Here is a 57,671-nt window from a genome sequence, read left to right on the forward strand (position 1 = left end):
AATAGCGCGTTTTTGATAGGCTTGAACCGCTAAGCCAAATCCTTGCCAATCACCAAGATCTTCATCACTGAATACCGCTTCAATTACATCTAATGAAATATCTAAACGGTCTGCTTCTTCTGCATCAACGGTAAAGCCGATATCGTATTTTTTAGCGGCAAGAGCAAGTTCTTTTAACTTAGGGACTATTTCTTCCATCACACGGTCTTTATGAGTGAACTCATAGCGCGGATGAATAGCAGAAAGCTTAACTGAAATGCCAGGGCTCTTAATTGGACCACGACCATTAGCCGCTTTACCAATTGAGTGTATAGCATTCATGTAGCTGTCAAAGTAACGCTTCGCATCTTTCATTGTGCGCGCGCCTTCGCCTAGCATATCGTAAGAATACACATAACCTTTTTGCTCTGTTTCGGCTGCACGTTCAATTGCTTCGTCAATGGTACGACCCATTACGAATTGCTTGCCCATAATTTTCATAGCAAAGTTTACAGACTTACGAATAACTGGCTCACCTAAACGACCAATGGTCTTTTTAAGCATGCCGAACTGTTGTTCTTTAGTTTTGTCTGTGTAGTTAACCATTTTACCGGTAACTAATAATCCCCAAGAAGATGCGTTTACAAATAAAGAATCGCTGCTTCCTAAATGAGAGCTCCAATCACCTTTGGCTAATTTGTCACGAATAAGTACATCTTGAGTTGCTTTATCTGGTACGCGAAGCAGTGCTTCGGCCAAACACATTAATACAACGCCTTCTTCACTAGAGAGTGAAAATTCATTTAAAAGCGCATCAACACCGCCTTGCCCATCTTGCTCTTTACGAATGTTCAAAACAATCTGGCGGGCTCTTTCCCAGGCACGACTTCGTGCTTTTACGCCTACTTCTGCAAGCGGTAAAATATGATCAATAACTGCATTTTCATCTATGCGGTAGAAGTCACGGATTCTTTGTCTGATAGGACAAGTAGTAGTTAAATCGCCGTTGAATAACATAAGCAACCCTCAGGATGTTAAGAATTAAAGTAAAATTAATTACCAATAAATTACCAGTGATATTGTGAGTGCATTCTAATTAAAATTCAGCAGAATATGCTGGTTAAATTTCGCGATTTACGATAATTTACAGGGTATAAATTTAACTTATCCGCATAAAATTCTGTTATGACAATTCCAAATAGATTACGCATGCTAGATCGCATTGATTTAGCCATACTAGACGTTCTTCAAAAGAACGGCAGAATTTCTAATGTTAACCTCGCAAAACAGGTTAATTTGAGTGCCAGCCCGTGCCTAGATCGGGTTAAACGATTAGAGCAAGAAGGGTATATTGAAGGCTATTATGCCAAGCTTAGCGAAGCTAAACTTAATCAGAGCTTAGTAGCGCATGTTCAAGTATCGCTTGTTGCTTCAAATACAGCTGTATTTAAAGTATTTAGAGAGCACATATTAAGGATAGAACAAGTAGTCGAATGTGACATGGTTGCTGGTGGTTATGATTACTTATTAAAAATTCGCGTTTCTAATATGGAAGAATATAGACAAGTTCTTGGCGACTTAGTAGATATTCCCGGCGTGGGTACTCATCATACTTATATGGTGATCGAAAAGATTAAAAAGGATGAAGGATTGTTAATCGATATTTAAGCTTTTCTCAAGTCATAAAAAAACCGCAATTGCGGTTTTTTTATTTTAGTAGATAAATGCTATACCAAATAGTTAGTACATCACCTTATACATAATTTATTACGACCTTCCGACTTCGCTCTGTATAAGGCAGTATCCGCCGCGCATATTAATGCCTCAGATGTTCTGTATTGATTATTGTATTCACACGCTAAACCCTGACTTACACTTATTTTTACATTCGCTGGTAAACCGAGATCTCTAAAATTAATGTTGAGTATTTTTTCTTGAATACGCTTAGCAATCATTTGTGCATTTGAAATGTGCGAACGAGGCAGCACAACAGCAAACTCCTCACCACCATAGCGTGCTACTAAACTGTCTTTAGATGGTAAGCACTCTTCAATTGTACGAGCGACTTTTTGAAGGCACTTATCACCTTTTACATGGCCAAAGTTATCGTTAAATAATTTAAAGTAATCAATATCAATAAGTATAAAGCTAAGAGGCTGCTTGTTAACTATGCACTCTTGCCAATTTTTAATGATGGTTTTTTCTAAAGTACAGCGATTAGCAATACCAGTGAGATGATCAAGTCTGGCTACGTTTTCCAGTACTTTGTATTTTTTAACGTGCTTTGAAATATCATGCATTATACAAATAAAAAGTGGGGTACTTGCGACTACCGATTCGGGTAAACATGATATAGATAACTCAACATCTAAACAGTTACCATTGTTTTTTCTTATTTTAACTTCTTTCGGACCATGATTGAGTGGTGTTTGATAGTTGTTTTTCCAACTTTCAAACATGTATTTATAGTCATCGCGATACTGTTCTTGTAAACAATCTTGCCATTTTTTACCTATTAATGAATCAGACGTTACATTGAAAAAACGTGCTGCTACGGGATTTACTGATTCAAACACCCCATCTGCATTAACAATAAAAATAGCATCGGCCATGACATTAGTGACATTAATAATTGCGCTTATTTTTTCGTTGTTAACGGTATTAGAAATGCTGCTGATTAATGCAGATACAGCGCTGTCGGTGTTGTTTGCTTTGCTATTTTCATTATTGTTAGACATGGTGTTGCTCATTTTTATTGTTAATGAAACTTTATGTCTAGCAGTTTATTCAATTTATCGTTTTTAAACCTTTCGGTAACCTTCTGATTTAAGTTGTTGTTATTTAAGTTTATTTAAGGGGCGTTTTTAAATAAATTACACCGCAATTAATATGCCTGTGCAATTTAAAAATAAGCATTACTAATTAGAGTTCTTTTTCATTCTTAACTTGAGGATCAGCGCTTTCATATTTATTGCCATTACACTCAACGTTAAAGATTAAGCATACAGAGCCATTATTTTCATCTGTGTCGGTAATGATAATTGTGTGGCCGTTGTCACTTACTTTATAGCTGAAGTCTTGGGCGCATGGTTTTTGTGTGTCGATATCGGTGATAGTAGCGCCAGTAAATACGAAACCATTTTGAATTGTGGCGTCGTCTAAATTGTAGTTGCCAGCGGTTTCAGTTCTTACAACACCACCGCCAGTAGCGGATTCGCCATTTTTTGTATAGCTAAAAATAGCTTCACCGTTGTTAAGTTTAATATTTACTTGAAAGTCGACATTTTCTAGGGTGTTATTCATATCATTTCCTTTATGAGTAATTATAGTTGGAAGTTCGTAATGCCTAATTTAACTAGGCTTGTTTTTATTTCTGATATCTCGTCTTCCCTGTTTAAACAGGAATAAGCTTGTACTAGTGGGTATGTTATTTTTACGCTCTGACTTATTTTTGCAGCTTCAGAAATTGCTTTGATAGCACTTAAGCAAAATTGCTCTCGCTGTTTATTAGTTGTAGCTAAGTTTGCTTTGATTAAGTTTATTCTTGTATATACTAAGTAATCACCAGTTTTAGTTAGGCTGGCTAATTGATGTTTGTAGTTTTCATTATTCTCAAGCTCAGTTAATAACTCCTGCGCTTTGGGTGGTGATTGTCTATTTATAAAATATTGAATCAGTGTAATTTGTGTATTAATAGTGCTGGTATTTTTAAAATTTTGAGATTTTAAAAAATTAATTATTTTTTCAATTGTTGAGTCAGTAGCTTCATCAGTAGATAGCATTAGTGAATGTGCTAAAGAGCGATAATACATAAGCTGAAATTTATTGTTTTTTGGATCTTGTACTAAAGCTTCATTGATAACTTGATTAGCCAAGCTGGCTTTTTTATGGGCCATCCGTTTATCACTCAAATAGCTCAGTAAATAACTTTGTTGCATATATAGGTTTGCTGACGTGTAAAAAAGGCTTGCATCACTAGGGTAGTCAGCAATCAATTTTGTGATTACGTCAACTGCACCTTCCAATATATTAACTGCTTCATTAAAGTTACTTAGCTTCTCTTCTGTTTTTGCAAGCCAACTAATCGTATCGGATTTATCTCGAAGTAAATCTTTGTTATTAGGTTTCAGTTTAAGCGCTTTATTTTTAAGTAAAAGTGACTCTGCAAAGTTCTTTTTTGCAGCGCTGTAGTTGGATTTTTCTATGTATAAAGAACCTAAAGAATTAGATGAATACGATAATTCCATAATGGAGTTAAAATCATTGGCTGCCAGCGCATACATTTTTTTACTGTAAGCGTGGTATTTTTTAAACATTTGCTCAGTAGCTTGATGATCATTTTGATCATAAGCTAATTGACCAAGCCAAAAGGCATTGGCACCTGCAAGCGTTAGTAGCTCTAAGTTATTAGGCTGTATTTTTAATAATGCCTCAAGGCGGGTGCGGGCGTTTTCAAAGGCGGTAAAGGCTTCATCAGTTTTACCTCGGGAATAAGCTACTTCACCCATTGCTTCGAGGGTTTGTGCGTACTGAAAACGGTTGTTAAATTGTGCTTTATTATCGCTAAAGCTAAAAAGTGAACTTGAATCGTCAGTTTGATTAGTAAAATACTCAAGTGCTTTATTACTAATACCATCAAGTAAGTCCATACGTTCAACGCTACGTAATTTATCGGCAAAGTCGCCGACCATAAACCCTAGTAAGCTTTCGGCCTCAAGCTGCTTGTTTTGCGCATGCTGTTGGGCTTTAAAACTAATGAAGCTCATCAATAACGCGGTAAATGTAAGTAAGCACAATAAAGCAACGGTCACTCGTTTTGCTCTTATTTTTGTTTTTATTTTGTTTACAGAGCTTTTGATAAGAGCATGCTCGTGATCATCTAATTTAAACAGTTTGTCGTTAAGTAATAGCTGCGCTTCTTGTAGTGGTTTACCTGGCGCTAGGAGGTAAGCACTACTTTTGCCTTCATCTACCCAATTTCGTGTTTGATGTTGTAAACGACTTTTTATTGCTAAGGCATCTTTATGGTCATTAATCCATTGTTTTGCGCGCGGCCATTGACGCAATAATGCCTCGTGAGCAAGGCTAAAACAGGCTTCTTGGTTTTGTAAATGCGATACAAATAAACGGCTATCGACCATGGCTTGCACAAGCTCTTTTTGACTTGTGTTGGTTAATGTTTGCCAGCGGGCAGCGCGGCTCGTAATGGTTTTACCATCTGGGTTTAAAGTGATCAGTTGTGATAATACGCTTTTTAGTTGCTGCTGTTGCTTATTACTAAGGTCAATAAATATATCTTCTGCTTTTTTGCCTATGGCGCCCTCAATACCCCCGAGTTTTTTGTAAACACTGTGCAGTAGCTCGTTATTATCACTGCGCTGTAAGTACAGCTCTTGCAATGTGTATTGCAGCATGGGCAATGCATCGGGGTTATTGGCGGTATCGGCGCACAATATTTCATCCAGTGGTGTTTGAGTTTGTGGGTCATTGGAGAACGTTAAATTAGCGGTTAACGCTGGCAGGCGAATAATTTGTTGGAGTTCTTGGCGGTTTGGCGGTGTTAAATCGTAGTGCGCGCCATGAGCTTTGCCTGCCATTAAACTTGGTTGTTCAACAACTAAAGGGTAAAAGTCGTTACGACACGCACTAAATACAATCACAGCTTTAGAGATTGCTAAGCGCTCAATAACCGACAAGAAATGGTTGCGTGTTTCGCTACTAAATATAGGAGAAGAAAGCAGTACTTCTAAGCGGTCAATAAATAAAAATAACTGGGGTGTTTTAAGTTGTGTAGAGGCTTTACTAAGTGCAGCTTGTATGGCATTAATTACGCCATCTATTGCCAATTCTAGTTGCTCTGCAAGTGTTTGCGCGCTTAATCCTTCAAACACAGGCTGGGCGTTTATATCCCAATCAAGTAATGCAGAAGCTAAGTCTAGAAAAAGTCTATTTTTATGCACATCTGCAAAGTCGATCTGGGTGTAGGAAATAACCCCGATGCCATTATAGCCTCGCTCATCTAGTAGTTTTGGTAAAATTCCAGCATTAACAAGCGAGGATTTACCTGTACCACTAGGGCCAAGTATTAAGCAAAAAGCACGACCGTAATTTACCTGGCTAGATATCCTTTCCAGCAGGGTAGCTATAGATTGGGTACGGCCAAAAAAAACGTGGGTATCATTTGGGTTATATGCACGCAGGCCTAAGAAAGGGGATCCTCCCTGCCATGTACTTTTAGTGCTTGGGATAGGATCTGCTAACGGAAAAGATAATTTTGCAATAATGCGGTAGCCACGTTTACGGATAGTTTCAATATAATGTGGTTCATTGGCTTTATCACCGAGCGCTTTTCTTAGCTGAGTGATAGTTTTATGTAGTGGATTATCGCCAATATCAGTATTTTTCCAGCATTTACTGAGCAATTCATCGCTGCTTACAATGTCGCCATTTTGTTGACACAAATGCAATAAAACTTCCATCGCTTTGGGCTCTAACTGTTTGGCTTTACCAGTGAGTTGAATTGAGTTAGTTGAAGGTGTTACTTGCCAATCGCCTAGGTAGAAGGGGTTGCGCATCATCATTACTCATTATTGTTTTTTTATTATTAAAATTAAGTGCGTATTGATATTTATTAACACTATTTATATGGCAAATAAATCTATAACACAACTATTTGAGTTTATTCTGAGCAGAGGGGGTAGGAAAGGATGAGCTTGCAGATATGCAAGCTCACTATAAAAATAAATTAGCTTTCTAGGTCGGCTTTGTTAATTGTAATGACGCGTTGAGGGAATGGAATTTCAATATCAGCGTTATTAATTGCTTTATAAACACCACCGTTAATAGCCAGTTTGGTTTCGATAATTTTAGTAGTAGGCACCCAATATCGGTAGCTTATTGTAACACCGCTATCGGCAAAGCGTTCAATACCCACTTGTGATAACGGATTTTGTGCGACTAATTCATGTGCTTTAAGTACGTCTTCAATGAGGCTAATCGCGTTATCAGAGCATGCACTATAAGCTATATCTATTTCACCTTTGACCAATGAGTAACTAAATGAGTTATGAAGTATTTCACCCACTATGTGCTTATTTGGAATGGTGATTTCTACTTTTTCTTCATTGATTAAAATAGTGTAGCCAAGCTCAATTGTTTTAACTTGGCCGCTTACATTTTTAACTTCAATAGTATCACCAACAACAAAAGGTCGCGTGGCTATAATGGCAAGGCCTGCACCATAATTAGAAAGCATTCCTTGCAGCGCTAAACCAGCACCTAAAGATGCAGCACCAATGGCTGCTACAAATGGTGTAACGCTGATACCTATTTTGCCAAGTGCAATAATTATAACCATTACAATGAGCAGTACTTTTACCACGCTACTGACAAAGTTAGTGAGCGTAATGTCAACATTATGGCGGGTCATTAACGCGGCTACAAATTTGGCAAGCTTTTGTGCTATCCACAAACCAATGAGGACGATAAAAATAGCGCCAACAATTTGCATACTGTAGGTAACCATATACTCAGTAAGCATGGTGTAATATTTTTCAAACTGTTCGATTTCAGAACTGATCATAAAGCGCTCTATGTTAGGGCTATGTTGTATTTTTCCAACTATAGCAAAATGTTGACTAAAAATGGATATAACAGCGGCACTATAATCGCTGTTAATAAAGCACTTAGTGCCATTGCAACTGATGAGTAAGCGCCTACTTTTGGATGCTCAGCAATAGCAGCAGCGGTCCCAATTGCATGGCAAGCTGTGCCCATGGCAACGCCTTGAGATTCGTGATTAAAAATATTAATGAGTTTAAAAAGCATAAAACCAAATAAAGCGCCTAGTAAACCAATAAAAATAACTAAAGCCGCAGCAAGTGAGCTAATCCCTCCTAACGAGTCGGTAACAATTAAAGATATTGGGGTCGTCACACTGAGTGCGGCAACAGATGCACTTAGCTGTGCAGGTGCGTTAAATAATATGCTTAGCAAAAATGCCACAACGGTTGCGTTAACAATGCCTAAGCTACATGTTGCGACTATGAGTAATAGATTTTTTCGTACGTGTGTAAACTGCTGATATAAAGGAAGCGCTAGAGCCACAATTGCGGGCTCTAATAACCAGCTTAGTAATTTGCTGTGCGTAGCAAATTGCGTATAAGGCAAATTTAGATTAACGAGTAATAAAGCAATAATACTAATACTTAAAAATACGGGGTTGGTGAGCGATTTAAATACGCTGCTTTTTATACTTTGGTTTACGGCCCTTAGCGCTAAAAATAATACAATAATGAAAGGAATACTTAGCCACCATAAATTAGGCTGTAGCTCTGAAATAGCGGAAAAAGTAAAATTAGTCATTATTTTCTCTTCCCTTAAAGTACGCAATTACACTGCTAACAAGCAATAAGGTAGTTATAGGAACAAGCACCACAACTGATGCTAAAAATGCCCAGTGCGATTTTATAAGGCCGAGATGTTCAATAAATCCCACACCCGCTGGAATGAAAAAGATAGGCATAATATTTAAAATAGGGGAGGCGCATGGTTTTACATGTTGCTCTTTTACAATACCCGATAAGAGTAAAACTAATAAAATAACCATAGCGAGTAGCGGTGCAGGAAAGCTTCCACCAATAAAGTGCATAATGAGTTTAGCGCAGGCTAAACATAGTAATATAATAGCGCTACTGAGCAGATATTTCATCAAAGTGGCTCACAGAAAAGATAAGAGCTTAACTTTAACAAATCAAACTCTTTTATGCATTGTGCAATAGTCTACCAATGCTTTGTATTTGCGTAGGTTATATCCGCTTTTCCTTTTGCTTTAGCAATTGCTTTTTTAGTGTTTGGGTTTAGCAGTAAGCGAATTTGGCTGAAAGTTTCTTTAGCGAGTATTTTTCGTTGGTTTGGTTTATAGCTAAGTTGTGTAACACGTTTAATAGCAGCAAGCGTATCGGGTGAGCGCTCAAGTAATGTATTGAGCATGTTTTGCGTGGCTTGTTGAGTATCATCGGTAAGCTGAGTAACTAAACCTAGCTCATTTGCTTGTTGTGCTGTGATTGGGTTTGCGTGGCTTGCAAGCCAAAGTGCTTGGTCACGCTTAACTAAACCGCTCATCATTACATTTGCGCCCATATCGGGGCACAAGCCCCAACGCGCTTCCATAATGGCAAGCTTGGCATCAATATGAACAATCCTGTAATCAGCACCCAGCGCTATTTGTAATCCTCCCCCTAAACAGTTGCCATCAATTTGTGCAATAACAGGCACGCTCAGTGACTGCCAGCCTAATACTACTTTTTGCGCTAAATTTTGATTGCCAGGTAACCATTTAAGCAATAATTTTATAATATTCAATGGTACCGCCATTACGGCTGATATATCAAGCCCTGCACAAAAATGCTCGCCATCGCCTTTTATTACTACAGCACGAATACTGCGATCTCTTTTTATGTTTTTAATGGCTTTGTTTAGCTCTACAAACATTTCAAAGCTTAATGCGTTTTGTTTTTTTGCTCTGCTAAGCGTGACGGTTGCAATGCCATTTTGTTTTTCTAGTTTTATCATTACACACTCCTCTGACCTGTTAGTTGAGCTTATGTTGTTATAAGAATTAAGTAAAGTGACGGTATTTTTTAAATAAATGGAATTTATTGCTAAAGCTGTAGTCTTAAAGGGTTAGATTTAGATGAGAAAAAGCTAAACAATTAGAACTTGAGATAATAAAATTTTTTACGTTGTTATTTTAAGCTTAAATTAAAAAAGTAATCTTGATATTCAATGGGTTAGTTAAATTGTTATTTATTGTTTGAGCTGCATGCTGAATAAAGCATGACTCAGTTACAAAAAAGTCAGTGTTTTACGCTTTTTTTTATCAAAATGATGATGAGATTTGATAATATAGCGCAACTTAAAAGCTTAAGGTTAAGCACATATGTCGGGTCCACGTTTATATACGGTAGAAGAAGCTACTCACCAAGCTTATGATATTTTTTTAGAGCTAGCGCCAAATAACTTGAGTGATAAAGATGTTGAAGACTTTAATGAGTTTAGAGAAGACCTAGGCTTTATCGAAGAAGACGAGCCAGACGATCAGTGGCAAGATTTTGTTGCCCTTGAGATTGAGCCAGAGCACTTTATTCAGGTGCTAGTTGGTTTAGAATTAGAAAATGATGATGTTTTGTTTGCTAAAATTTTGATTAGTCGTGATAAAGATGCTCCGTTTTGTCATATTTTATGGAAAGAGAGTGAATAAGCAATACCGCTTATTTTTATAATTGTGTGCAGAGAGAGTGTTGTGCGTAAGTATTTATTTTTAATTTTTTTAATAATTAGCTGCCCAAGTTGGGCTGTTGATCCATTTGAAGATTTTCATGAATATGGCAAGCTCTCTGATGAAGAAATTCATGAGTTACACAAAGGTGATATGCTTTACGGTGATACTGAATTTGGTTTTATTCTAAGTAAAGGTAACACCAATTCGACCAGTTTTAAGCTCAAAGGTAATTTATACCAAGATTTTGAAAAGTGGCGTAACCAATTTAAAATAGACTCTCTTTATAAGCGTGATGAGAACGATGAAAGCGGTGGCACTGATGTTACTGCTAATCGTATTTTTGTATCAGCGCAAGGTAACTATAAAGTAGGTGTTAAAAACTCCTCATTTTTTATTTACGGTGATTACGAAGAAGATGAGTTTAGTGGACTTGATTTTAAAAGCACGGTGGCGACAGGCTATGGTGCGCGTGTATATCAAGGCTCTAAAAACAAAGTAGATATTGATATAGGACCTGGTTTATACCGTTCAGTCGCCGATGAAGATTCGGATGTGAGCGAAGATGAAATTGATAAAACCGGTTATTTAGTACGTGTTGCAATGCAGTGGGAACGTTTGGTCTCTAAGCGTACTCGTTTTAATCAAGATGTGAGTATAGAGCAGTCGCTTTCAGGTCTTAATTCTCGCTTAAAATCGGAAACCGCACTGATAAGCCAAGTGATTGGCGCGGTATCACTCAAATTTACCTACATGTATCGTTATAATTCAAAACCCGAAGATGATAAACTCAAGTTTGACTCAGAGCTGAGTGCTACATTGGTATACAGCTTTTAAGTATTTATTTAATTTAGAGAATATTATGTATCAGCATAAACAGTATGCGGTGTTTATCTTTTTTGTATTAGCGTGGATTGGCGGTTTTGTGGCGCTTGCGTGGAACTTGTTAGGCGCTGATGGACCTTTAATAATATTTACTGGGATTTTAGTGCTGGTGGGCTTTTTGTTCCATGGCCTAACAGTAAAAGTAGATGATAAAAATATTAGCTGGGCGTTTGGTCCAGGCGTTGCTGGGCAAAGTATTGAGCTTAGCGAAGTAGCAGAAGCAAAAGCAGTTCAAAACTCTTACAGGCACGGTATTGGTATGCGAATTACTCATGATGGTTGGGTATATACAGTATCTGGCTTTAGTGCAATACAGTTAACGCTCAAAGATGGCACCTTGTATAGAGTTGGTACAAACGATCAAAAAGGTTTACTAGCTGCTTTAAAAGAAAAAAACGTATCTATCGCGCTGCCTAGTAAGCCAAAAGCTGAAACGGTTAAGCGTAACAATATGATATAAAAAAAGCGCCTAAGGCGCTTTTTTTATCTGTTTAGCAGTGCATTAGTGGTCGTGGCCACACCCACCTTCGCCATGTACGTGGCCGTGAGTTAATTCATCTTCTGTAGCATCACGTACTTCTAGTATTTCTACATCAAAGTTAAGTGTTATACCTGCAAGTGGGTTATTACCATCTACAATCACTTCTTCATCTTGAATATCGATGATCATTACTGATTGGTCACCATCATCTGTTGATGCACGAAATTGCATGCCAACTTCAATTTCCATACCTTCAAACATTGATTTAGGTACTGCTTGCATTAGGTTTTCGTGGCGCTCGCCGTAACCTTCTTCAGGTTCAACCTTTACGCTAAGCGTGTCGCCTGGTTGCTTGCCCAGCAAAGCATTTTCTAGGCCTGAAATTAAATAGCCTGTGCCAATGATAAAGTGTAGTGGCTCACCACCGAACGAGTTATCAATGCTATTGCCATCATTATCCATTACTGAATAATGCATTTTTACCACTTTGTTTGCCGCAACGATCATAGTCATTCCTATTTATTCATCTTCAAGAGAGTAGGGTAGAGGCAGAATGCTTAGCTCCACCTGAGGTGTGTGTTTTGCACGAAGTACCTGAGTTACATCAGTATCGTTTGGCAACACAACGAGGCCTGTTAATTTATTTGTTTGCTCATCAAAGCTTTGTGCAATAAGTTTACCTGCACGGCGCCAATTTTCGCCTAATTGGGTTTCTAAATCAGGCTCTGAAAGAATCCCTTCGCTTTGCCCTGAAACGATATACATTGCACGTTTATTTTTACCAAGGTACTTCATACGGGCTACTGTTTCTTGTCCGGTATAACACCCTTTTTTGAAACTTATACCGCCAATAGCATGTAGGTTTACCATTTGAGGAACGTACTCGCCAATTGCATCTGCACTTAGCTGAGGCTCACCGGCAAGCATCGCTGCTTGTTGCCAAGGGGCTTCGTTATCAAGTGTGGATACGTTATCAGGCATGCTAAATTGGTTATCAACCATTATTAAAACACGGTTATCAGCTAATTTTAGCGCTTTACCATTCGTAAAATCACACGCGCTTGCATCGCCCTCAAAGCTAATATCAAGTTGTGCCAGTACATCCGATAAATCATCACCAATTAAACCAATTAAACGCTTTGAGCATTCAGTAATATCAACTTTTGCAAATACAGCGTATTTTTTAAGTTCAGCTAATGATTTTTCAACTTCAGCTTGGCTACCCGCAAGGTAGTAGCTATCTTGGTAAGAAAATAATTTAAATACACCCCAAAGTTTACCTTTGGCGCTGCAATGGCCAGCCCACAAATAATTACTGCTGGTTAATTTATTTAGATCTTGAGTGATTTGTCCGTGCAAATAAGATAATTTATCAGCACCGCAGAGGCTAATAAGTTGATGAGATAACGGACATGCATAAACGCTCGACATAAAAACCTTCTTTGCAATATAAATGAAGTGACATAATAACGCAGTTGTTACGTATGGTACAGACAAGCGCTTATTGGTGCGGGTTTATTATTTAATGAGAGATTAATAGCTGCTAAATAGGCTTGTGTTTGTTAAACTCGAGTCAATTAAGTATGAGGTTTAAAATGGTTGAAATTCATAGTAAAGCACGTATTCGTTGGGCTTGTCGTCGTGGCATGTTAGAGCTAGATGTTTTGTTTATGCCGTTTGTAGAAGAAGCATACGACTCTTTGAGCGCAGAGCAACAGGCTATCTTTCAGCGTTTGCTAACAGAAGAAGACCCTGACTTATTTGCATGGTTTATGGGTCATGAAGAATGTAAAGACGAGCAGTTAAACGGTATGATTTCGCTGATCTTAGACCGAGTTCGTGTATAGGTTTACGGTTACAAATAATAAAGCTGACCACAAACCAATTGTGGTCTTTTTTTGTATGCTCAGTTTTATATTATGTTTATTTTTAGATTCACTATTAGCCATGCTTTTTTGTTTAATACTAAATGCACTAGCTGGCTTGATAATGTGGCGCAAAGTATTAGCAATTCACCCAAATGAGGGAATTATAATATTAGAACCAAAGTTATTTAGATTTGAGGGCGAGAGCTTAAAAATTCAGGGTGAAATAAGTAACAAAAGCCGATTTTATGGTAATAATATATGGCTTCATATTAAAGGTTTTAGTAACAACCATTGGCTTATAATTTCAGCCAATGGTGTTAATGAGCAAAGTTATGCGCGTCTAAAACGTGCCACTGTCGGCGCAATTAATTGCGTTTTGGAGTCAAAATAGTCGGCGTTGGGTTTTCACTTTGTTCAGGGTAATCAATAGTGTAATGCAAGCCTCTGCTTTCTTTTCGCTCCATAGCACTTCTAATAATTAGCTCTGATACTTGCACTAAATTACGAAGCTCAAGTAAGTTGTTACTTACTCTAAAGTTTGCATAGTAATCGTGTATTTCTTGCTGTAGCAACTCAACTCTATGCAGTGCTCGTTCTAAGCGTTTAGTAGAGCGTACAATACCTACATAATCCCACATAAATAAACGTAGTTCATGCCAGTTATGGGTAATAACAATTTCTTCATCTGAGTTACTAACACGGCTCTCATCCCAATGAGGAAGCGCTATCGGCTCTGGTGCATGTTCAATTTTACTTAAAATATCTTTAGCTGCAGCGTGGGCAAATACAATGCACTCTAATAGTGAATTACTTGCCATACGGTTTGCACCATGTAAGCCTGTGTAAGCAACTTCACCTACAGCATATAAGTTATCGAGATCTGTTTTGCCGTTAAAGTCAGTCATTACACCACCACAGGTGTAATGCGCAGCAGGCACAACTGGGATTGCTTCTTTCGTTATATCGAGGCCTACACTTAAGCATTTTGCGTAAATAGTAGGAAAGTGCTCAATAATAAAGTCTTTATCTTTGTGGCTAATATCTAAATAAACACAATTGGCGCCTAAGCGCTTCATTTCAAAATCGATTGCGCGTGCCACTATATCGCGTGGAGCAAGCTCTTCACGGCTATCAAAGTCTTTCATAAACCGAGTTCCATCAGGGCGCTTTAAATAAGCCCCTTCACCGCGCATGGCTTCGGTAATTAAAAAGTTTTGTAGCTCTGGATGATAAAGACTTGTTGGATGAAATTGATTAAATTCCATGTTGGCAACTTTACAACCTGCACGCCAAGCCATTGCAATACCATCACCACTTGATACGTCTGGATTCGATGTATATAAATACACTTTACTAGCACCACCGGTTGCAAGAGCAACAAATTTAGCTGAAATGGTTTCTACCTTTTTAGCTTTTTTGTTCCACACATACATGCCTTCAATGTGTGAGCCTGTTTTACCGGCGCTTTTATCTGTGATTAAATCAATGGCGTTGTATTGCTCTAAAAGCGTTATATTTTTATGAATTTTAACTTGGCTGATAAGTGTTGTTTGCACCGCTTTGCCTGTTGCATCGGCTGCATGCAATATACGACGATGGCTGTGACCACCTTCACGTGTTAAGTGAAAACGCTCTTTTCCTTTGCTATCAAACTCCATATCAAAGGGTACGCCTTGGTCGATTAACCACTGTAGGCAATCGTGAGCATTGCTGGCGGTATAATGAACAGCGTCTCTATCGCATAAACCGCCGCCTGCATCGAGAGTATCTTCAACATGGGATTCTATGCTGTCGTTTTGTTTATCAAATACAGCAGCTATACCGCCTTGGGCATACAAAGTAGAACCTTCGGTAAGCGCTCCTTTACTGATCACGGTAACGTTACAATAATTAGCTAGAGATAATGCAAGTGATAAGCCTGCTGCGCCGCTACCTATAATAGCGACATCTGCAATGTGATGTTTATTTTGGTTCATGTCAGAGGTACTTTGCGGTTACAATGCTCATATAGAGCAATATTTGTTTTTAATATCTGTAGTTGTATCATATTTGTCATACTACTACGTAGTGATTTTAAAAGCTTAGCGCCGTTATTATCATCTATTTTATAAAAAAATAATATTAAGCAGAACTTTTTATTCATAAAGAGGTCAGAGTATTTGTGAACAATGACGACAATATGAATAACAAGCAAAAATCAGACATAGGAGTACCGGCTCGAATGAGCGAGCAGGAATTAGATTTAGTGCTAGTAAAAAGGGTCCAGCAAGGAGATAAAAACGCCTTCAACCTATTAGTAAAGAAGTATCAAAACAAAATTGCAGGTTTGATCTCACGTTATGTATCTAACCAAGGCGATATTGCTGATGTAGCACAAGAAGCTTTTATTAAAGCTTACCGTGCACTTCCTAACTTTAGAGGTGACAGCGCCTTTTACACGTGGTTATACCGTATTGCCGTTAATTGTGCTAAAAATTACTTAGTAGCCCAGGGGCGTAAGCCGCCAGCAAATGATATAGACGCTGAAGATGCCGAGTTTTATGATTGTGCAGATTCAATGCGATCGAATGCATCTCCTGAAAACCTACTTTTAAGCGAAGAAGTACGCGCTGTTATTTTTAATACGATTGATAGTTTGCCTGAAGATCTTAAAACCGCAATCACCCTTAGAGAAATAGAAGGGATGAGCTATGAAGAAATAGCAGTGGTAATGGATTGCCCAGTCGGGACTGTGCGTTCGCGTATATTTCGTGCCCGTGAAGCAATAGATAACAAATTAAACCCATTAATAGGCGAGTCTTAGTATGACAAAAGCACACCTTAACAAGTTAGATAACGAAGCGTTATCGGCATTACTTGATGGCGAGCAACATCTAACTGATGCAAAAATTGCAGAGCAAGATGTAACTACGTTTGGCCGTTATGCGTTAATTGGTGATGCGATGCGTGCTCAAAAAAATAATAACGACATACATATTGATATTAGCGATCGCGTTGCATTAGCACTAGAAAGCGAGCCTGTTTATGCTGACTTTAGTCAGTCAAAAACACAGCCTCAAGCAATCACTGAAACAGTACAAGATAATAAAGTAGTCGCTTTTAATTGGCGCAAACCAGTTGCCCAATTAGCTATTGCAGCAAGTGTAGCGATGTTTGCTATTGTGGGCATTAATACGCTTCCTCAAAGTAACAATGAGCAGCAAAGTGAAATTCCATTACTGCAAACCACACCGCTAGCAGGTATGGCCTCGCCAGTAAGTTATTCGTCTGAGCCTGCGCTTGAAAATGCTGAGCAAGGTTTACGTGAACTACAGCAACAGCGTATTGGTGCGTTAGTTCTTGAGCATCAACGCCAAGCACGAGTTGCGAATTCTTTAGAAACAGCGCAAACTAATACCAAAGCGTCTGAGGAAAAAAACTAATTAAATGAAAGTAATCACTTTTGTTCTGTCGTTGGTAGTAAGCTTTAATGCATTTGCCAACGACACAAATCCTGCCAAAGATTTATTACTCAAAATGGCTAATGCCGTTCACACCCGTAATTTTGACGCCTCGTTTGTGGTTGTCAAAGGTAAAACAATGGAACCCTACCGATGGGTGCATGCTTTACAAGGTGACACCGAACTTGAGCATTTAAGTTTACTTAACGGTGCTGGGCTTGAAATGGTCCGTATCGATAATCAAGTTACTTATTTTGAACCTCAGTCTGAACCATATTCTCTAAAAACAGATTCAATAGCAGGTCCAATCCCTGAAGTACTATTTAAAGATATAGATCGCTTAAGTGCGCACTATGATTTTGTACTAGGCGGCAAAGGGCGTATTGCAGGGCGCGCAGCGCAACTTGTTCGCATTGAATCTAAAGACGAGTATAAATATAATTATTGGATTTGGCTGGATATGGAATCGTCGTTGTTGCTAAAAGCCGCGTACGTTAACCATGAAGGTGAAGCCTTAGAGCAGTTACAGCTTACACATATTAGTGTGACAGAGCAGCCAGCCGGTATGCTAGTTGAAGTGCTCAATCGAAACTTTCCAACGCCTTTGCCAAACGATGCACTTATAAATGAAGATAGTACTGCCACTAATTGGAAAATTAGCTGGTTACCAGATGGCTTTGAGTTGCTAAAATCAGACAGACATAAGCTCGATTTAAATAACGAGTTAACTGATTATTACTTGTTCTCTGATGGTTTTGTTGAGGTTTCTGTATTTATTCAGCGCCCATTACCAGGTAAGCGTTTAAGTGGAGCACTCACTTCTGGTGCAACGACAGTATATGTGCATAATGGCGGTAATTTTGATGTTTCGGTTGTTGGTAATGTACCGAGTATGACCGCAAAAGCGATTGCAGAGTCAGTTACCCGCGCACTATAGACGATTCCGTAAGGATTGTTATGATTGAACAAACCCTCACTGTTGTGGCCCTCGATGGCCACATTGCTCATTTAGAAGCACAGCAAAAACAAGCTTGCGAAGGCTGCAATGGTCGTTGCGGCTCACAAGTGTTTAGTAAATTATTTGGCACTGCAAAAAAAACCTTTCCTTATAAATTTGAATCCTCTGTAGAAATAGGGCAAAAGGTCACTTTGTCACTAGATGATAGTCATGTCGTTAAGCATGCTTTTGCGGTTTACATGCTACCGCTCCTTTTGAGTCTTGTTTTTGCATTTGTTGCGGCGCAATTGTTTATAGCTTCCGAAGGCTGGCAGATTTTAGCTGCTGCTCTAGGTGGCGTTACTGGCTTTTTTATAGCTAAAACTCGCGTGAAATCTCTAAAGCACGATATAAAAGTTATAAAAATTCACCCAATTAGTATCCCTTTAACTCAAATAGATGGTGATTGACGCCAATTAAATGTAAAATTGACGTTTTATACCAAAGTAACTTGGAAATACAGGGAATCGTGGTTTTTTAAATTATTTTATCTGGCTGAATTATTTAAGTTAAGTAAATATAACTTATTGTTATTCAATACATAAAATGGTTGTAACCCATCTTAAAAAGCGTAAGTACAGTTTGTTATATACAAATTTAGCTTATGGCATCCTAAAGCAAGTATTTTCAAGTCACTTAGGTATTCATATTTAGTCCATTAAAATAGAAGTATAGAATCCAGTTTATGAAGCATATCCGTAATTTTTCGATCATCGCCCATATTGACCATGGTAAATCGACCCTTTCAGATCGTTTGATCCAAGTTTGTGGCGGTTTAACCGACCGTGAAATGCAAAAACAAGTTTTGGATTCAATGGATATTGAGCGCGAACGTGGTATTACCATTAAAGCGCAAAGTGTAACGTTGAATTACAAAGCGAACGACGGCGAAACCTACCAACTTAATTTCATTGATACTCCAGGACACGTTGATTTTACGTATGAAGTTTCACGATCTTTAGCTGCTTGTGAAGGCGCGTTGCTTGTTGTCGATGCAGGCCAAGGCGTTGAAGCACAAACACTAGCTAACTGTTACACCGCTATTGAAATGGAATTAGAAGTAATTCCAGTACTTAATAAAATCGATTTACCGCAAGCAGATCCTTTACGTGTTGCAGAAGAAATTGAAGAGATTATTGGTATTGATGCCCTTGATGCAGTGCAGTGTAGCGCTAAAACAGGTGTAGGTATTGCCGAAGTTCTTGAAATGATCGTTAAAGATGTACCGCCGCCAGTAGGCGACAAAGATGCACCTTTACAAGCACTTATTATCGATTCTTGGTTTGACCCATACCAAGGCGTTGTATCACTAGTGCGTATTAAGCACGGTGAATTACGCACTGGCGACAAAATAAAAATAATGTCGAACGAGCATATACATACTGCTGACCAAGTAGGTGTGTTCACTCCTAAGCAAACCAACACCGGTATTTTAAGAACAGGTGAAGTAGGGTTTGTTATTGCTGGTATTAAAGAGATACATGGTGCGCCAGTAGGTGACACTATTACTCATCAAAAAAATGCAGCTCCACTTCGCTTACCTGGCTTTCAAAAAATTAAGCCTCAGGTTTATGCGGGTATGTTCCCAATTGCATCAGATGAGTATGAATCGTTCCGTGATGCACTTAATAAATTAAGCTTAAACGATGCGTCGTTATTCTTTGAACCAGAGAATTCAACTGCACTTGGCTTTGGTTTCCGCTGTGGCTTTTTAGGTATGCTACACATGGAAATCATTCAAGAGCGTTTAGAGCGTGAATACGATATTGATTTAATTACAACAGCACCTACGGTAATCTATGAGATAGTTACTAAAGAAGGTACATTTCAGATTGATAATCCATCTGATTTGCCTGCAGTAAACGATATTGTAGAGATTCGAGAGCCGATTGTTGAAGCTAATATTTTGGTACCACAAGAATACCTAGGTAACGTTATTACTTTGTGTATTGAAAAACGTGGTAGCCAAACAAAAATGACTTATCACGGAAAGCAAGTAGCTGTAACGTACGAGCTACCTATGGCTGAAGTGGTGATGGATTTCTTTGATAAATTAAAATCAACTAGCCGTGGTTTTGCGTCGCTTGATTATAACTTTAAACACTTTCAAACATCAGATATGGTGCGTGTTGATATTTTAATCAATGGTGAGCGCGTTGACGCACTTGCGATAATTGTACACAGAGATGGTGCACAGTCTCGTGGTCGCCAGTTAGCTGATGCGTTAAAAGAGCTTATCCCACGTCAAATGTTTGATATAGCGATTCAAGCTGCTATCGGACAACATGTTATTGCCCGTACCACGGTAAAACAATTACGTAAAAACGTAATTGCTAAGTGTTACGGTGGTGATGTGAGCCGTAAGAAAAAGCTACTTAAAAAGCAAAAAGATGGTAAAAAACGTATGAAGCAAGTAGGTAATGTTGAAGTGCCTCAAGAAGCGTTTTTAGCTATTTTAAAAGTTGGCAAATAAAAACAAAGGATTATAAATGGCTGGTTATTTTTCAGTTTTATTGGTGTTATTAACTTTAGGCTCAGGCTTAATATGGTTAATAGATCACTTAATGTATGCACCTAAAAGGCAGGAGCGCTTAGCGATAGCGCAAACGTCTGCTGGAGCTCCGTTAGATGAAGAAACGGCGGCATTAATTGCACCAGAACCAGTACTAACAGAAACAGCAAAGTCGATTTTCCCGATGATTGCAGCAATTACTATTTTTAGATCATTTATCTTTGAACCGTTTCAAATTCCATCCGGTTCAATGATGCCTACATTATTAGTAGGTGATTTTATTTTAGTACAAAAGTATTCATATGGAATAAAAGACCCTGTTTGGCGTACTCAATTAGTTGATATTGGGCAGCCTGAGCGTGGTGATATTGTTGTTTTTAAATACCCTTTAGATGAAAATGTTGACTATATTAAACGTACAATTGGTTTACCTGGCGATAAAATTGTTTATCGCGATAAACGTTTATATATTCAGCCAAATTGTAAAGAAGGCGAAACCCAGCAGGGTGAGCTTTTATGTAATGAATTCAATAAAATTGATTTTAAACTAATTAATGATAACGAATTTAAACAAGGCCCAATGCCTCTAGCTCGTGTAAATGAAAATTTAACAACAGTTACGCATGATATATTAATCAACCCACAAGCGCCTGAGAGAAAAGGGCGTTACTACCAGCAACCGGGCACGCCTTCTGATGAATGGACTGTTCCTGCTGATCATTATTTTATGATGGGTGATAACCGCGACAACAGCCAAGATGGTCGCTTTTGGGGCTTTGTACCAAAAGAAAACTTGGTGGGTAAAGCTGTCTTTATATGGATGAGTTTTGAATTTGAGAATGGCCCTGATGATATTTTACCAGGATGGGTTCCAACTGGTGTTCGCTTTGAGCGCCTAGGTAATATTCAGTAACGATGAAAAAAAATGTAACAGAATTATATAAAAAAATTGGCTATGAATTTGCCGATCAAGGTTTACTTGAGCAAGCAATGACGCACCGCAGCCACAAAGGCCAGCATAATGAGCGACTAGAATTTTTAGGCGACTCTATTTTAAGCTTTGTGATTGCCAATGCACTTTATGCCAAATTTCCTAAAGCGCGTGAAGGCGATTTAAGCCGCATGCGCTCAACGCTTGTGCGTGGTCAAACACTTGCCGAGTTTGGTCTTGAATTTGGCCTAGGCGATTATTTACGCTTAGGGCCGGGCGAGCTTAAAAGTGGCGGATTCCGTCGCGAGTCAACGCTTGCTGATGCAGTAGAAGCTATTATTGGCGCTGCATTTTTAGATTCAGGTATTGATAGCTGTGGCGATCTTATATTGTCATGGTACGAATCACGATTAGATGCTATTTCACCAGGGCTTAACCAAAAAGATCCGAAGACCCTGCTGCAAGAGTATTTACAAGCCCGTAAATTATCTTTACCGGGTTACACTGTGGTTGATACCAAAGGCCAAGCACACAATCAAACATTCACGGTCGAATGTATTGTTGATGGAATGGATAGCATAATTTCTGTAGGTAGCTCGCGCCGTAAAGCCGAACAAAAAGCTGCTGAAAAAGCATTGAAGATACTTAAAAATGAACCTTGATACCCTAATACAGCCTCATGAAGGTGATGTAGATACGTTTTGTGGAATGGTTGCTATTGTAGGGCGCCCAAACGTAGGTAAGTCGACTTTGCTTAATGAAATTATTGAGCAAAAAGTGAGTATTACCTCACGTAAACCACAAACCACGCGTCATCGTATTATGGGTATTCATACCGAAGGTAAACACCAAGCGGTATACATAGATACACCAGGTCTACACGTTGAAGAAAAACGTGCGATTAACCGTTTAATGAACCGTGCCGCGTCTAGTTCTATCGGCGATGTTGAGCTTATTATTTTTGTAGTTGAGGGCACTCATTGGAATGCCGATGACGACATGGTACTTAATAAAGTATCGCAAAGTGGTAAGCCGGTATTATTGGTTATTAATAAAATAGACCAAGTTAAAGACCGTGACCTTGTGTTGCCTCATATGAAGTGGTTAAGTGACAAATTTGATTTTGTTGGAATTATGCCAGTATCGGCAACGCAAGGTAAAAATGTTGATTTAATCAAAGCAGAAGTAACTAAACGCTTACCTCCTTGCGAATTTTACTTTCCGGAAGATTATGTAACTGACCGTTCAATGCGCTTTATGGCAGCTGAAGTAATTCGTGAAAAACTAATGCGTTTTATGGGCGAAGAATTGCCGTATTCTGTAACTGTTGAAATTGAGCAGTTTAAATGGCAAGACAACGGTATTTGGCATATCAACGGGTTGATTCTTGTTGAGCGCGAAACACAAAAACGCATGGTTATTGGTAATAAAGGCGAAAAGCTAAAAACCATTGGTCGTGAAGCCCGTAAAGACATAGAAGAAATGCTTGATAACAAAGTATTCTTAGAGCTTTGGGTTAAAGTTAAGTCGGGTTGGGCTGACGATGAACGTGCACTAAGAAGCTTAGGTTACAGTGAAGACTAGACCAAGCAGTAGCTTAGTGAATGGATAGCGACTTCTACACCGCGTATTTATTACATCGGCGTCCTTATAGTGACTCCCAAGTAATGTTAGATATGCTTGTAGAAGGCGTTGGTCAGTTAAGAATGCTGGCCCGAATTAGTGGTCGCCAGGCCACTAAACATAAAGCACAACTTCAGCCGTTTCAGGCACTGCTTGTTAATTACAGTGGCAAGTACGATTTAAAATATATCAATAAGTTTGAACTGCATGGGAACTCGCACTTTTTAAAAGGTGATGAGCTTTATTGTGGTTTTTATTTAAATGAGCTTACAAATCGTATCGTTCCTGTTAACGAGCCAATTGAACAAGTATTTGAGCTATATAAAACTCATCTATCAAACCTAAACAGCGGGGCTAATTTACAAGAGGTGCTTCGCTCATACGAGTTTCAACTATTGGAATTACTCGGTTATGGCGTGGATTTTAGTTTTGACGCCAGTGGTGAACCAATAGATGAAAAGCAGACGTATAGTTATTTCCCCGAACTTGGTTTTTTAGTACAAGAAGATACACGTTCTGGATTTAGTGGCAAACAACTCAACGCCATAGCAAATCATGACTTTAGCCAAAATGATGTGCTATATATGGCAAAGCAATTAAGTCGCTATTTATTAAAACCCTTATTAGGTAGTAAACCATTAAAAAGCCGCGAGCTATTTATGGCCTCTCAATAAACGTAATTTTACAGGTAAGAAAATGAAAGATATTCTTTTGGGTGTAAACGTAGATCATATTGCAACACTTCGCCAAGCGCGTGGAACAAGCTATCCAGAACCAGCTCATGCAGCCAGTGTAGCAGAGCATGCAGGCGCAGACGGTATTACGATTCACTTACGTGAAGACAGACGCCATATTCAAGATCGCGACGTTTATGTAATGGCTAAAACCATTCAAACTCGTATGAATCTTGAAACCGCTGTTACCGATGAAATGATAAAAATCGCGCTTGAAGTAAAACCTGAGTACGTGTGTTTAGTACCTGAAAAGCGCGAAGAATTAACAACCGAAGGTGGCTTAGACGTAGCCGGTAATATAGATAAAATTAAAGCAGCAACAAAAACGCTTACCGAAGCGGGTATTAAAGTATCGCTATTTATTGATGCAGATAAAGCACAGTTAGATGCAGCCAAAGAATGTGGTGCTCCTTATGTAGAAATACACACAGGCGCGTACGCTGATGCCACAAATGATACTGATTTACACAAAGAGTTAGAGCACATTCGTGAAGGTGTTAAATACGCAGCAAGCTTAGGTTTGATTGTTAACGCTGGCCATGGTCTTCATTATCATAACGTGAAACCAATCGCTGCAATGCCTGAGATTTATGAGCTAAATATTGGTCACGCTATTATTGCTCGTGCAGCGATAGATGGGCTCGATAAAGCCGTACGCGACATGAAACGATTAATGATTGAAGCAAGAATGTAAGATAAGCAAACATAAGTATTTAAAAAGCTTAATAAAAAAACGCGGTAAATACCGCGTTTTTTTGTATCTAAAATTCAAAGCTTATCTTTGCAGTTCGGTCACACTTGCATCTGCAAGTAAGTTTTCAAGCTCATCTTGTAACTCAAATAATTCAGGTTCAATATTCTCTAACAAGCATTTATTTTTAAGCGATGTTTCGATTGTTTCTGCGAGTGATTTAAGTTTTGGTACACCAGTGTAACAACATGCACCATGAAATTTATGAACAATACTTAACACTTGCTGGCAATCGTTACTCTCTATTGCTTTAGCAAGTAATGTAAGGGTCTCAGGGACACTTAAAAGTAGCATGTTAAGCATCTCTAGCGCTAACTCGCTCTTTCCGCCAGCACGCTGCAGGGCTTGTGCCCAATCAATTCTACTACTTTGAAATGGTGCAGGACTTTGTGGTGTATCTGTCTTAGCTTTGTCACGATTAACAGGAGTCTGTGGACTATGGTCGCTAATAATTTGTTTAAGCATATCTTCATCAATAGGCTTAGTTAAATAGCCTTTAAAGCCATCTTTTAGTAGTTGCTCTTTTTCGCTTTGAAGGGCGTGTGCCGTTACAGCGATAATGGGTGTGTCTTCATTAAGTGATGATTCTTGTATAAGCTTACATGCGGTTATACCGTCCATAATTGGCATTTGTATATCCATAAAAATTATGTCGTATTTATGACTTTTACTTAAACTGTATGCCTGTGAACCATTATGAGCCGTTTCTATTACTTCAATCTGTTCACTTAACAAAGTATGGAGAAGTTTTAAATTAGCATCGTTATCATCAACAACCAATACTTTTAACGGCAGTAGAGCTTGATCGTTTTGTTCAATATTATGAGTCGGGTGGTCAAGTCTGTAAGGTGCTGCAAGTACTTCACATAACTTACGGTGATTAAGTGGCTTACTTAAACATGCATCAGCTCCGCTGCCTATAAAGGCTTCTCGCATATTGTGCGATACAGTATTAAGCATTAAATATAAGTAATCAGTAGATTCACGTACGGCTTTTACATAGCTTTTTAGTTGCTGCATATCATCAACTGATGCCATATGGCCAATTAAGCAAACGTCATATTTATGTTCAGTATTTTTTATAGCGTCTAAAAAGCTAGTTTCGTTAAAGCATGCCGTAACGTTTGATTCCCACTGGGTTAATAACGAAAGTACGGCATGGTGCGTATGCTCATGTGGCTCTAAATATAAGATACGCTTACCAATGAGCGATTTAGTCGGTAAGTCATTTGTAAATACGTGATTTGGCAAACTAAACACACTATTGAATGTAAAGCAGGTACCGTTACCAGGCGCAGAATTTAACGTTATACGACCACTCATTGCTTCAACAATATGCTTGGTAATAATAAGACCAAGGCCTGTACCACCAAACTTACGTGTAATGCTTGAGTCTGCTTGCCCAAATGGAGTGAATAAAGAGTCTTGCTTATCCATAGGTATACCCACGCCAGTATCTGTTACTGACACAAGTAAAGAAGTGCGTTCGTCGTCGAGTAACCGATGGCTTATGTCGACCTTAATAGAGCCTTTTTCGGTAAATTTAATCGCATTACTTAACAGGTTTATTAAGACTTGTTTAAAGCGAGTGGGATCGCCTGTTAAGTCATCCGGTACTTGTTGGTTAATGTAAATGGATAGCTCTAATTGCTTATCGTGTGCGCTAGGAGCGAGTAGTGTCATTACTTCATTTACAGCATCACGAAGTTGAAACTGTATCGACTCAAGCTCCATTGCCCCCGCTTCTAGTTTGGAGAAGTCTAGAATGTCGCTAATAATAGTCATTAAACTATTTGCTGAGAGCATAATAGTGTCGAGGTAATCTTTTTGATGTTTATTCAGCGGTGTTTTATAAAGCTGACGTGTAAATCCAATAACACCGTTCAACGGAGTACGAAGCTCATGACTCATTTTAGCTAAAAAGTCTGATTTTACACGGTTAGCATCTTGCGCTTCTTTTTTAGCAAACGAGAGCTCTATATTTGACGTTTCGTATTGCTCTAGTGTTTCGCGGTAGTCGCTTGTTGCTTGATCAATATTTTTTTGCATTTCATCTTTTTGCATCACCATAGTGTGAGCAATGGTGTTTAAGCCTTCGCGAAGTAACTCAAACTCACCAATCATGTTGTCGTTAAGGCCAGTACTTCTTTTACCTTCAACCAACTTGTCGGTTGCAAGTACTAACTTATTAAGCGGCGTCATAAACATGCGGCTTAACCTTAAAGCTAAAATAGCTGCAAACACCAATGATAAAATAATTACAATACCGCTAATTAATAAAGCTCGTTGTTGCCCTATAACAGCTTGGTCTTTATTTAGCTGTATAATAACGGTGCCCAGAGATGACTGAAAAGCCGACGGGTCCCATTTAGAATCGTGACTTGTATGGTTAATAATGGGTGTGAAAAATGTAACAAGCTCATCTGACTTTTGCACATGGGTGGTTTTTAAATTTATGAGCGTTTTTTGACTAATTAACTTTTCAAATGAGCGGTGATAATTACTGGTCATTAATAGCGCATTATTTTTATCAAAAATTGCAATCGACTTAATTGTAGGGGAGTGCTTGTTATGTGTGTAGCTTATAAGGCGATTCAATAGCTGTTTGTTTTTTTCGAGCATGGGTTGCTCAAGCGCAATAGCAAGGGGCTCAGAAATAGTAGTGCCTTGCTGATATAAAATTTCATCAAGCTCAATGTAACGATTTATTGTAAAATAGCCACCAAGTAGTAATCCTATGATCACCGTTGGGATCAGGGTCAGTGTTAAAACAGAATCGCGTAAGCCTAATTTGGTCATAATGAGAGCGTTTTATCGTTATTAGTATGACTTGAGTATATACGGTTCAACACGCATTCTAAAGCATCTAAATATAGGTGCTTCATAAATAAAGTTAAGGTAATGCCTAATGGCGCAAATTTTTAAAGCGAAAAAAAAACCGTTAAAGCAACAAACACTAGAATTAACTATAACGGGAATGGATCATCAAGGGCGTGGCATTTCTAAACATAACAATAAAGTATGTTTTGTAAGCGGTGCATTACCAAACGAAACAGTCAAAGCAACACTCGTCGAAGATAAAGCTAAATACAGCAGTGCAAAAGTAATTAAAGTTATTAAAGCGAGTGAATCAAGAGTAGATGCTTTTTGTGAGCACTATAATCGGTGTGGTGGTTGCCAATTACAGCATTTAGAAGAAAGCCAACAAGTTGTAGAAAAACAAACTGCAGTTACTCAGTTATTTAGTAAGTTTGCTAAATTAAACAGCTTAAACTGGCAAGCCCCATTATTAAGTAAACCTGTGCATTACAGACGCAGCGCTCGTATAGCTGTTATGTTTGATAAAGCAGCTAAAAAAATGCGCGTGGGTTACAGAGCAAGTGGCTCAAAAAATATTGTGAGTATTAATAAATGTGCAGTACTTGATGAAGTATTTACAGATGTTTTTACACTTTTTGATGATTTAATTAATCAACACAAAGCACTGCACAGTATAAGCCATTTACAGTTATGCCAAAGTGATAAACAAAACTTTGTTGTTATTCGTCACACTAAAGCAATTAATGATGATACAAAGGCTTTGGTTGAGCACATAACAAAAAGCCAGCAGTTTAAAATTGTATGGCAAAGCGAGAGCGATGCAATAGAACATTCACACTTAGCCATGCCATTTTATTATCTTAAAGAATTTGATCTAAAATTTGAATTTGGTTTAGGTAATTTTATTCAGGTAAATGCGCAAGTTAACGAAGCTATGTTAAAGCAAGCTGCAAATTGGCTTGATTTAAAAGGTGATGAAAATTTATTGGATTTATTTTGTGGGATTGGTAATTTCTCATTAGTGTTAGCAAAACAAGCAAAATCTGTAATTGGTGTAGAAGGTGTGACTTCAGCGGTTGCAATGGCTGCTCAAAATGCGCAAACTAACTCTATTACCAATGCGCAGTTTCATTGCTTTGATTTAACCCAAAGCATACAGAGCGCCCCATGGTTTAGCAAAAACTTAGATGTGCTTGTACTCGATCCTTCGAGGACTGGTGCTATGGCTGTATTAGAGGAATTACCTTTAAAGCAGTTTAAAACTATTTTATATGTCTCTTGTGACCCTGTTACTTTAGCCCGTGACAGCGCAATTATTTCACAAGCTGGCTTTGATCTTAATAAAATTGGGCTAATGAATATGTTTCCTCATACAGGGCATATTGAAACTATGGCGTTATTTCAACGGAGGTAGAACGCATTATGGTAGCTACACGACAATCACATCAACAAGATGAGACAACAGATTTTAGCACTCGGCTTTCATTTCTTGCCTTGTCTGAAGAAAAAACAGAGCTACTTACTAAAGCCCAAGCGCTCTGCGTAAAATGTGATAGTGAAAGCAGGCAAACTACTGCAATCGAAATGGTTGAAATTTTAGCTGAGCTAAATCTCGACCCCGAATCGTTAGCTACTGCGTATTTAACCCCGTATTTTTTAAACGACTTAATATCGCTTGAAACCATCGAAGAGCAGCTTGGGAATAACATTGCCATGCTGCTAACTGGGGTTGCACAAATGGCCACTATTAGTACTTTATCGCATCAAGGTAAAGGCACTATGCAAGTTGATAATATTCGAAAAATGTTATTAACCATGGTTGAAGATGTGCGCGCCGTGGTCATTAAGCTTGCCGAGCAGGTATGTCATTTACGCAATGTAAAAAATGCGGATGAAGAAGACCGCGTCATTGCCGCTAAAGAAACGGCTGATATTTTTGCACCATTGGCAAACAGATTAGGAATAGGGCAATTAAAATGGGAACTGGAAGATTTATCGTTTAGATATTTGCACCCAGGCACCTATAAAAGCATAGCCAAACAACTTGACGACAAACGTCTTACACGCGAAGCCTACATGGAAGATATGGTTGAGCAAGTAAAAAATCGTTTAAGTGAAGCGGGTATAGAGGCCCAGGTTTATGGCCGTCCTAAGCACATTTACAGCATTTATAAAAAAATGCAGCAAAAAAACTACGAGTTTGATCAGCTTTTTGATATTCGGGCAATGCGTATCGTCGTTGAACGATTGCAAGACTGCTACGGTGCGCTGGGCATTGTGCACACCAATTGGCGTCATCTTAATAAAGAGTTTGACGACTATGTAGCAACCCCAAAACAAAATGGCTATCAGTCAATTCATACCGTGGTATTTGGACCTGAAGGTAAAACGGTAGAGATACAAATTCGTACCAGCGACATGCATCAAGATGCTGAGTTAGGGGTGGCTGCACATTGGATGTACAAAGAAGGTGCATTACCAGGGCGCGGCTCGGGTTATGAGCAAAAAATTAGCTGGTTGCGTAAACTACTCCAATGGCAAGAAGAAGTGGTTGATGGTGGCGATTTAGCAGAAGAGCTTAAAAACCAAGTAGTAGAAGACCGCGTATATATATTTACCCCAAGCGGCGATATTATCGATTTACCACTTGGCGCTACACCGCTTGATTTTGCTTACTACATCCACTCAAATGTGGGGCATCGTTGTATTGGTGCAAAAATATTCGGCAAAATAGTGCCGTTTACGCATCAACTTACAACAGGGGATCAGGTAGAAATACTCACCCAAAAACAACCAAATCCAAGTCGTGATTGGTTAAACCCGTCATTAGGATACATTAAGTCATCCCGTGCTAGAGCTAAAATCCACCACTGGTTTAAACAGCTCGACCGCGACAAAAACTTAAGTGCGGGGAAAGAAATTCTCGACAGCGAACTACAAAAGCTCAATTTAACATATAAAGATTTAGAGCCAGCCATTAAGCGTTTTAACTTTAAAGAGCTGGATGACTTAATGGTTGCGATTGGTGCGGGCGATGTTCGCCTCAATCAAATGCTTAACTTTGTAAGTGATCGGACAGAAGATGAGCCGGTTATTCGCATTAAAGCACCAAGTAAAGTAACTGGTGATAAAAACGGCATTGTGGTTGATGGTGTTGGCAGCTTAATGAGCCATGTAGCCAAGTGCTGTCGCCCAGTACCTGGCGATGAAATAATAGGTTATATAACCCAAGGTCGAGGAATAGGTGTTCATAAGGAAGACTGTGATTCGTTTAATAACTTAAAAAACCAGCATCCTGAGCGTGTTATTTCGGTAAGTTGGTCAGATGATATTAACGGCTCGTACGCACTAAGTATTAAAATAGAAGCCACCGATCGTTCAGGGTTGATACGCGATATAAGCTCAGTACTTGCTAATGAAAAAGTAAATGTTTTAAACATGAACGTAAATACGGTTGAAGATAATCAGTTAGCTATATTTACAATGCAAATAGAAGTACATGACTTATCGGGTACTAACCGTGTTCTTTCTAAATTACACCAAATTGAAGGTGTACATGATGCCAAGCGTGGTCATTAATCATGAATGATAATACAGCGCTTACACAACTTCTTAGCATAATGAAAACACTGCGAGATCCCAAGGGCGGTTGTCCGTGGGATCTCAAGCAAAATTTTAAATCTATTGTGCCGCATACGCTAGAAGAAGCGTACGAAGTTGCCGACTGTATTGAATCAGGCAACTTAGATGAGCTTAAAGGTGAATTGGGTGATTTGCTATTTCAAATAGTTTTTTATGCGCAACTTGCACAAGAGCAAAATCTATTTGATTTTAATGATCTAGTAGAGCAATTAAACGATAAGCTTACCCGTCGTCACCCGCATGTGTTTGGTGAAAAAAAAGAGCTAACAGACGATCAATTATCGCAGCAGTGGCAAGCAATCAAAGCACAGGAGCGAAGTGCTAGAGCGCAAACCGAATCCCCTTCTTTTTGGCAAGATATCCCTGGCAATATGCCAAGCTTAAGTAAAGCCAAAAAAATTCAACAACGCGTGGCTTCCCTTGGCTTTGATTGGCCAACGTACCATGGTGCACTAGATAAAGTGAGTGAAGAAGTGCTTGAAGTAAAAGAAGCGATTGAGCAAGACCCGTTATCTGATCATACAGCGGAAGAGCTCGGCGACTTACTTTTTGCCACTGTTAATGTTGTACGCCATGTTAAACGAGATCCCGAACAACTGCTTCGTAGCGCTAATGATAAGTTTTCAGCGCGTTTTGAAAAGGTAAACGCTTATTTGCATGCGCAAGGTAAAAGCTTAGATACAGCAACCTTTGAAGAGATGGATAGTGCGTGGGATGCGATTAAAAAAGTAAAATAGGCTTAATGTTAAATAGTGCACATTTTTTGTGCGCGTATTAGCTAATTTTAGCTGGATTGATAAGCAGTGTTTTGGTACAATTTCGCCCCGTCTTGATGATATACCCTTAGGCTCTTCTTTGGGTGTTATATTCCTTTTAATTCCTGATATTCTAGGGTTCGCATGAGTACAAAATTTATCTTCGTTACTGGCGGAGTTGTTTCTTCGTTGGGTAAAGGTATTGCCGCAGCTTCACTGGCCGCTATTTTAGAAGCCCGTGGTTTAAATGTTACCATTTTAAAGCTGGATCCTTACATCAACGTTGACCCAGGCACAATGAGCCCAATTCAACACGGTGAAGTTTACGTTACAGAAGACGGCGCAGAAACTGACCTTGATTTAGGTCACTACGAGCGTTTTATCCGTACCAAAATGACTAGTCGTAATAACTTCACACAAGGCCGTGTATATGAAGACGTATTACGTCGTGAGCGCCGTGGTGAATACCTAGGTGCTACAATTCAGGTTATTCCACATATCACTAACGATATTAAGCAGCGTGTATACGACGGTGCTGAAGGTTATGATATTGCTATTGTAGAAATTGGCGGCACTGTAGGTGATATTGAATCACAACCGTTTATTGAAGCAATTCGTCAGATGGGAACTGAAATTGGCCGCGAACGCGCGCTATTTATTCACTTAACGCTAGTGCCATTTTTAGGCCCTGCCGGTGAAGTTAAAACGAAACCAACTCAGCACTCTGTTAAAGAGTTACGCTCAGTCGGTATTCAGCCAGATATTCTTATTTGTCGTTCAGACCGTAAACTACCTAATAATGAGCGTGCAAAAATCTCATTATTCACAAACGTAGAAGAAAAAGCGGTTATTTCACTACCAGATGTAGACAGCATTTATAAAATTCCTGCGTTATTAAAAACACAAGAATTAGATAACTTTGTATGTCGTCGTTTTCACTTAGATCCACCAGAAGCTGATTTAGCTGAGTGGGAACAAGTACTTTATCAAGAGTCTAACCCAACGGGTGAAGTGACCATTGGTATGGTTGGTAAATATATTGAATTACCAGATGCGTACAAATCGGTTAACGAAGCATTAAAGCATGCGGGTCTTAAAAATCGCCTAACAATCAACATTGAATACGTAGATTCACAAGACTTAGAAAGCAAAGGTGTTGAATTACTTTCACACTTAGATGCTATTTTAGTACCGGGTGGATTTGGCGGACGTGGTGTTGAAGGTAAAATTTTAGCAGCTAAATATGCACGTGAAAATAAAGTACCATACTTAGGTATTTGTTTAGGAATGCAAGTAGCATTAATTGAATATGCACGTAATGTTGCAGGTTTAAAGGATGCAAACTCTACAGAATTTAATGCAAATTCAGAAGCGCCTGTAGTTGGCTTAATTACTGAATGGCTAGATGCTGAAGGTAATGTTGAAACACGTAGCGAAAAATCTGATTTAGGTGGCACTATGCGTTTAGGCGCACAAAAATGTCATTTAACGCCTGGTTCTAAAGTACATGGAGTATATGGCAGCGACGAAATTGTTGAACGTCATCGTCATCGCTACGAAGTAAATAATAACTTCGTAGAAATACTTGAAAAAGCAGGCTTAAGCTTTACTGGTTTATCAGAAGATAAAAAACTGGTAGAAATTATCGAAAATAAAGATCACCCATGGTTTATTGCCGCGCAGTTCCATCCGGAATTCACGTCAACGCCACGTGATGGTCATCCGTTATTTGAAGGGTTTGTAGCAGCTGCACACATCCACCAAAAAGCGAATTCGTAATTTTAAAAGCCGTGCATATTGCACGGCTTTTTTGTTTTAAGGGCTGACTAAGCTATATAAAACGTAGTAAAGTTAGCCGAACTCACCATTTTGGGAATATAGAGGAATCAAGATGTCAGAAATCGTAAAAGTAATCGGTCGCGAAATTATGGACTCGCGTGGTAACCCAACTGTTGAAGCAGACGTACATTTAGCAGATGGTTCTTGGGGTCGTGCAGCAGCACCTTCAGGCGCATCTACTGGTACTCGTGAAGCATTAGAGTTACGCGACGGTGATAAATCACGTTACTTAGGTAAAGGCGTATTAAAAGCAGTTGGTTATATTAATAAAGAAATTGCTGATGCTTTAGCTGGTCAAAATGCATTAGATCAAAACGCTGTTGATAAAGTGATGCTAGATTTAGATGGTACCGAAAATAAAGAAAAATTAGGTGCAAACGCAATCTTAGCTGTATCACTAGCAACTGCGAAAGCAGCTGCACAGTCTAAAAAAGTTGAGCTTTATGAACATATTGCTGACTTAAATGGCACACCAGGTGTTTACTCTATGCCACTTCCAATGATGAACATCATCAATGGTGGTGAGCACGCAGATAACTCTGTAGATATTCAAGAATTCATGATCCAACCTGTTGGCGCTAAAAACTTCCGCGAAGGCCTACGTATGGGCGCTGAAGTATTCCACAGCCTTGCTAAAGTGCTTAAAGCTGATGGTCATTCAACAGCGGTTGGCGATGAAGGTGGTTTTGCACCTAACCTTGCATCTAACGAAGCGGCTCTTGCTGCAATCAAAGTAGCTGTTGCAAACGCAGGTTACGAGCTAGGTAAAGATATTACTTTAGCGATGGATTGTGCTGCATCTGAGTTTTACGACAAAGAAGCAAACATCTACGATCTTAAAGGTGAAGGTAAAAAATTCACTTCTGAAGAATTTAACTTCTTCTTACAAGATCTTACTAATCAGTACCCAATCGTTTCTATTGAAGATGGCCTTGATGAGTCTGATTGGGATGGCTTTGCACACCAAACTAAACTAATGGGTGATAAAATCCAATTAGTAGGTGATGATTTATTTGTAACTAACACGAAGATTTTAAAACGTGGTATCGACAACGGTATTGCTAACTCAATCTTAATTAAGTTTAACCAAATCGGTTCTTTAACTGAAACTTTAGCTGCAATCAAAATGGCTAAAGATGCTGGTTTTACTGTTGTTATTTCTCACCGTTCTGGTGAAACTGAAGATTCAACAATTGCTGATTTAGCAGTGGGTACTGCTGCAGGTCAAATCAAAACAGGTTCACTGAGCCGTTCTGACCGTGTTGCAAAGTACAACCAATTGCTACGTATTGAAGAGCAATTAGGTGATAAAGCACCGTACAACGGTCTTAAAGAAGTTAAAGGTCAGTAATTCTATTTTATATAGAATATAACTTTTAATTTTAGATGATAAAATCCTCGCCTATGCGGGGATTTTTTATGCCTGATACTTTTTCCAAAGAGATGAAAATAAATTGTATGCTTTAAGCTTGTTGATGTACGCAGCACTAAAGAGTGGAGCACAAAAGTATAACGCTTTACTCATGCTTTAACTTCTTACGCACTCATAGCTGAAACTGCTGCTTTAAAATATCACCTGTAAAACTGGTTTTTAAATAAAAACCACGGGGTAGGGTTTTAATTATTTGCCCATTTGGGCCAATAGCATCAGTGACTATTTTACTATGAGCAGCTTTGGGGCGTATTTGCATAGCATCGCCTAAATGGCCTGATATTTCGTCGACTCTACCTAGCGCAATTAGCTCCATTTGCTCTTCCCAGTCGCGTTGTAACAAAGCGTCTTGTTCAGGTGAAGGCTGCCACAAAAAGCCGCTGCCGATAGTTCTGTCAAACGGCGCAATATCACGTTCGCTTAAAATTGGCAGCCATAAAACATGATTTAGTTTTTTACGCACAGAGCTGGTATGCCACGTCATTCCCGTTACGTTCATTAAAGGTGTAACCGATACAAACGTAGTTTCCAGTGGCCTACCTTTATAAGAAATAGGCAGTGTTTTTAGCTCAATTCCTAAATCTTCAAAATCGGGGAGGGGTTTTGAGCCTGCAGTAGCGCCTAGTACGTATTCAATGAGTTGCCCAGTCCAGCCTTTTTCACGTAGTAAGTCATCAGGTGTTTTAAAATGGTAATGGTTTGCAAGTTGTCCTAGCGTTAATCCGGCAATACTGTTAACGCGCTGCATTAAGTCGTTTATTGAGTGTGGTTTTGTAGGTCGCATATTCTTAATTTCGGTTGTATAAATACCATAGCCATGATAGCAAATAGGCTAAGCCGTGGATATCTTTAGGGTTGTACGTTTTTTGCTCGCTTGTTGTTTGTGTTAATTTTGCACATATTGAAATTAAGCTACTTTACTTTAAGTTACTGACTCTGCAGGTTTTTTTAAATGTGCACGTTCAGTTTTGATTAAGCCATTTAAAAGTTGTAAGGATAAATACAACTATATGAACATGTTTATCCACAGAATCTGTGGAGAAGCTAAGTTTTAAGATCTAATATTGTGGATTTGTTTGCAAAATGAGCGTGTTTTACAAAAGTTATGCACAAACTGTGAGTAACTAGAGGAAAACAAGAACCGCAATAGCTTTGCTGAGTTATTTTCTAAATATTTACCTATTCTCTATTAATTTATCAACATACTAAAAGCTCAAACTTAGCTCACTAATTGGCTTGGGTATAATAGTATTTGCCGTATTGCGGCTAATGTGGAACAATCATTAAAAATCGACTTACAAATGAGGCACTAAGGTGATTGATGCCGAAGGTTTTCGTGCCAATGTCGGAATTGTGATTTGCAATAATCAGGGACAGGTTTTTTGGGCCAGACGTTATGGTCAACACTCTTGGCAATTTCCCCAAGGTGGTGTTGATGATGGCGAAACTGCAGAACAAACCATGTACCGTGAATTACACGAAGAAGTAGGGTTGCGACCAGAAGATGTAGAAATAGTCGCAAGCTCAAAACATTGGTTACGCTATAAATTACCCAAACGATTAATCCGCCGAGACTCTAGTCCGGTGTGTATTGGGCAAAAACAAAAATGGTTTTTACTAAAATTACGCTGTAAAGACGAAGATGTAAATTTACTTAAAACCCATCATCCAGAGTTTGATGATTGGCGCTGGGTAAGTTATTGGTATCCTGTACGACAGGTTGTATCGTTTAAACGGGATGTTTATCGACGAGTAATGAAAGAGTTTGCTCCTTTCGCCATGCCTTTTAATAAGAGAGAACAACATAAAGATCATTGGCGAAGTAAAAGGTAGTAATTTCTCGATACAATAAAGGAGCAGGGTATGCTGGCTACACTGAGATCTATTGCGGAGTCTGTATCGCGACAAGCGAATTTAGACAGCGCATTAGTGTGCTTTGTGCAAATGGTTAAAGATGCCATGAAAACCCAGTGCTGCTCCATTTATTTTGCAGATTACAGCCAAGACAATTTTGTACTTATGGCAACCGAAGGGCTAAACCCCGATGCGGTAGGTAAGTTTAGAATTGGTTTTACCGAAGGTTTAGTTGGCCTAGTAGCGCAACGCGAAGAACCTATTAATATTGCATTTGCTAAATCGCATCCTCGTTTTAAGCTCTCCCCCGAAGTAAACGAAGAAGGCTACAACGCTTTTTTATCTGTACCCGTTGTTCATCAAAAAAAAGTACTGGGTGTTATTGTTGTTCAACAAAAAATGGCACGTGTATTTAGCCAAGACGAAGAGTCGTTTTTAATAACGCTTTCTGCCCAGCTTGCTTCACAGTTAGCGCATGCTGAAATTAAAGAAATACTCCGCCAAGATGAGTCATCTCATCAAACGTCTGTTTTAAAAGGCGTATCGAGCGCGCCTGGAATAGGTATAGGGCAAGCATTTGTTGTATTACCAAAACTCGATTTTAAATCTATTGAGCTTTTAAAAGACAGTGACGTTACTGAGCAGCGCCGTTTGTTTACACAAGCTGTAGCTGCAACGCGCAAAGAATTTAATACCCTATCTATGACGCTAAGCGATTCTATTCCGCACGAAGCTCTTGCGGTATTTGATGTGTATCAACAACTGCTTGACGCTAAAAGTTTAGGGCATAATGTTGAAATGCAATTACAAGAAGGCTGGTGTGCTAAAAGCGCCCTAAAAATTGTAATAGAGCGTTTAATATCTCAATTTAATGCCATGCAAGACCCTTATATAAAAGAGCGTGCTGTTGACGTTAAAGACATTGGTCTTCGCGTATTACACCATCTTGTAAATACCGAGCACGCTGTTAAAAATTATCCGGCCAACACTATTTTAATTGCTAATACCTTAACACCCGCCATGCTAGCTGAGGTGCCAAAAGGTCACTTAACAGGCGTTGTAAGCGTAAATGGCTCTGCAAATAGCCATGCTTCTATATTAACGCGTGCGATGGGGATCCCTGCCATTTGGGGTATAGAAGATTTACCTCTACTGCAGTTTAATGGCAAACCGATGATTTTAGATGCATTTGCTGGGCGTTTATATATATCGCCTTCGCAAATGTTGATGGATGAATACACAGAGTTACAGCATCAAGATAACCTACTTAATAACCGCTTTTTAGCAGAGCAAGACTCAGAATCAATTACGCTTGACGGTGAGCATGTTAGCTTATTATTAAACGCAGGCCTTGAGCTTAATACCGAACAAAGTAGCGCGCATATTTGTGACGGTGTGGGGCTTTACCGTACCGAAGCGTGGTTTATGCAAAAGGGTCAGTTTCCTTCGCAATCAGAGCAAGAAAATTGGTACCGAGAAGTACTAACTAGCTATCATCCTAATCCTGTGGTTATGCGTACATTGGATATTGGGGGCGATAAGGTACTCGATTACTTTAACATTACCGAAGAAAACCCATTTTTAGGTTGGCGTGGCATTCGTATTAGCCTTGATCACCCAGAGTTATTTTTAGATCAACTAAAAGCGATGCTTAAAGCAAACATTGGTTTGGGTAATTTAAAAATAATGCTCCCTATGATCAGTGGCACTGAAGAAGTTGATGAGTCACTTGCGTTATTTGAACAGGCTTATTTTGAGTTAAGTGAAAAATACCCAGAGCAAACCATAGAAAGACCCGACATAGGTATAATGCTAGAGGTACCTTCAAGTGTATTTATGCTTCCAGAGTGGTCAAAAAAAGTCGATTTTTGCTCAGTAGGTAGTAACGATTTAACACAGTATTTATTAGCAGTAGACAGGGCTAATGCACGAGTTGCCGAACTTTTTAACCCTTATCACCCGGGCGTACTCAGGGTACTAAATAAAGTAGCGCGTGAATGTGAACAATATGAACTGCCATTTAGTTTGTGTGGTGAACTAGGTGGCGATCCTGAAGGGGCTATTTTGCTTATTGCCATGGGTTACAGGCGCCTTAGTATGAATTTATCATCGCTTAATAAAGTTAAATGGGTACTTAGGCGTTTAAATGTCAGTGACATGGAACAACTATTAAGTGAATGCTTAGCGCAATCCACAGCCAAACAAGTACTACGTTTAACGCGAAGCTTTATGCTAGAGCATAAATTAGGTGATTTGTTTTACACTCCCAAATAAGCTTATACGCCTAATTAATTGCAATACACAGATGCTATTAGTTTTATAATCCTTTAATATATAAACCTTAAAAGGGTATTTGAGATTACTATGTATGACTTAGGTTTGTTAGTCGCAAGCTGCGCACTACTAGGCTGTATTGTTGGGTTTTTAGCTGGGTTACTAGGCATTGGTGGCGGTTTAATTATCGTTCCAGTTCTAAGCACTCTGCTACTCTCATTTAATGTAACGTCGGCTGATCATGTATTAGTAATTGCTATTGCAACCTCACTCGCTTCTATTTTATTTACTTCAACGTCTTCAGCGCTGGCTCATCATAAAAATGATAACGTGCCTTGGGATATTGCCCCATGGGTTATGTCGGGTGTGGCTTTAGGTGCACTTATTAGTGGCTTTGCAGCAAGTTTAATCCCTGAACAAATATTGCGTACAGTGTTTGCTATAAGTGTTGTATTTATTGCAGCAAGAATGGTGCTATCCGCGCGTAATAAACCGATGTCAGATAAACCGTTACCAGCAGGTCCTATTTTAGGTGGATTTTCTGCGATAATGGGCGGATTATCAGGTTTAATTGGTATTGGTGGTGGTGCTTTAATAGTACCTATGCTTAATTATTTTTCGGTTGATATAAAAAAAGCAATTGGCTGCGCAGCCGCGTGCGGAATTGTTATAGCATTATTTGGCTCTATTGGTTACATCAGCGCAGGCTGGCATGTTACCGATTTAGAGCATGGTTTTGCTGGGTTTGTTTATTTACCTGCATTATTTGGAATTGTTATTACCTCGTGGTTTGTTGCGCCTATTGGCGCCAAAGCAACTCACTATTTACCTGTTAATACAATTAAGAAAGTTTTCGCGGTGCTGCTTGTAGTTATCGCAATTAAAATGGTTTTTAGCTAAAGGTTTATTTTTTATGGCACTTGAGTTTCCTCAAATTGATCCAATTATTTTTTCTGTTGGACCGCTAAGCGTACGTTGGTATGGCTTGATGTATTTAATAGGTTTTGCATTTGCGATGTGGTTTGCAAATCGTCAAGCATCAAAGCCAAATTCGGGTTGGACTAAAGAGCAAGTAAGCGATTTACTGTTTTACGGCATGTTAGGGGTAATACTAGGTGGGCGTATTGGCTACGTATTGTTTTACCAGTTTAGCTACTTTATAGAAAACCCACTGTATTTATTTAGAATAGACCAGGGCGGTATGTCGTTTCATGGTGGAACACTTGGCGTTATAACTGCCGTCGCAATTTTTTCGTGGACGCGTAAAAAGTCGCTTCTTCAAGTGGGCGACTTTGTTGCACCACTGGTTCCTGTAGGGCTTTTAGCTGGACGTATTGGTAACTTTATAAACGGTGAATTATGGGGGCGTGTTACCGACGTGCCATGGGCAATGGTATTTCCAACGGGCGGTCCGCTTGCGCGTCACCCATCGCAATTATACGAAGCATTTTTTGAAGGCTTAGTGCTGTTTTTAATCCTGCAATGGTTTATTAAAAAACCACGTCCAGCAGGCAGCGTAGCCGGTGTATTTTTATTAGGTTATGGCGTGTTTAGATTCTGTATTGAATATTTCCGCCAACCCGATGCACAATTAGGTTTATTTGCCGACTTTATATCAATGGGACAAATACTTTCGTTACCTATGATTGTAGGTGGTTTAGGCTTATTAATTTGGGCATATAAACAACCTAAACAAATAACCACAGCTAAAGCATAATAAGAAGTAACGCATGAAACAATATTTAGAATTATGTCAGCGTATTGTTGACGAAGGGCAGTGGGTCGAAAATAAACGTACAGGTACGCGTTGTTTAACCGTTATCAATGCTGATTTAGAATACGATGTGGCTAATAATCAGTTTCCGATGATCACTACACGCAAAAGTTACTACAAAGCAGCGATTGCTGAATTGCTAGGCTATTTACGCGGGTACGACAGCGCTGCGCAATTTCGTGAAATTGGCTGTAAAACGTGGGATGCTAACGCAAACGATAACAATGCATGGCTTAATAATCCTAACCGTAAAGGTGAGGATGACATGGGGCGTGTTTACGGCGTACAAGGTCGTGGTTGGCAACGACCAGATGGCTCAACGCTTGATCAGCTTTCAAAAGTTATTAATAACTTAAAAAATGGCATTGATGACCGTGGTGAAATAATCACGTTTTATAATCCAGGTGAGTTTGAGCTTGGTTGCCTGCGCCCGTGTATGCATACACACACTTTCTCCTTACTTGGTGATACGCTATATTTAACGTCATACCAGCGAAGCTGTGATGTGCCACTTGGCCTTAATTTTAATCAAATTCAGTGTTTTGTGTTGCTTGCGCTAGTGGCTCAAATTACCGGCCACAAAGCGGGTAAGGCGTATCATAAAATTGCTAATGCACATATTTACGAAAACCAACTTGAACTGATGCGAGACGTGCAGTTAACGCGTGAGCCATTTGAATCACCTCAGTTAAAAATTAATCCAAAAATTAAATCATTAGAAGACATAGAAGCGTGGGTAACACGAGACGACTTTGAAGTAATAGGCTATCAATGCCACGAAGCGATTCAATATCCATTTTCAGTATAATAAAAGATTAAGGAAAACATAAAATGAAAGCAGTGATCCCAGTAGCAGGCCTTGGTACTCGTATGTTACCAGCCACTAAAGCAATTCCTAAAGAAATGCTGCCAGTGGTAGACCGTCCTTTAATTCAATATGTAGTAAACGAAGCCGTTGCTGCAGGCATTAAAGAAATAGTGTTAGTAACGCACTCAAGTAAAAATTCAATCGAAAATCACTTCGATACGAGCTTTGAACTAGAAGCTACTTTAGAAAAGCGTGTAAAGCGGCAACTACTTGCCGAAGTGCAAGCAATCTGCCCTAAAGACGTAACCATTATTCACGTACGCCAAGGTGAAGCAAAAGGCTTAGGCCATGCTATTAGTTGTGCTGCGCCTATTATTGGTAACGAACCGTTTGTAGTTATTCTACCTGATGTAATTATTGATGATGTAGAGAGCGATCTTAAAAAAGATAACTTAGCAGAAATGATCGCTAATTTTGAGCAAAACAAGCATAGCCAAATAATGGTTGAGCCAGTACCAATGGATGAAGTAGATAAGTTTGGTGTGGTTGATTTAGGCGATGTTGACTTAAAACAAGGTGAAAGCTCGCCAATTTTTAACATGGTAGAAAAACCGCCAGTAGACGAAGCGCCATCTAACTTAGCTGTAGTGGGTCGATACGTATTAAGCGAAAACATATGGCCGTTACTTGCAAAAACTCCGCAAGGAGCAGGCAATGAAATTCAATTAACTGACGCAATTGCGATGTTAATGGAACACGAAAAAGTAGATGCATACGCTATAAAAGGCCGTAGCCACGATTGTGGAAGTAAAATTGGTTATTTAAAAGCGACTATTGAATTTGCACTTCGTCGCGATGAATTTGCTGATGAATTAAAGTCATTTATTAAAAAACTGATTTAACAGTTAATGTAAATCATGAAAGGCGCCTATATCGGCGCCTTTTTTATGAGTTTTATCAGGCCTGTTTATCTTTCGAGGCTAAATTTGCAGCAGGCTGTTTGGTATTTAGGCAAGGCAGAGCCTATGTAGTGTGGTTATTCCCCATAAATAGGTGATAACGTAGTATAGATGCCAAACATGCGCTGCCCGAAGGGTTCTGCCTCGGGGCAATTTACTCTTTGTTGCCTACATGGATGTAGGTAAGGGGCGTGAGCAGGACGCGGAAGCTTTACTCGGTTTTTACTTATTCTTACAGGGATGTAAGTCAGTAGAATAACGCAGGAGCAGTTATCGAGCCCACTAGGTTACAAACCTCGCGCCGCGATTAAATAGCCCCTAGATTGAACAAGTTTTAATCCTGAAAGGTCAACAGGCCCTAGAGTAAAATAAGAAAGGAGCCTCTTTAAAAATAAAATTTTTAGGTCATTACAGACATATTGTTATTTATGTTGTAAAGTTTGTGTTAACTGGCATTAAATTTGTATTAAATAATGCTCTCAAGGAAGGGTGGGAGTATGCAACGTTGTGTTTTACAAAACACTGACAAGCATGCGAAGAGCTAAGTTTTATAGCTCACAGCTTAAATAAAGTTAAACGCTTTCTTGTGAGAATGTTTAACTGAAATGTAGTGTAAGAACACTGCTTTCAGGACAGCAAATACATGTTTATATATAAAAAAAATAACATTGGGTTTTTATTCAGCTTGCTAATGCTTTTATTTGGCACAGCATGCAGCGTTACGCCTGAAATAAAAACTATTGATGAACAGCCTCAAAGTAACTCGCCTGACTACGTATCAATTACAGCCCTTGAACTTGCTCAGCTAAAAGATGCCGCAATGCAGTGGCAACAAGCTCGTGAAGGCATAGAGCGAATTTTAAGGTTAGAAAAAGAAATAACTTATCTCGTAAATCATATTGATATTATAAACAGCAAAGCAATTGCGCAGTCTAATCAAGGGTATAGCAGCAAGTCTGTACGTTCACCTCGAAACACACGTAATGTTAAGTCACGCCAACAAGTTAAACAAAACTACAGTAATAAAAAACAAGCTGTAAAATTAAATAAACCAAAACATGTATTTGCTTTGCAAGTAGCTTCGGTTGACTCAGAGCAAGGTGTGGCTAAAGCATGGCAAGAGCTAAATACTAAAGCAGCACCGTTATTTAGAGACAAAATATTGACTAACGTAGAAACCGCCAAAATAAACGACAAAATGTTTTACAGGCTAAAACTTGGCTCTTACCAAAACTTTAAAAATGCAAAAGCAGACTGTGACGTATTCAAGCTGTATAAACTCGATTGCATAGTAAGTAACTACACCGATAAGCCAGTAAGGCTGTAGTTAAGAAACTTGCTTAAAAATTGTTTATCCATAAAATGCACCCTTCATAATTAAATACGTTTAGGGGATAAATAACCCCCTAAACAACGTCATTTTAGGGAAGTTAAATGTTATTAAAATGGAGTTTAGAATGCATGATGCTAATGGGTGTACTTGTTTTATCTGCATGTAACTCATCTCAACAAGTTAAAATGACTCAAGCAACCCCGCAACCGATTCTTATTGAAAAGTCTGATTTAGAGCAGCTCAAAATCTCTGCGGCACAATGGGAAAGCTCTCAACCAAAAGTAGAGGAGCTACTCAAGTTAGAAAATAAATTAACGCAGCTTGCTACTAATCTAAAACAACTGAATGATTCTGATTCTCTAAATAGTCTTGTAAATGATGAAGTCAATAACGAAAGTATATTAAAAACCCACTCGGCATTGTTTGCTTTACAAATTGCCGCTTTTAAAAATAAAAATGCATTGCATAAGAAGCTCAGCGAATTCCAAGAAAAAATACCACAAAATATTATCTCACCCACTGAGATAAATGTAGAAACCGTAAGTGTTAATAACACAACTTTTTATCGATTGAAGTTAGGTGCTTATAGTAATTCAGCGGACGCAAAAAGTGATTGTTTAGCCCTTATAAAGCAACAAGTAACATGTTTTGTTAGCTATTATGTTCAACAACCTTACAGAAGTACGATATAGGCATACAAATTGCTTTATCCTCAGTATGTTTTGAAGAGGATGGCAATTATGCGCCTTTTACTGCCTTTATTATTTTTAAATTTAGCTGCTTGTAACTTGGTGCCACCACCAGAACCAAGTGTGCCTACAAATGCACCTAAAGCGGCCATGGCTCCTTTTACGGTTAATGACTATGTAGTTAATTTAACGTCGCAACTTAACCACCTAAATGGAGCGTTAAATGCTAATGCACGTGTTGGCGTTAGTAGCTTCTTTTATGCAGATGCACTAGATACAAAATTAGTGACAGGGCAGGCCTCAGGCTTAAGTCAGCAGATCCAAGAAAGTCTGCTTACGCAATTTACTCAACTAGGTTATCACACCGTTGAGTACAGACTTGGGAATAACCTCTCTTTATTAGAAAACTCAGACAGTATTTTAAGTCGCGATTTAAGTAAATTACGTAATCGCCAAAATATTGACTTAGTTATCACAGGAACAGTGACTCGCCAGCAGCATGCATACATAGTTAATGCACGGCTTGTGAATATAGAAAATAAACAGGTGCTCTCTGCGGGAAGTACCGAGATCCCAATTAATGTAATGTGGGGCAATGAGAAAATTCAGCAGCGTGACGGACTTTTATACCGAAGCGAATACTAATTTGGAGCACAAAATGAAAAACCTATTAATTACATTATGCTTACCACTGGGCTTTGGTTGCTCTCAAATACTAGGCACAATGAATACAGACACCGCAACACCACAAAGTGAGCAAAGCAATCAACTGGTGAGTAACCAACGCGACGTTGCAGCGCCTGTTTCTGACGATAACTTATTTCAGTCAGGAATGGCTCCACAAGATAACTACACAAAAGCAACACCGCCAATGCGTAAAAATATTAACCATTATGTGCGCGGCATAATGCAAGACATGGTTGAAAACTTACAGTACGTAAGTGAACAAACACCATTAGCTGTTTCGAGTTTTATTTTTTTAGATGAAGACTACAACGATGGTAGCTTACTAGGGAATCAAATTGCAGAAAGCTTCATGCATGAATTACACAGCTTTGGTGTACCCGTTATTGATTTTAAAACAACTGATTATATGCGCGTTACCTCAACAGGCGACTTTGTATTTAGTCGCGACTATTTAGAGCTAAATCAAGATCAAAACTTTAAGTATGTACTAGCCGGTACGCTTGTAAACCATCAAGGTGGTGTACTTGTTAATGCACGTATTGTTGGGCTAGAAAGTAAGGCCGTAGTCGGTTCTGCACAAGGGTTTATTCCACAGTCGGTTGTTGATGCGCTTAATAGTAGCTATCGCACTGATGGCATAATGTTAAAACAAGCAAGCAAGTGAGATAATTATGTATAGTAAATTATTAAACCGCTTTATCGTTTTTTTTGCTTTAGCTAATTTAACTGGTTGTGCCTTTACTCAAAATAATGAAAGTGCTGAAATGAATGCATCTTCAACCACACAAGTAAATTATGACTTAGCAAGCATGCTTAAAACAGCCGAGCAAAAATCAACTCAAGACGATGCTAACGGCAATCAATTTACACCACTTCAGCACCATAAAACACTTTCTAACTATGTAGAGCAAATGGCACTTGATTTGGTTGATACGCTTGAGTATGAAAGTGATACCGACACCAACATTAATATTGCTGTTACTACTTTGGTCGATCTTGATTCATCGCTTACTAAAAGTAATCAATTGGGTAATCAAATTTCTGAAACATTAATTCATCAGTTACAAAAGTTTGGTTATGGCGTGGTTGATTTTAAGACAACCCAAACAATAGATGTAAATAGCCGTGGTGATTTTGCTTTCTCGCGTGATATTGAAAAGCTTAGCGAAGAGCAAATGGCGAGCCATGTATTAGCGGGTACATTAATTTATCGCAGTGATGCTGTTGTTGTAAATACACGTGTAATTAACGCGCATACAAAAAAAATCGTCGCGAGTAGTCGAAAACTAATCCCAATTTATGTACTAAATAAAGAAGATATATACTTATCAAGTAATTAAGTTCAGTTGTCGCTTGATATAAAAAACCAGATGCCGTTATAATTCACACCTCTAAGCACACAGCTTATTTGTGGCCTCTTAGTTAAATGGATATAACGGCCCCCTCCTAAGGGGCAGTTGCAAGTTCGATTCTTGCAGGGGCTACCAAAAACACATTTCATACCACTTCACGTTGTACCAATAAACTCTTGAAACCCATTAAAATAAAGGCTTTTAGCTTTCACTCTGTTTCAAGAGGTATCGCCATAGTGCAAGTTTTTAGTTACACTGGATGTTACACCGATCATATTTTGTACTCTCGGTGTAACATTAAACCGTAACCAAATGAAAATTATAGAAAGAATTAAGATTTTTATATTTTCTTGCTTTATAAGCGTTGGTTGCCCGTTCGACAGTGGAGCGTTAAATGCCTAAATTAGTTACCCCATTAAATGACACGCAAATCAAAAAAACTAAACCAAAAGATAAAGAATATCTTTTGGCTGATGGCAAAGGCCTTGCTCTACGAGTTAAGCCCAATGGTTCAAAAATGTGGTTGTTCACATACTCCAAACCTTATACAAAAAAAAGAGCCCAGATTAGTTTTGGTATGTATCCAGATGTAACTTTATTTGATGCTCGAAAAAGCCGAGGTGAGGCTAGGGCTCTATTAGCGAAAGATATAGATCCCAAAGAGCATAAAGAGGCGTTTAATAATGATAAGGCTGCTGAAGCTAAAAATACGTTTGAGGCAGTAGTTAGAGAGTGGATAGCCCTTAAAGAGCCAAAGGTAACTGCGAAGTATGCTTTTAATTTACGCAGAGGTTTTGAACTTCATCTTTTCCCTTATTTGGGCAAGGTACCTATAAGTAAGCTATCGGCACAACAAACTATTGAGACATTAAAGCCTTTAGCCGCAGCTGATAAGCTAGATATACTTGGGCGTATATGCCGTAGGATTAACGAGGTGATGGAATTTGCTATAAATACTGGACGAATACAATCTAATAACTTAAGTGGCATCAATAAAGCATTCGACTCAGCTACCCATGAAAGTATGGCTAGTTTCGCTCCACAAGAGCTTCCTAAACTTATTAGTATAGTGAATAACGCGAGTATTAAGTTAATGACGCGATGTTTATTTGAATGGCAACTACATACTATGGTTCGTCCAGGAGAAGCAGCTGGCGCAGCGTGGCATGAAATAGACTTCGAAAATAAGCTATGGAATATTTCAGCCGAACGAATGAAAAAGCGTAAACCCCACGCGGTACCACTCACCCCGCAAGCATTAGCTATAATCGAATATCTTAAGCCTATTAGTGGTCATCGAGAATTTATATTCCCTGCGGATAAAGATCCTAGAACACATGCTAGTCGTGAAACATTGGGCGCATCATTTAGACGTATGGGGTTAATAGGTAAACAAACTGCGCACGGTTTACGAGCGCTTGCAAGTACGACGTTAAACGAGCAAGGGTTTGATCCTGATGTTATAGAAGCTGCTTTGGCGCATGTAGACAGTAATAAAGTGCGCGCAGCTTATAATCGAACTGATTATTTAGAACGCAGACGTAAAATGATGTGCTGGTGGTCTGAACACATTGAAGAAGCTAGTAAAGGTAATTATTCTGTTACTGGTAGTCAGTATTTAAAAGTAATTTAAGGAGATGACTTTGAAACGGATAGACTCAACAAAAGATATACCGTGGTTCAGAATTGAAAATTATAACTATATATCTGAACTAAGTGATATTGATTTATTAAATGAATTTTCAAGGCGAAGAGAGCTTTACAATAACCGGGATACGATTTTGATGGAAATTGAGCTACTTAGTTGTTATTGGAAAGGAATATTAAGTGGTAAGCCCAATACTAATGCTTTATTAGAAAAAAAGTTTTCAGATGAGGATGAAGACTTTAATAACTATATAAAGACTCTCCCAGAAGATGAGCAAAAAAACTACCAGTCTAATGAACATCTATTAGATGATGTGTTGAGTTATGATGAGGCCATATCCCCAATAGAAATACTTCAAATCATTGAATATAACAAAAAGATAGAAATTAAAGGCATTTATAAAAAGGATAAAGAATTTAGTTACTTCAAAGATGATACGTTCTACAGTTCAATTTCCAAAATATTTAATGACGACGTAGTTGCTTGTGAAATAGACCTGAGCTCACACACAGATGACGAGATAATAGCTTCATTAAAGGGACACTTACCTAAATGGCGAGAAAAAATGGAAGTTCCTGAGCCAGAAAAACGATTTATTAAATCTTCAGAAGTCTCAAAGATTAAAGCTTATAAAATAATACCATTACTAGATCTTATGATATGGGAAGGTCAAATTGATAGCGTGATACCCAAACGAGTTCTTGCATCCTGTGTATATCCTTTTGGGGAAGTAATTGGCAGTGAAGATTTATCAGGTGGTAATGCAAAGGTAAGTAAATTACTAAATACACTATTATGTGACAATTTATCACTTACCAATATTACCGGAGAATTTTAAATTTAATTTTTCAGGTAGTTTTTCATATTTATTTTTTCACTGAGAAAAAATACTTTTAAATCACTCTCGTTCATTTTTTTGAATCAGGAATAATCGCCTTGAACTATTAAACAACAAGGCGAATTACAATGAGCAATAAAATATTACGTATTCAAGAAGTAACAGAACTTACAGGCTTAAGTCGCGCAACTATTTGGCGTAAAGAGCGCGCAGGATTATTTCCTATCAGAAAGCAGTTAGGTTTAAATTCGGTGGGTTGGCTTGAAAGCGATGTTCAGCAATGGCTTACAAACCTACCTAATTTTAAACACCACAAAGAGGCACTATAATGAGTGCTTTCAGCGGAATTAAAGCCGCTAATCCTGCCCCTAAAAATTCACAGTCTAAAACAGAGCGCGTTAATTTATGCATTCTAGCTCACCCAACGGGCGCAACTGAATTAGATATTTTACGTAATGCTGGTTTATCGAGTGGGAGAAACTACTTTACAGATCTTGAGCGTAGCTATGGCTTTACATTTACTCGCGAAAAAACACCAAATTCAGATGGTATCGGTAGTCATTATAAATATAGCTATAGCTCATTAGATATTGCTGAAATTATCATTAAAGCTGTAAACAAAAGCCGTATTCATCGCAAATTAGCTGAATTTACGCCAGAACAAAAAGGTGAGCTTTTAAAACCAATAAAGCACCTCCTGGGGAATTAGGAGGTTATATGGTTAAGCTTAATGATTTAATTAACCGTGGTGACGTTATTAGCATCGCTAACGGTCAATTAAATATTATCCCCAAGAGTGGCAGGCCGGTGCCAGATGGTTGGTTGTATAGCAACCAAGGCTATTTGCTTAAGCAGGTTTGTGATGTGGTTCAGCAACCAATATATCAGTTCTTAGAATTTACAGTGGGACGATACTCAAATAGGTTTGATGGCCTAACAATGAGTTTTATTGATCTACACACCCATGAAGATTACTTCACAATATTTAATGTATCGCTGAATCGTAAAACAAAGCACGGACGCTTAACTGGTAAGCGTTTTAATCCACCAGCTAAAGGAGCGCTATTAAAGTTTTGGAATCGATCTAACTTACCAAAACCTAGAAGGCCCAGCGAGCTTTATAAGAAGATAAGCATAATGAAAAACTATGTTTGGCAAGCTGAAGTTAGTAAAGGTAGTAAGCTAGATACTCAAACACTTTGCTTAGCAAATATTACACATGAGCAAATACTTGAGGCATTTAGCGGTGGCATATCAGTGGCAAATAGGGGGCTAGGCGGTGGCATTCTAGCGGCATCCACATGTGGCAATTCAAGGGGGCAAAGTGAAGTGGCATCCGGTAGTGGCAAGGAATCATTCAATAGCCATACATGGCAAGGCGTAGCGAAAGATCAAACTACGTGTATTGATAGCTACGTGCATAATGAACCACGGGCATTAACTACTACGGGTTCTAATAACTACGATATAAGTAATCAAGGTGATGCGGTAAGAGGTAATACCTTTCCCCCTATAGCATCACTAAAAGAGGGTAAGAAAACAAAGCCACAGGACCAAACTAATGCTGAGTGGTTAGCTGATTACGGAGAGCTAGATACCTAAACATTTAGTGTAGCTAAGACTCCATGAAGTAGTACCTAAGTAAACTTAAATTTACTTTGGTTTGCCGGTTCTTCAAAACTTTCTAAAATCAAAACATTTCAAAACATTTGATGGTATATAAAATGTCATCACCAGCTATAAACTGCTAACTAAAAGCGACCAAATATTAAATTGTAGGTAGCTGCGAATTAATAAGCGAATTTGGTTAGAGTTAAGCGGAACAGTGCGGAACAAATATGGAACACATCTTTTCCTTAAGGCTATGTAAGTATAGTGGTTTGTTTACATAGAAGAACAAAGTTAGCACCAAATATACGATTTGTTCTACCTTTTATTTTTGCTTATTAACCATATTTTATATAGCATCACTAAATAGCATGAAACGCGTTGAATCAACGGGTTGTGCGCACTCATAGCGTAGTATTTAGGGATGGTTTAAGTTATGGATAGAAGAAAGCTCAGCGAAACCGATATAATCAGTAAGTTTATTCTACCCGCAGTTAAAACCGCAGGGTGGGACGACATAACTCAAATACGCCAAGAGGTTAAACTACGTGACGGTAAAGTAATCGTCCGTGGGCAACTTGGTGTACGTAAAACGGTTAAATCGGCTGACATAGTGCTTTACCATAAACCCAGTATGCCGCTTGCTGTTATTGAGGCTAAAGCCAATAAGCACGAAGTAGGCAAAGGCCTTCAACAAGGCTTAGATTACGCTAGGCTGCTTGATGTGCCGTTTATATTTGCCTCCAATGGCGATGGTTTTATTTTCCACGATAAAACTAAGCTAGGCACGCCTGATGCGCATAACCTCGAAACCGAAATACGCTTAGAAGACTTCCCATCACCACAAGAGCTTTGGGCTAAATATTGTGCCTACAAGGGCTATACAGAATCGCAACTTCCTATAATAAACCAAGCCTATTACGACGATGGTAGTGGTAAGCACCCGCGTTACTATCAGCTCCAAGCCATTAATAAAACAGTAGAGGCTATATCGTCTGGTAAAGACCGTGTATTACTAGTTATGGCAACAGGAACCGGTAAAACCTATACCGCGTTTCAAATCATATGGCGCTTATGGAAATCACGCGCAAAAAAACGCATCTTGTTTTTAGCCGACCGCAATATATTAGTAGATCAAACGCGTATTAATGACTTTCAGCCGTTTGGTACGTCAATGACCAAAATTACCGGCAGAACAATCGACCCAGCTTACGAAATACACCTAGCGCTATATCAAGCGTTAACAGGGCCAGAAGAATCTCAAAAAGCGTTTAAGCAAGTTGACCCTGACTTTTTCGACCTCATTATTATTGACGAGTGCCACCGTGGTAGCGCAAGTGAAGATAGCGCTTGGCGCGAAATACTCACTTACTTTAAAGGTGCTGCCCAAGTTGGCTTAACCGCAACACCAAAAGAAACAGAGGAAGTATCAAACTCTGACTATTTTGGCGACCCCGCTTATACCTATTCCCTAAAAGAAGGTATTGAAGATGGCTTTTTAGCGCCATACAAAGTGGTACGTGTTGATCTTGATGTTGACCTACAAGGCTGGCGACCAACAAAAGGGCAGGTTGATAATAACGGTGAAGTAATACAAGACCGCATATACAACCAAAAAGACTTTGACCGCACAATGGTAATTGACGAGCGAACACAGCTGGTGGCAGAAACCATTACCAACTATTTAAAACGTACAGACCCTATGGCTAAAACCATAGTGTTTTGTAACGACATAGATCATGCCGAGCGTATGCGCCGCGCTCTTGCCAACTTAAATCCAGAGCAAATGGCAAAAAACGATAAATACGTGATGAAGATCACCGGCGATGACGAATTAGGTAAAGGCCAGCTCGACAATTTTATAAATCCTAAACGCCCTTACCCAGTAATTGCTACCACCTCAGAGCTTATGACCACAGGGGTAGACGCTAAAACCTGTAAGCTAGTAGTGCTTGATCAAAACATCCAATCAATGACCAAGTTTAAACAAATTATTGGTCGTGGTACCCGTATTGATGACCGTTACGGTAAGCTGTGGTTCACCATACTCGACTTTAAAAAAGCCACCGAATTATTTGCCGATGAACGCTTTGATGGCACACCAGAAAAAGTAATTAAGGTAACGCCAACCGATATTGAAAATGAAGACGTTGATATTGAGTCACAAGACGATACAACTGCCGAAGAGCAGCCTGATAGCGTATTCGACGATCAATCAACCGCTGACGATACAACCGATGCCAATAACGACACAATTAACGACCCTAAAGGCGATGGCTCGCTTGATGGTGAGTGGGACGATGAAACTAACAAAATGGTTAAGTACCGCGTATCAGGCGTAACTGTTAATAAAGTCGCAGAGCGAGTCCAGTATTACGATACCGACGGTAAACTCGTTACCGAGTCATTTATAGATTACACCCGTAAAACCATGAGCAAACAATTCAGTTCACTTGACGACTTTGTAAAGCGCTGGAATGAGTCAGATCGCAAACAAGCAATCATCGACGAGCTTTCCGAAGAAGGGATTATTTGGTCAGCGCTTGAGGAAGAAGTCGGCAAAGACATGGACCCATTTGATATGATCTGCCATGTAGTTTATGACCAACCACCCCTTACCCGCAAAGAGCGCGCAGATAACGTACAAAAGCGTAACTATTTCACTAAATATTCAGGGACCGCACACACCGTACTCGAGAACCTTCTGTTAAAATACGCAGATGTAGGCGTGCAAGAAATTGAATCTATGCAAGCACTTAAAGTGGCGCCATTTAACGAAATTGGCAGCCTAGGTGAAATCATTAAAAAAGGCTTTGGCGGCAAACCACAATACGAGCAAGCACTCAAAGAGCTCGAAGCCGAAATTTATCAAATGCCAACACCTAAAACAGCTTAATTATATGTTTGTTGTCGCTTTAATGAGCGATAGCAAAGCATCAAATAAATCAAAATAAACAGCTTTCATACTCTTTTTAGCCGCTGTTTATAAAAATAATCAAACAAGAGAATACTATGTCTATCAGTTCAGCTATTAAGTCTATTCAAGATATTATGCGTAAAGACGCCGGTGTCGATGGCGACGCACAACGCCTTGGTCAAATGTCGTGGTTACTATTTTTAAAAGTATTCGACGCGCAAGAAGAAGAACTAGAGCTAGAATTAGATGATTATCGCGAGCCAATTCCAGAGCAATTTTTATGGCGCAATTGGGCGGCCGACAACGAAGGTATAACCGGCGATGAGCTTTTAGAGTTTGTAAACGATAAGCTATTCCCTGAGCTTAAAAACCTCACAGCACCTATAGATAAAAATCCACGTGGTTATGTAGTAACCCAAGCCTTTAGCGATGCCTTTAACTACATGAAAAACGGTACGCTACTGCGCCAGGTTATTAATAAACTAAACGAAATAGACTTTACTGACTCAAAAGAGCGCCACTTATTTGGCGACCTGTACGAGCAAATACTAAAAGATTTACAAAGCGCAGGCAACGCGGGCGAATTTTATACCCCGCGCGCTATTACTAAATTTATAGTGGCGGTAACCGACCCAAAACTAGGCGAGTCAATCATGGACCCCGCCTGTGGTACCGGTGGCTTTTTAGCGTGTGCGTTCGACCATGTAAAAGCAAACTATGTTAAGTCGGGCGACGACCACCAAATACTTCAAAAGCAAATCTTTGGTGTCGAGAAAAAACAACTCCCGCACTTATTGTGTACTACCAACATGATGCTTCACGGCATTGAAGTTCCGGTACAAGTTAAACACGGCAATACCCTAAATAAACCGCTTTCAAGCTGGGACGACCAAGTAGATGTCATCATCACCAACCCTCCGTTTGGCGGCACTGAAGAAGACGGCATTGAAAAAAACTTCCCAAGCGACATGCAAACCCGCGAGACAGCCGACTTGTTCTTACAGCTCATTATAGAAGTGCTCAACACGAAAGGTCGCGCTGCGGTAGTATTGCCAGATGGCACCTTGTTCGGTGAAGGCGTTAAAACCAAAATTAAAAAGCTATTGGTTGAGGAATGTAACTTACATACCATAGTACGCTTACCTAATGGTGTATTTGCCCCGTACACCAGCATTAAAACTAATATTCTATTTTTTACCAAAGGTGACGGAACCGAAAAAAAATGTACAAAAGACGTGTGGTTTTACGAGCATCCCTACCCAGCGGGTGTTAAAAATTACAACAAAACCAAACCTATGAAGTTTGAAGAATTTAAAACGGAGCTCGAATGGTGGGGCAATGAGGCAGACGGTTTTGCCAGCCGTACAGAGACCGAGCAAGCGTGGAAAGTATCAATCGACGATATTATTGCCCGTAATTACAACCTAGACATTAAAAACCCGCACGTAGGCGAGGTAATAAGCCACGATCCGCAAGAGCTATTATCCGACTATTCAAAGCAGCAAGCAGACATACAAGCACTGCGCGATCAGTTAAAAGGCATATTGGCAGATGCGCTTGCTAAAGATAGCGAGGGCAAGTAATGGCTGAGACTAAAGCACCAAACAAAAACGCCGAGCAGTTAATCACCGAGCACCTTGATATTTGGACGACGGCCATCGAGCAAAAGTCGTCATCAGGTCGCGGTTCATCTAAAAAGTTTTCACTTCACGGTATTAAAAAGCTCCGCGAGCTTATTTTAGAGCTCGCCGTACGAGGCAAATTAGTGTCACAAGATCCAAACGACGAACCAGCTTCAGTATTGCTTGAGCGTATAGCCGATGAAAAAGCGCAGTTAGTTAAAGATAAGAAAATCAAAAAGCCTAAAGCACAGCCAGCAATCAGCGAAGATGAAAAACCGTTTGAATTGCCGAAAGGGTGGGCGTGGTCAAGGTTGCAAGATATTGGACATGATTTAGGTCAAAAGGCACCTGATAGTGAGTTTACCTATATCGATGTCGGCTCTATTAACAAGGAGTTAGGCTTTGTATCGGAACCTAATATTCTAAAAGGTGAAGACGCGCCTTCTCGAGCACGTAAAATAGTTAAAGAAAACACTGTCATTTATTCAACAATAAGACCTTACCTTCTAAATATAGCTGTTATTGATAAAGAGTTTCAACCTGAACCTATAGCAAGTACAGCATTTGCAATAATACATCCATTAAGCGGTTTAAATAGCTCGTATATATATCGCTACCTTCGAGCTCCGACCTTTATTGGTTACGTAGAGTCTGTTCAAACAGGAGTTGCCTATCCAGCGATAAATGATAAGCAGTTTTTTGCTGGTATTATCCCTATTCCACCAACAAAAGAGCAGAAACGTATTGTCACTAAAGTCGATGAATTAATGGACTTGTGTGATGCGCTTGAAGCGCAAACTGAAAATAGCATTGCGGCACACCAAACATTAGTTGAAGTACTGTTAGATGCATTGCTGCAAGCGCCAGAGCAAAACGCAACATCCGAACAAGCCACAGTACAGTTCCAACAAAACTGGCAACGCTTAAGCGAGCACTTCGACACGCTATTCACCACCACCGCCAGTATCGACACGCTAAAGCAAACCATTTTACAACTAGCTGTAATGGGCAAACTCGTTCCACAAAACCCTGTTGATGAACCCGCCGGCAAACTCCTTGAGCGCATCGCAGCAGAAAAAGCCCAGCTGATTAAAGATAAAAAAATCAAAAAGCAAAAACCACTGCCTGAAATTTTAGATGAAGAAAAATTATATGAGTTACCAAGTGGCTGGGTTTGGAGTCGATTTGGTGATTTGTTTAAATCATTTTCTAATGGGCTATATAAACCTTCAAAGTTTTATACAGATGAAGGGGTAATATCTTTGAGAATGTATAACATCCAAAATGGGTATATTGATTTTGCTGGCGCTAAAAGAGTTGAAGTTGAGTCTAATGAATTAGCGCAGTTTATACTCGAACCAAATGATCTTTTGATTAACAGAGTTAATAGTAAAGAACTTGTTGGTAAAACGGCAATAATACCTAAGTCAGAAGAGCCTTTAGTTTATGAAAGTATGAACATGCGAGCAAAACCTTTTATCGAGCATTTATCAGCACAATACTTAAACTTATTTATGATGACGAAGGCTGCTCAAAATTTTATCTCATCGTTTGCCAAAGAAGCAGTTGGACAGGCGTCAATAAATCAAGGGCAGGTGAGCTCTATTATAATACCTCTACCACCATTCAAAGAACAACAACGCATTGTTACCAAGATCGATGAACTAATGACACTCTGCGACCAGCTCAAAGCCCGTTTAACAAACGCACAAACCACTAAGCTCTACCTCACCGACGCCATCGTCGAAAACAGCATTAACTAGAATTGATGCAGGGATGCCATGAAATTAATTAACCCAAAATACCGTACTTTAAAACCAACGATTGAATATCTTGCCGATGAAGTAGTGCTCACTCAAGCTTGGAAAAAAACACATAATTATATTCGTGCATTTAACTGGTATGCAGATACATTGGAGTTAGATGTATCTGCTTTAAATATTGAGGACAATGTAAGTGAATGGAAAAGGCAGATTACTAAGAACAAGGTTAAACCTTTAGAGTTGGTACCTGCTGCAAAAAGTGAAACATGGGTTATTAATCAAGATGGTTGGCATCCTAAAAGTATTGATAAACGAGAAGAAAACTCACCGATAAGACCATTAGCTCACATATCGATTAGAGATCAAACATGGGCTAGTGCTGCTATGTTGTGCCTGGCTGATGCGGTTGAATCTGAGCAAGGTAATTGCAACGATAAAAATCAAAGTTTTGCACAAGCAAGAAGTAATAAGGTGTATAGCTACGGCAATAGATTGGTATGTGATTGGAAAAGCAAAGATCAAGCTTGGTTTCGTTGGGGAAATAGCGATACGTACAGAAAGTTTTTTACCGATTATC

At 39.1% G+C, this 57,671-nt stretch carries 54 protein-coding genes and 1 tRNA gene (2 of these 55 cut by a window edge); 42 read left to right on the forward strand and 13 right to left on the reverse strand.

Going from position 1 to position 57,671, the window contains the following annotated elements; genetic code table 11:
• On the reverse strand, positions 1-996 hold the beginning of the coding sequence (gene putA, locus QMA08_RS04580; protein WP_024596881.1) for a bifunctional proline dehydrogenase/L-glutamate gamma-semialdehyde dehydrogenase PutA. 2,808 nt of this gene lie to the left of the window's left edge; the window shows 996 of its 3,804 coding nt (coding positions 1-996); its start codon is at positions 994-996; the stop codon falls past the left edge of the window.
• Between the two features lie 168 nt (positions 997-1,164).
• Here putA and QMA08_RS04585 point away from each other — a divergent pair, with 168 nt between their 5' ends.
• Complete coding sequence (locus QMA08_RS04585) at positions 1,165-1,647, forward strand: winged helix-turn-helix transcriptional regulator (protein WP_024596882.1); 483 nt, start codon at positions 1,165-1,167, stop codon at positions 1,645-1,647.
• An 80-nt stretch (positions 1,648-1,727) separates the two neighbouring features.
• On the opposite strand, the gene QMA08_RS04590 is transcribed toward QMA08_RS04585, so the two are convergent.
• The 7 genes from QMA08_RS04590 to QMA08_RS04620 form a co-directional block, all read right to left on the reverse strand.
• Positions 1,728-2,717, reverse strand: a complete 990-nt coding sequence (locus tag QMA08_RS04590; RefSeq protein WP_182696568.1) for a sensor domain-containing diguanylate cyclase — start codon at positions 2,715-2,717, stop codon at positions 1,728-1,730.
• Between the two features lie 184 nt (positions 2,718-2,901).
• Positions 2,902-3,282, reverse strand: a complete 381-nt coding sequence (locus QMA08_RS04595; RefSeq protein ID WP_182673361.1) for a DP-EP family protein — start codon at positions 3,280-3,282, stop codon at positions 2,902-2,904.
• A gap of 20 nt (positions 3,283-3,302) precedes the next feature.
• Positions 3,303-6,557, reverse strand: a complete 3,255-nt coding sequence (locus tag QMA08_RS04600) for a winged helix-turn-helix domain-containing protein (RefSeq protein WP_290173796.1) — start codon at positions 6,555-6,557, stop codon at positions 3,303-3,305.
• A 167-nt stretch (positions 6,558-6,724) separates the two neighbouring features.
• A complete protein-coding gene (locus QMA08_RS04605; protein WP_002958733.1) occupies positions 6,725-7,561 on the reverse strand; it encodes a mechanosensitive ion channel family protein in 837 nt (278 codons plus the stop codon).
• 38 nt (positions 7,562-7,599) lie between these two features.
• Positions 7,600-8,343: an LrgB family protein gene (locus QMA08_RS04610; protein ID WP_182720282.1), complete on the reverse strand. Its 744-nt coding sequence runs from the start codon at positions 8,341-8,343 to the stop codon at positions 7,600-7,602.
• Complete coding sequence (locus QMA08_RS04615; protein WP_010553207.1) at positions 8,336-8,689, reverse strand: CidA/LrgA family protein; 354 nt, start codon at positions 8,687-8,689, stop codon at positions 8,336-8,338. Before QMA08_RS04615 ends, QMA08_RS04610 begins: the two co-directional genes overlap by 8 nt.
• A gap of 71 nt (positions 8,690-8,760) precedes the next feature.
• Positions 8,761-9,552, reverse strand: coding sequence for a crotonase/enoyl-CoA hydratase family protein (locus tag QMA08_RS04620; protein ID WP_290173797.1), 792 nt, complete (start codon positions 9,550-9,552; stop codon positions 8,761-8,763).
• 367 nt (positions 9,553-9,919) lie between these two features.
• Between QMA08_RS04620 and QMA08_RS04625 the strand changes: the two genes are divergently transcribed.
• Genes QMA08_RS04625 through QMA08_RS04635 form a run of 3 tightly spaced genes read left to right on the forward strand, consistent with a single transcriptional unit; the run spans position 9,920 to position 11,603 of the window.
• Positions 9,920-10,240 carry an HI1450 family dsDNA-mimic protein gene (locus QMA08_RS04625; RefSeq protein WP_290173798.1) on the forward strand — a complete coding sequence of 107 codons (321 nt, stop codon included), beginning with the start codon at positions 9,920-9,922 and terminating at the stop codon, positions 10,238-10,240.
• Between the two features lie 42 nt (positions 10,241-10,282).
• Positions 10,283-11,095, forward strand: a complete 813-nt coding sequence (locus QMA08_RS04630) for a DUF481 domain-containing protein (protein ID WP_024597159.1) — start codon at positions 10,283-10,285, stop codon at positions 11,093-11,095.
• Positions 11,096-11,120: 25 nt separating this feature from the next.
• A complete protein-coding gene (locus tag QMA08_RS04635) occupies positions 11,121-11,603 on the forward strand; it encodes a hypothetical protein (RefSeq protein ID WP_002958727.1) in 483 nt (160 codons plus the stop codon).
• Positions 11,604-11,645: 42 nt separating this feature from the next.
• Here the strand turns inward: QMA08_RS04635 and QMA08_RS04640 are convergent, their stop codons facing one another.
• Complete coding sequence (locus QMA08_RS04640) at positions 11,646-12,131, reverse strand: peptidylprolyl isomerase (RefSeq protein ID WP_002958726.1); 486 nt, start codon at positions 12,129-12,131, stop codon at positions 11,646-11,648.
• 12 nt (positions 12,132-12,143) lie between these two features.
• On the reverse strand, positions 12,144-13,055 hold the full coding sequence (locus QMA08_RS04645; RefSeq protein ID WP_002958725.1) for a folate-binding protein YgfZ: 912 nt from the start codon (positions 13,053-13,055) through the stop codon (positions 12,144-12,146).
• A 164-nt stretch (positions 13,056-13,219) separates the two neighbouring features.
• On the opposite strand from QMA08_RS04645, the gene QMA08_RS04650 reads away from it, so the two are divergent.
• Positions 13,220-13,471, forward strand: a complete 252-nt coding sequence (locus tag QMA08_RS04650) for a succinate dehydrogenase assembly factor 2 (RefSeq protein WP_290173799.1) — start codon at positions 13,220-13,222, stop codon at positions 13,469-13,471.
• Positions 13,472-13,526: 55 nt separating this feature from the next.
• Complete coding sequence (locus QMA08_RS04655) at positions 13,527-13,883, forward strand: hypothetical protein (protein ID WP_024597157.1); 357 nt, start codon at positions 13,527-13,529, stop codon at positions 13,881-13,883.
• Here the strand turns inward: QMA08_RS04655 and nadB are convergent.
• Complete coding sequence (nadB, locus tag QMA08_RS04660; RefSeq protein WP_154903488.1) at positions 13,858-15,468, reverse strand: L-aspartate oxidase; 1,611 nt, start codon at positions 15,466-15,468, stop codon at positions 13,858-13,860. The genes QMA08_RS04655 and nadB overlap by 26 nt on opposite strands.
• Positions 15,469-15,713: 245 nt before the next feature.
• Here nadB and rpoE point away from each other — a divergent pair, with 245 nt between their 5' ends.
• The 10 genes from rpoE to pdxJ all read left to right on the forward strand — a co-directional run bounded on the left by rpoE (position 15,714) and on the right by pdxJ (position 24,423).
• Positions 15,714-16,295: an RNA polymerase sigma factor RpoE gene (gene rpoE / locus QMA08_RS04665; RefSeq protein ID WP_002958721.1), complete on the forward strand. Its 582-nt coding sequence runs from the start codon at positions 15,714-15,716 to the stop codon at positions 16,293-16,295.
• A gap of 1 nt (position 16,296) precedes the next feature.
• Entirely contained in the window at positions 16,297-16,914 is a 618-nt protein-coding gene (locus QMA08_RS04670; protein WP_290173800.1) for an RseA family anti-sigma factor, read from the forward strand.
• A 4-nt stretch (positions 16,915-16,918) separates the two neighbouring features.
• A complete protein-coding gene (locus QMA08_RS04675) occupies positions 16,919-17,869 on the forward strand; it encodes a MucB/RseB C-terminal domain-containing protein (protein ID WP_002958719.1) in 951 nt (316 codons plus the stop codon).
• A gap of 20 nt (positions 17,870-17,889) precedes the next feature.
• Positions 17,890-18,339: a SoxR reducing system RseC family protein gene (locus QMA08_RS04680; protein ID WP_024594973.1), complete on the forward strand. Its 450-nt coding sequence runs from the start codon at positions 17,890-17,892 to the stop codon at positions 18,337-18,339.
• A gap of 275 nt (positions 18,340-18,614) precedes the next feature.
• Positions 18,615-20,402 carry a translation elongation factor 4 gene (gene lepA / locus QMA08_RS04685; RefSeq protein ID WP_002958717.1) on the forward strand — a complete coding sequence of 596 codons (1,788 nt, stop codon included), beginning with the start codon at positions 18,615-18,617 and terminating at the stop codon, positions 20,400-20,402.
• A 16-nt stretch (positions 20,403-20,418) separates the two neighbouring features.
• The gene (gene lepB, locus QMA08_RS04690) at positions 20,419-21,354 is read left to right on the forward strand and encodes a signal peptidase I (RefSeq protein WP_002958716.1); all 936 of its coding nucleotides are present in this window, start codon (positions 20,419-20,421) and stop codon (positions 21,352-21,354) included.
• 2 nt (positions 21,355-21,356) lie between these two features.
• Entirely contained in the window at positions 21,357-22,034 is a 678-nt protein-coding gene (gene rnc, locus QMA08_RS04695; RefSeq protein WP_002958715.1) for a ribonuclease III, read from the forward strand.
• On the forward strand, positions 22,024-22,956 hold the full coding sequence (gene era / locus QMA08_RS04700; protein WP_002958714.1) for a GTPase Era: 933 nt from the start codon (positions 22,024-22,026) through the stop codon (positions 22,954-22,956). The genes rnc and era overlap by 11 nt, the downstream gene beginning before the upstream one ends.
• Before the next feature lie 20 nt (positions 22,957-22,976).
• The gene (recO, locus tag QMA08_RS04705; protein WP_002958713.1) at positions 22,977-23,669 is read left to right on the forward strand and encodes a DNA repair protein RecO; all 693 of its coding nucleotides are present in this window, start codon (positions 22,977-22,979) and stop codon (positions 23,667-23,669) included.
• 22 nt (positions 23,670-23,691) lie between these two features.
• Complete coding sequence (pdxJ, locus tag QMA08_RS04710) at positions 23,692-24,423, forward strand: pyridoxine 5'-phosphate synthase (RefSeq protein WP_290173801.1); 732 nt, start codon at positions 23,692-23,694, stop codon at positions 24,421-24,423.
• 81 nt (positions 24,424-24,504) lie between these two features.
• Here the strand turns inward: pdxJ and barA are convergent, their stop codons facing one another.
• On the reverse strand, positions 24,505-27,279 hold the full coding sequence (barA, locus tag QMA08_RS04715) for a two-component sensor histidine kinase BarA (RefSeq protein WP_002958711.1): 2,775 nt from the start codon (positions 27,277-27,279) through the stop codon (positions 24,505-24,507).
• 109 nt (positions 27,280-27,388) lie between these two features.
• On the opposite strand from barA, the gene rlmD reads away from it, so the two are divergent.
• From rlmD to eno, 5 genes are all read left to right on the forward strand, one after another.
• Positions 27,389-28,714, forward strand: a complete 1,326-nt coding sequence (rlmD, locus tag QMA08_RS04720) for a 23S rRNA (uracil(1939)-C(5))-methyltransferase RlmD (RefSeq protein WP_290173802.1) — start codon at positions 27,389-27,391, stop codon at positions 28,712-28,714.
• A gap of 8 nt (positions 28,715-28,722) precedes the next feature.
• The gene (gene relA, locus QMA08_RS04725; protein ID WP_024594977.1) at positions 28,723-30,879 is read left to right on the forward strand and encodes a GTP diphosphokinase; all 2,157 of its coding nucleotides are present in this window, start codon (positions 28,723-28,725) and stop codon (positions 30,877-30,879) included.
• Positions 30,880-30,881: 2 nt separating this feature from the next.
• Positions 30,882-31,679: a nucleoside triphosphate pyrophosphohydrolase gene (gene mazG, locus QMA08_RS04730; RefSeq protein WP_290173803.1), complete on the forward strand. Its 798-nt coding sequence runs from the start codon at positions 30,882-30,884 to the stop codon at positions 31,677-31,679.
• Positions 31,680-31,841: 162 nt separating this feature from the next.
• Entirely contained in the window at positions 31,842-33,476 is a 1,635-nt protein-coding gene (locus QMA08_RS04735; RefSeq protein ID WP_290173804.1) for a CTP synthase, read from the forward strand.
• A gap of 112 nt (positions 33,477-33,588) precedes the next feature.
• Positions 33,589-34,887 carry a phosphopyruvate hydratase gene (eno, locus tag QMA08_RS04740; RefSeq protein ID WP_002958706.1) on the forward strand — a complete coding sequence of 433 codons (1,299 nt, stop codon included), beginning with the start codon at positions 33,589-33,591 and terminating at the stop codon, positions 34,885-34,887.
• Positions 34,888-35,080: 193 nt separating this feature from the next.
• On the opposite strand, the gene mutH is transcribed toward eno, so the two are convergent.
• Positions 35,081-35,752, reverse strand: coding sequence for a DNA mismatch repair endonuclease MutH (mutH, locus tag QMA08_RS04745; RefSeq protein WP_165723564.1), 672 nt, complete (start codon positions 35,750-35,752; stop codon positions 35,081-35,083).
• A gap of 530 nt (positions 35,753-36,282) precedes the next feature.
• Here mutH and rppH point away from each other — a divergent pair.
• From rppH to QMA08_RS04850, 21 genes are all read left to right on the forward strand, one after another.
• Positions 36,283-36,801 carry an RNA pyrophosphohydrolase gene (gene rppH, locus QMA08_RS04750; RefSeq protein WP_002958704.1) on the forward strand — a complete coding sequence of 173 codons (519 nt, stop codon included), beginning with the start codon at positions 36,283-36,285 and terminating at the stop codon, positions 36,799-36,801.
• A 30-nt stretch (positions 36,802-36,831) separates the two neighbouring features.
• Positions 36,832-39,096 carry a phosphoenolpyruvate--protein phosphotransferase gene (gene ptsP, locus QMA08_RS04755; RefSeq protein WP_002958703.1) on the forward strand — a complete coding sequence of 755 codons (2,265 nt, stop codon included), beginning with the start codon at positions 36,832-36,834 and terminating at the stop codon, positions 39,094-39,096.
• 90 nt (positions 39,097-39,186) lie between these two features.
• A complete protein-coding gene (locus QMA08_RS04760) occupies positions 39,187-39,996 on the forward strand; it encodes a sulfite exporter TauE/SafE family protein (RefSeq protein WP_002958702.1) in 810 nt (269 codons plus the stop codon).
• Positions 39,997-40,009: 13 nt separating this feature from the next.
• Entirely contained in the window at positions 40,010-40,813 is an 804-nt protein-coding gene (lgt, locus tag QMA08_RS04765) for a prolipoprotein diacylglyceryl transferase (protein WP_002958701.1), read from the forward strand.
• Between the two features lie 13 nt (positions 40,814-40,826).
• Entirely contained in the window at positions 40,827-41,678 is an 852-nt protein-coding gene (locus QMA08_RS04770) for a thymidylate synthase (RefSeq protein ID WP_290173805.1), read from the forward strand.
• Positions 41,679-41,701: 23 nt separating this feature from the next.
• A complete protein-coding gene (galU, locus tag QMA08_RS04775; RefSeq protein ID WP_002958699.1) occupies positions 41,702-42,580 on the forward strand; it encodes a UTP--glucose-1-phosphate uridylyltransferase GalU in 879 nt (292 codons plus the stop codon).
• A gap of 700 nt (positions 42,581-43,280) precedes the next feature.
• Positions 43,281-43,964, forward strand: coding sequence for an SPOR domain-containing protein (locus QMA08_RS04780; RefSeq protein WP_182716105.1), 684 nt, complete (start codon positions 43,281-43,283; stop codon positions 43,962-43,964).
• A 107-nt stretch (positions 43,965-44,071) separates the two neighbouring features.
• Positions 44,072-44,662: an SPOR domain-containing protein gene (locus QMA08_RS04785; RefSeq protein WP_138488674.1), complete on the forward strand. Its 591-nt coding sequence runs from the start codon at positions 44,072-44,074 to the stop codon at positions 44,660-44,662.
• Between the two features lie 48 nt (positions 44,663-44,710).
• Entirely contained in the window at positions 44,711-45,304 is a 594-nt protein-coding gene (locus QMA08_RS04790; RefSeq protein ID WP_182716107.1) for a FlgO family outer membrane protein, read from the forward strand.
• A 13-nt stretch (positions 45,305-45,317) separates the two neighbouring features.
• Entirely contained in the window at positions 45,318-46,010 is a 693-nt protein-coding gene (locus tag QMA08_RS04795) for a FlgO family outer membrane protein (protein WP_024589981.1), read from the forward strand.
• 7 nt (positions 46,011-46,017) lie between these two features.
• Positions 46,018-46,686, forward strand: coding sequence for a FlgO family outer membrane protein (locus QMA08_RS04800; protein WP_182716108.1), 669 nt, complete (start codon positions 46,018-46,020; stop codon positions 46,684-46,686).
• 72 nt (positions 46,687-46,758) lie between these two features.
• Positions 46,759-46,833 (forward strand) — tRNA-Arg (locus tag QMA08_RS04805).
• Between the two features lie 259 nt (positions 46,834-47,092).
• Positions 47,093-48,331 carry an integrase domain-containing protein gene (locus QMA08_RS04810; RefSeq protein ID WP_290173806.1) on the forward strand — a complete coding sequence of 413 codons (1,239 nt, stop codon included), beginning with the start codon at positions 47,093-47,095 and terminating at the stop codon, positions 48,329-48,331.
• Between the two features lie 10 nt (positions 48,332-48,341).
• Positions 48,342-49,184, forward strand: coding sequence for a DUF6387 family protein (locus tag QMA08_RS04815; protein WP_290173807.1), 843 nt, complete (start codon positions 48,342-48,344; stop codon positions 49,182-49,184).
• A 128-nt stretch (positions 49,185-49,312) separates the two neighbouring features.
• On the forward strand, positions 49,313-49,513 hold the full coding sequence (locus QMA08_RS04820) for an AlpA family phage regulatory protein (RefSeq protein WP_290173808.1): 201 nt from the start codon (positions 49,313-49,315) through the stop codon (positions 49,511-49,513).
• A complete protein-coding gene (locus tag QMA08_RS04825; RefSeq protein ID WP_290173809.1) occupies positions 49,513-49,893 on the forward strand; it encodes a hypothetical protein in 381 nt (126 codons plus the stop codon). The genes QMA08_RS04820 and QMA08_RS04825 overlap by 1 nt, the downstream gene beginning before the upstream one ends.
• 8 nt (positions 49,894-49,901) lie before the next feature.
• Positions 49,902-50,786, forward strand: a complete 885-nt coding sequence (locus tag QMA08_RS04830) for a hypothetical protein (protein ID WP_290173810.1) — start codon at positions 49,902-49,904, stop codon at positions 50,784-50,786.
• Between the two features lie 442 nt (positions 50,787-51,228).
• Complete coding sequence (gene hsdR, locus QMA08_RS04835) at positions 51,229-53,688, forward strand: EcoAI/FtnUII family type I restriction enzme subunit R (protein ID WP_290173811.1); 2,460 nt, start codon at positions 51,229-51,231, stop codon at positions 53,686-53,688.
• 116 nt (positions 53,689-53,804) lie between these two features.
• Complete coding sequence (locus QMA08_RS04840) at positions 53,805-55,292, forward strand: N-6 DNA methylase (protein ID WP_290173812.1); 1,488 nt, start codon at positions 53,805-53,807, stop codon at positions 55,290-55,292.
• A complete protein-coding gene (locus QMA08_RS04845) occupies positions 55,292-57,094 on the forward strand; it encodes a restriction endonuclease subunit S (RefSeq protein ID WP_290173813.1) in 1,803 nt (600 codons plus the stop codon). The genes QMA08_RS04840 and QMA08_RS04845 overlap by 1 nt, the downstream gene beginning before the upstream one ends.
• Before the next feature lie 18 nt (positions 57,095-57,112).
• On the forward strand, positions 57,113-57,671 hold the 5' portion of the coding sequence (locus tag QMA08_RS04850) for a reverse transcriptase domain-containing protein (protein ID WP_290173814.1). The gene runs 3,119 nt beyond the window's last position; the window shows 559 of its 3,678 coding nt (coding positions 1-559); it begins with the start codon at positions 57,113-57,115; its stop codon lies beyond the right edge, outside the window.

The organism is Pseudoalteromonas sp. APC 3355, assembly GCF_030407615.1.
Classification (GTDB): domain Bacteria; phylum Pseudomonadota; class Gammaproteobacteria; order Enterobacterales; family Alteromonadaceae; genus Pseudoalteromonas; species Pseudoalteromonas distincta.

Bases quoted from the DNA above. Each gene is read 5' to 3' on its own strand.
- QMA08_RS04790 (WP_182716107.1), top strand. From the start codon at position 44,711: ATGCGCCTTTTACTGCCTTTATTATTTTTAAATTTAGCTGCTTGTAAC.
- lepA (WP_002958717.1), top strand. From the start codon at position 18,615: ATGAAGCATATCCGTAATTTTTCGATCATCGCCCATATTGACCATGGT.
- hsdR (WP_290173811.1), top strand. From the start codon at position 51,229: ATGGATAGAAGAAAGCTCAGCGAAACCGATATAATCAGTAAGTTTATT.
- pdxJ (WP_290173801.1), top strand. From the start codon at position 23,692: ATGAAAGATATTCTTTTGGGTGTAAACGTAGATCATATTGCAACACTT.
- QMA08_RS04620 (WP_290173797.1), bottom strand. From the start codon at position 9,552: ATGATAAAACTAGAAAAACAAAATGGCATTGCAACCGTCACGCTTAGC.
- QMA08_RS04590 (WP_182696568.1), bottom strand. From the start codon at position 2,717: ATGTCTAACAATAATGAAAATAGCAAAGCAAACAACACCGACAGCGCT.
- QMA08_RS04625 (WP_290173798.1), top strand. From the start codon at position 9,920: ATGTCGGGTCCACGTTTATATACGGTAGAAGAAGCTACTCACCAAGCT.
- QMA08_RS04655 (WP_024597157.1), top strand. From the start codon at position 13,527: ATGCTCAGTTTTATATTATGTTTATTTTTAGATTCACTATTAGCCATG.
- QMA08_RS04640 (WP_002958726.1), bottom strand. From the start codon at position 12,131: ATGATCGTTGCGGCAAACAAAGTGGTAAAAATGCATTATTCAGTAATG.
- era (WP_002958714.1), top strand. From the start codon at position 22,024: ATGAACCTTGATACCCTAATACAGCCTCATGAAGGTGATGTAGATACG.
- galU (WP_002958699.1), top strand. From the start codon at position 41,702: ATGAAAGCAGTGATCCCAGTAGCAGGCCTTGGTACTCGTATGTTACCA.
- recO (WP_002958713.1), top strand. From the start codon at position 22,977: ATGGATAGCGACTTCTACACCGCGTATTTATTACATCGGCGTCCTTAT.
- QMA08_RS04645 (WP_002958725.1), bottom strand. From the start codon at position 13,055: ATGTCGAGCGTTTATGCATGTCCGTTATCTCATCAACTTATTAGCCTC.
- QMA08_RS04845 (WP_290173813.1), top strand. From the start codon at position 55,292: ATGGCTGAGACTAAAGCACCAAACAAAAACGCCGAGCAGTTAATCACC.
- eno (WP_002958706.1), top strand. From the start codon at position 33,589: ATGTCAGAAATCGTAAAAGTAATCGGTCGCGAAATTATGGACTCGCGT.
- QMA08_RS04820 (WP_290173808.1), top strand. From the start codon at position 49,313: ATGAGCAATAAAATATTACGTATTCAAGAAGTAACAGAACTTACAGGC.
- lepB (WP_002958716.1), top strand. From the start codon at position 20,419: ATGGCTGGTTATTTTTCAGTTTTATTGGTGTTATTAACTTTAGGCTCA.
- QMA08_RS04615 (WP_010553207.1), bottom strand. From the start codon at position 8,689: ATGAAATATCTGCTCAGTAGCGCTATTATATTACTATGTTTAGCCTGC.
- QMA08_RS04780 (WP_182716105.1), top strand. From the start codon at position 43,281: ATGTTTATATATAAAAAAAATAACATTGGGTTTTTATTCAGCTTGCTA.
- rnc (WP_002958715.1), top strand. From the start codon at position 21,357: ATGAAAAAAAATGTAACAGAATTATATAAAAAAATTGGCTATGAATTT.
- QMA08_RS04735 (WP_290173804.1), top strand. From the start codon at position 31,842: ATGAGTACAAAATTTATCTTCGTTACTGGCGGAGTTGTTTCTTCGTTG.
- QMA08_RS04825 (WP_290173809.1), top strand. From the start codon at position 49,513: ATGAGTGCTTTCAGCGGAATTAAAGCCGCTAATCCTGCCCCTAAAAAT.
- relA (WP_024594977.1), top strand. From the start codon at position 28,723: ATGGTAGCTACACGACAATCACATCAACAAGATGAGACAACAGATTTT.
- QMA08_RS04600 (WP_290173796.1), bottom strand. From the start codon at position 6,557: ATGATGCGCAACCCCTTCTACCTAGGCGATTGGCAAGTAACACCTTCA.
- QMA08_RS04585 (WP_024596882.1), top strand. From the start codon at position 1,165: ATGACAATTCCAAATAGATTACGCATGCTAGATCGCATTGATTTAGCC.
- ptsP (WP_002958703.1), top strand. From the start codon at position 36,832: ATGCTGGCTACACTGAGATCTATTGCGGAGTCTGTATCGCGACAAGCG.
- QMA08_RS04830 (WP_290173810.1), top strand. From the start codon at position 49,902: ATGGTTAAGCTTAATGATTTAATTAACCGTGGTGACGTTATTAGCATC.
- QMA08_RS04770 (WP_290173805.1), top strand. From the start codon at position 40,827: ATGAAACAATATTTAGAATTATGTCAGCGTATTGTTGACGAAGGGCAG.
- rpoE (WP_002958721.1), top strand. From the start codon at position 15,714: ATGAGCGAGCAGGAATTAGATTTAGTGCTAGTAAAAAGGGTCCAGCAA.
- QMA08_RS04650 (WP_290173799.1), top strand. From the start codon at position 13,220: ATGGTTGAAATTCATAGTAAAGCACGTATTCGTTGGGCTTGTCGTCGT.
- QMA08_RS04675 (WP_002958719.1), top strand. From the start codon at position 16,919: ATGAAAGTAATCACTTTTGTTCTGTCGTTGGTAGTAAGCTTTAATGCA.
- QMA08_RS04635 (WP_002958727.1), top strand. From the start codon at position 11,121: ATGTATCAGCATAAACAGTATGCGGTGTTTATCTTTTTTGTATTAGCG.
- mazG (WP_290173803.1), top strand. From the start codon at position 30,882: ATGAATGATAATACAGCGCTTACACAACTTCTTAGCATAATGAAAACA.
- QMA08_RS04760 (WP_002958702.1), top strand. From the start codon at position 39,187: ATGTATGACTTAGGTTTGTTAGTCGCAAGCTGCGCACTACTAGGCTGT.
- nadB (WP_154903488.1), bottom strand. From the start codon at position 15,468: ATGAACCAAAATAAACATCACATTGCAGATGTCGCTATTATAGGTAGC.
- mutH (WP_165723564.1), bottom strand. From the start codon at position 35,752: ATGCGACCTACAAAACCACACTCAATAAACGACTTAATGCAGCGCGTT.
- QMA08_RS04785 (WP_138488674.1), top strand. From the start codon at position 44,072: ATGTTATTAAAATGGAGTTTAGAATGCATGATGCTAATGGGTGTACTT.
- QMA08_RS04595 (WP_182673361.1), bottom strand. From the start codon at position 3,282: ATGAATAACACCCTAGAAAATGTCGACTTTCAAGTAAATATTAAACTT.
- QMA08_RS04605 (WP_002958733.1), bottom strand. From the start codon at position 7,561: ATGATCAGTTCTGAAATCGAACAGTTTGAAAAATATTACACCATGCTT.
- QMA08_RS04800 (WP_182716108.1), top strand. From the start codon at position 46,018: ATGTATAGTAAATTATTAAACCGCTTTATCGTTTTTTTTGCTTTAGCT.
- QMA08_RS04670 (WP_290173800.1), top strand. From the start codon at position 16,297: ATGACAAAAGCACACCTTAACAAGTTAGATAACGAAGCGTTATCGGCA.
- QMA08_RS04795 (WP_024589981.1), top strand. From the start codon at position 45,318: ATGAAAAACCTATTAATTACATTATGCTTACCACTGGGCTTTGGTTGC.
- QMA08_RS04680 (WP_024594973.1), top strand. From the start codon at position 17,890: ATGATTGAACAAACCCTCACTGTTGTGGCCCTCGATGGCCACATTGCT.
- QMA08_RS04840 (WP_290173812.1), top strand. From the start codon at position 53,805: ATGTCTATCAGTTCAGCTATTAAGTCTATTCAAGATATTATGCGTAAA.
- QMA08_RS04610 (WP_182720282.1), bottom strand. From the start codon at position 8,343: ATGACTAATTTTACTTTTTCCGCTATTTCAGAGCTACAGCCTAATTTA.
- QMA08_RS04810 (WP_290173806.1), top strand. From the start codon at position 47,093: ATGCCTAAATTAGTTACCCCATTAAATGACACGCAAATCAAAAAAACT.
- barA (WP_002958711.1), bottom strand. From the start codon at position 27,279: ATGACCAAATTAGGCTTACGCGATTCTGTTTTAACACTGACCCTGATC.
- rlmD (WP_290173802.1), top strand. From the start codon at position 27,389: ATGGCGCAAATTTTTAAAGCGAAAAAAAAACCGTTAAAGCAACAAACA.
- lgt (WP_002958701.1), top strand. From the start codon at position 40,010: ATGGCACTTGAGTTTCCTCAAATTGATCCAATTATTTTTTCTGTTGGA.